This is a genomic window from Nonomuraea sp. NPDC004186 (assembly GCF_053603495.1).
The window spans coordinates 1-43,061 of the sequence record NZ_JBSGFQ010000107.1; the positions used below are offsets into that span (position 1 = coordinate 1).

A 43,061-nucleotide genomic window follows, 5' to 3' on the forward strand; every position below is an offset into this window, starting at 1 on the left:
CAACCAAGATCGGCGGTATCCTCCTCATCATCGGCGGCGTCGTCATCCTCAACCTCGCAGGTGGCCATTGAACCCGGACCAGAACCCCACCCAAGGCGCCTCCTGGCGGCGCTGCGGGGTGACCCAGGCCAGCCTGACCTGCAGCGGCGTGCCGGCGATGCCGGTGGCCGCGACGGTGACGGGCTTGGCCACCCCGGCTTCGAGGCGGACGGTCGCGCCGGCGTTCGTCAGGCCGCCGGAGGTCGCGATGAGGCTGCTGTTGCCGCCGATGAGGGCGCCGACCGAGCCGATCCTGACACCGTCGAGGGTCAGCGAGATCGAGCCGTTGAACGACGGCACTCCGCCCGCGCCCTGGATGCGCAGGTCGTAGTCGCCGGTCGCGGGCGCGGTGAGCGTGCCCGTCCACGTCCACGACGAGCCGGCGGGCAGGGCGTCCGCGCCGGTGTGGTCGACCTGGGCGGCGGCCTGCGGGGTGCCGCCCTGCTGGGCGCGCTGGAGCACCAGCGCGGAGGCGGGCACCGGGACCCCTTCCAGGTCCACGCCCGTGGCCCAGCGGATGCGGCTGCCCGGGCCGGCCTGGCGGCGCAGGGCGGTCAGCGGGCTCTCGGCGTTCGCAGGGATCACCCTGGCGCTGCCTCCGCCGCCCACCAGGGGGCTGGCCGCGGTGGGGCCGATGACGACCAGGTCGGCCAGGTCGGCGCGGCCCAGCGGCAGCAGGTCCCGTTCGTTGCGCAGCAGCACGGCGCCGGCCAGCGCGATCTCCTTCGCGGCGCGGGCGCCGCCCGCCGGGTCCGGGGAGGGCCGCGGCCGGCCGCCGCCGAGCAGGCCGAACCGGTCGAGCTGGACGAGGACGCGGCGCACCGCGGTGTCCACCACCGACTCGGCCAGCTGCCCGGAGGCGACGGCGGCGGCCAGGCCCCCGTAGTTGACGCCGAAGGGCATCTCCATGTCCATCCCGGCGGTGAGCGCGGGCGCGCCGCTGTGCGTGGCGAACCAGTCGGACATCACCCAGCCGCCGAAGTGCCATTCGTCGCGCAGGATCCCGGTCAGCAGGTGCGGGTGCTCGGCGGCGTACACGCCGTTGACGTGGTTGTAGGCGGCCATGACGGCCCCCACGCCCGCCTGCACGGCGGCCTCGAAGGCCGGCAGGTAGATCTCGCGCAGGGTCCGCTCGTCCACCTTGACGTCGATCGTCTGGCGGGCGTTCTCGAAGTTGTTGGCCGCGTAGTGCTTGACCGTGGCGATGAGGCCCTCGCCCTGGATGCCGCGGATCTCGCCGGCGACGAGCGCGGCGGCCAGCAGCGGGTCCTCCCCGAGCGTCTCGAAGTTCCGGCCGGCCTGCGGCACCCGGACGATGTTGGTCATCGGCGACAGCAGGACGTCCATGCCCAGCGCGCGGCCCTCCCTGCCGATGACCGCGCCGAACCGCCGGGCGAGGTCGGGGGCGAACGTCGCGGCGAGCGCCACCGGCGCGGGCAGGGCGGTGGCGGTGGCCGTGACGCGCACGCCGGCGGGCCCGTCGGCCAGGCGGATCTCGGGGATGCCGAGGCGGGGCACGCCGGGCACGTACCCGGCCTGGCCCTTGGAGGCGGGGTCGGTGCCGCCGTGCAGCAGCGAAACCTTCTCCTCCAGCGTCAGCTGCCGCAGGAGCGCGTCGACGTCCACCCGACGGACGGCGCTGGGGGCGGTCCACTGCGGGGCGACGGCCGCGGCCAGGGCGGCCGCGCCGAGCAGCCGGGCCGCGTCGCGGCGGGTCAGCGACGGGTTGAGCGCTTCAGCCATGTGAACAGCTCCTTCGAGGAACGGGCCGACCGGCTGGGGTCGCGCCCGCAACATATGAGCCGCGGAGAGGTTGCGTAACCGCGTTCTCCGTTGAACGGAAGACTTTTCAGAACGTCGTTCGGTGTGTTTCTGGATTGTTACCCATCGCAACAAACTCTGGGGCTTCGAGGGCTGGACCCGCAGGCAGCACGGGTTTACGTTGCCGCAAACAACATAAAAACCGGAACATCGCGGGGTGACAGGTCCGAACCGGGAGGCGGCGACCATGACCACAACCGACGACGGCCCGGCCGCGGCCACGATGCGCCGCGGCGTGCACGCGCCCGGCAGTGTCAAACAGCCGGCCAAGCAGCCGGCGGGCCGGACGGCTTCCGGAAGCGCGCGGCGGCCCGCCGGCCGGACCGTGACGAGCCGGGTCCTCAGCGTGCTCAGCGCGTTCTCCGGCGAGTGCCCCAGGCTGAGCCTGTCCGACATCAGCCGCCGCGCCTCGATGCCGTTGACGACGGCGCACCGGCTGGTCAGCGAGCTGATGTCGTGGGGCGCGCTGGAACGCGACCGCGACGGCCGGTACCAGATCGGGCTGCATCTGTGGGAGGTGGGCGCGCTGGCCCCGCGCGGGCTGGGCCTGCGCGAGGCCGCCATGCCGTTCCTGGAGGACCTGTACGAGGTCACCCACCAGCACGCCCAGCTCGCCGTCCTGGACGCGCCCGACGTGCTCTACCTGGAGCGGATCTCCGGCCGGGACGCGGTCGGCGTGCGCAGCCGGGTGGGCGGGCGCTTCCCGGCGCACGCCACCGGAGTCGGGCTGGCGCTGCTGGCCCACACGCCGCCCGCGACGCAGGAGGCGTACCTGGCCGGGCCGCTGGCGGCCTTCACCGACCGGACCATCGCGAACCCCGGCCGGCTGCGGGGGGTGCTGGCCGAGGTGCGGCGCCACGGGTACGTCATCAGCGACCGGCAGGTCACGCTGGACGCGGTGTCGGTGGCGGCCCCCGTGCGGGACGCGGCGGACGAGGTGATCGCCGCGCTGTCGGTCGTGGTGCGGGTGGGCCAGCAGCAGCCGGGCGCGCTCGTGCCGGCCGTCGTCGGCGCCGCCCGCGGGCTGTCGCGCTGGCTGCAGTCGCACCCGGGGCGGCCCTGACGGGGTTGCCTTTCGCGGGTGTTGTGTGATGTGGTGCGGCTCGCTTTCCTCTTTCGCTCTGGAGGCTTGACCGTGCCGTTCATTGTGGATCTGACCAGCGGGAACGTGGAGAAGGAGCAGCACCCGGGCGAGATCGGCGGGTCCGTGCTCGGGCTGCGGCTGATGGCCGGGCGCACGCCCGCCGGGCTCGATCCGTACGATCCGCGGGCGCTGCTGTACGTGGCGGCCGGGGTGCTGGGCGGGACGGCGGCGCCGGGGCTGGCCAAGGCGGTGTTCCTGGCGAAGTCGCCGCTGACGGGGGTGGCCGGGGAGTCCCACGCGCTCGGGCCGTTCGCGGCGGGCCTGCGCGGGGCGGGCGCCAAGGCGCTGGCCGTCACGGGGCGGGCCGCGCGACTGTCCTACCTGCTCGTCCAGGACGGACAGGTGTCCCTGCACGACGCCTCGGAGCTACGCGGGCTGGGCACGGCCGCGACGACGGACGCGCTGCGGGCGCGGCACGGCCAGGGCGCGCACGTGGCCGCGATCGGGCCGGCCGGGGAGAACCTCGTGCGGTACGCGAGCGTGGTGACCGACTACGCCTACGCCGCCGGGCGCTACGGGCTCGGCGCGGTCTTCGGGGCCAAGAACCTCAAGGCCGTCGTGTGCGTCGGCGAGGCCCCAACGGAGAGCGCGGCGGAGGTCGCCGACCCCGGGGCGATCGCCGGGCTGGCCGCCTACTACCGCGACTCGCTGGCCACGAACCCGCTGGCGGCGATCCAGGCAGGGATGCCCGGCTTCGCCGGGTGGGTGGGCGATCCGCCCGCCCCCGGGTACGCCGCGGTGCGCAACTTCTCGGTGACCGGCGCGCACGGGCTGCGGGTCCCGTCCGCGGCCGACTACGACGGGCGCGCGGTGGCGACCACCGGGGCCTGCCCCGGCTGCCCCAACGACTGCCTCAAGGTGTACGCGCCACCTGGGCTCGCCGAGCGGCGGACCGGCGGGCTGGGGCAGGAGGCGTTCCTGTCGCTCGGCTGGAACCTCGGGATCGACGACCTCGACACCGTGCTGGCCGCCAACGCCCGCTGCAACGACCTCGGGCTGGACCCGGTCTCCCTCGGCGGCACGCTGGCGTTCGCCATGGAGTGCGCCGAGCGCGGGCTGCTCCCCGGCGGGCCCGCGTTCGGCGACCCCGAGGCGTTGCCCGGGCTGATCGACGACGTGGCGGGGCGTACGGGCGAGATGGGCGACCTGCTGGCCGAGGGCGCGGCGCGGGCGGCCGCGAAGCTCGGTCCGGCCGCGGCCCCGTACGCCATGACCGTCAAGGGCGCCGAGCTGCCCTGCTTCGATCCCCGCGTCCAGCCGGGCATCGGCCTCGGGTACGCGATCGCCCCCGGCGGGCCGCGCTACGACGCGCTGGAGCACGACCTCGACTTCGACCCCGTGGCCGGGCTGGCCTACAGCTTCGGCGAGGCCCGGCGGATCGGGGCCGAGCCCGCGCCGGTCGCCGGGCTCGACGCCGAGCGGGGCCGGCGCACCGCCCGGCTGCTGCGGCTGTGGAGCGGGCTCGACGCGCTCAACCTGTGCGTCTTCGCCTCCTCCCCCACCCGCCCGCTGACCCTCGACCACCTGAGCGCCCTGGTCACCGCCGTCCTCGGGCGGGAGTTCACCCTGGACGACCTCCTGGCGGCCGGTCAGGCGCGGCTCGACGCGATGCGCGCCTACGCGATCCGTGAGGGCGGCGGTCCCGACGAGCTGCCGGCCCGGATGCACGAGGAGCCCGTCGCCGCGGGGCCCCACGAGGGCGCGGTGCTGGACCGCGCCTCGTTCGAGCTCGCCCGGGCCGCCTTCTACGAGGAGCTCGGCTGGGGCTGATTTCCCGAAAAACGCTCTTGTCCGGTTTGTGCGGTCCGCGTTATGGTCTGGTCAATCGTTTGAACGAGAGACGGGAGACCATCGGGGATGGCTGTCACGATCGACCTGGACGGGCGGACGGCGCTCGTCACGGGCGGCGCGGGAGGGCTCGGGTTCGCGTGCGCCCGCGCGCTGGCCGACGCGGGAGCGGACGTCGTGCTCTCCGACCTGGAGGGCCCGCGGCTGAGCGAGGCGGCGGCCGAGCTGGGCGCCGAGGCCCGGCCGGCCGACCTCACCGACCCGGCGCAGGCGGCGGCGCTGGCGGGCGCCCGCGACCGGATCGACGTGCTGGTGAACTGCGCCGGGATCATGCGCACCACCCCGCTGCTCGACATCGAGCCCGGCGAGTGGCTGCGGATCGTGGACGTCAACCTCAACGCCACGTTCTGGCTCACCCAGGCCGTCGGGCGCGGGATGGCCGAGCGGGGCGGCGGCTCGATCGTGACGCTGGCCTCGGTGGCCGCCCGCTCGGGCCGCCCCAACGCCGCCCACTACTCCGCCACCAAGACGGCCCTGCTCTCCCTGACCAAGTCGGCGGCCGAGGCGCTGGCCCCCGTGCGGGTGAACGCCGTGTGCCCCGGCGTCTTCCTCACCCCCATGTGGGACGAGATCATCGCCGACCGCGACCGGCGGTTCGGCCCCGACGCGGGCGCCGGCTACCTGAAGGAGGTCAGCGAGCGCTCCCCGCTGCGCCGCCCCGGACGTCCCGAGGAGGTCGCCTCCGCGGTGCTCTTCCTGGCCAGCGACCTGGCGTCGTTCGTGACGGGCCAGGCTCTCAACGTCGACGGCGGACTGGAGATGAACTGACCGTGCGCCAGACGTTCAAGCTGCTGCCCGAGCTGTTCGGCGACGGCGCGATGACCGAGATCTTCTCCGCCGAGCGGACCGTGCTCGCCTGGCTGCGCACGGAGGCCGCGCTGGCCCGCGCCCAGGCCGAGGAGGGTGTGATCTCCGAGGCCGACGCGCGGGCCATCGAGGCGGCCTGTGTGCCGGCCAACATCGACGTCCGGCGCCTCTGGTCGGAGGCGGTCAACGTGGGCTACCCGATCCTGCCCCTCGTACGGATGATCTCCGCCGCGCTCCCCGAGGGGCCCAACGGCCGCGTCCACTACGGCGCGACGACGCAGGACATCATGGACACCGGCCTGGCCCTGCAGATGGGCGAGGCCCTCGACCACCTGCGGGCGCTGCTCGGCTCGTTCGGCGGAGCGCTGGCCCGGCTGGTGGCCGAGCACGCCGGCACCGTCGTCGCCGCCCGCACGCACGCCCAGCAGGCGGTGCCCACGACGTTCGGGGCGAAGATGGCGGTGCTGCTGGCGGAGGTGACGCGCCAGCGCGACCGGGTGGGCGAGGCGGCGCGGCGGGTGCGGGTCGTGTCGCTGTTCGGCGCGGGCGGGACGTCCGCCGCGATGGGCGAGCGCTCCAGCCAGGTGCGCGAGCGCATGGCCGGGGTGCTCGGCCTCGGCACCACCGAGGTGCCCTGGCACGTGGCCAGGGACGGCGTCGCCGAGTTCGGCGTGACCTGCGCGAGCCTGGCGGCCACGGCGGCCCGCTTCGCCCGCGAGGTCGTGGACCTGTCCAGGACCGAGGTCGGCGAGGTGCGCGAGGCGGGCGGGCACCACCGCGGCGCGTCCTCCACGATGCCGCAGAAGGCCAACCCGATCGGCTGCGAGGCCGTCATCGGCATGTCCGGCACGGCGGGCGCGCTCAGCTCGGGCCTGTTCCGCGCGATGGAGGCCGGCCACGAGCGGGCCGCCGGCGAGTGGCAGGTCGAGTGGTACGTGGTGCCGCTCCTGGCCGAGCTCGCCGCGGGCGCGCTGGCCACGGCCGCCGGGGTCGCCGCCGGGCTGCGGGTCTACCCGGAGGCCATGCGGGCCAACCTGGGCGCCGAGGGCGGGCTGATCATGGCGGAGGCGTACATGATGAGGCTGGCCCCGGCGCTGGGCCGGGAACGGGCGCACGACCTGGTCTACAAGGCGGCGCACGAAGCTCGCGAGCGCGGGCGGGCGCTGGCCGACGCGCTGCGCGACGTGGCGGGACCGGACGATCTGGCGAGCCTGGGCGCGCTGCCCATCCCGCCAGAGTCCTACATCGGCGACGCCGAGGCGATCTGCGCCGCGGCGCTCGAAGCCTGGAGATGTGATGAGTGAACGCAGGCTCGCGGATTTGCTGGCCATGTGGCGGATCCGCGCGTTCGAGGAGAAGGTGCGCGACCTGCGAGCGGAAGGGCCGATCGTCGGCTCGGTGCACCTGTGCATCGGGCAGGAGGCCGTCCCGGTGGGCGCGTGCGACGTGCTGGAGCCGCACGACGCGCTGTTCGCGACCTACCGCGGGCACGGCTGGGCGCTGGCCAGGGGCGTGCCCGCGCAGGCGCTGTTCGCCGAGCTGGCGGGCCGGGCGACGGGCGTGAACGGCGGCCGGGGCGGCTCGGCGTACTTCACCGCGGCCGAGTACGGCTTCCACGGCGAGAACTCGATCGTGGGCGCGGGCGCGCCGATCGCGTGCGGGGCGGCGCTGGCCGGCCGGCACGACGGCTCGAACCGGGTGGCCGTGAGCGTCTTCGGCGACGGCGCGATGAACCAGGGCGCGGTGCACGAGGCGATGAACTTCGCCGCCGCGTTCTCCCTGCCCGTGGTGTTCGTCTGCGAGAACAACCGCTACTCCGAGCTGACCCCGATCGCCGACATGGTGCGCAACACGCGCCTGGCCGACCGCGCCGCCGCGTACGGGATGCCGGGTCGCCGCGTCGACGGCAACGACGTGGAGGCCGTGCGCTTCCACGTGCGCGACGCGCTGGAGGTGGCCCGCGAGGGCGGCGGGCCGACGCTGCTGGAGTGCATGACCGAGCGCCTGGTCGGCCACTACATCGGCGACGCGGAGACCTACCGGCAGCCCGGCGAGCTGGAGCGGATCGGCAGGCGCGAGCCGATCGCCCGGCTGCGCGAGGGCCTGCTCGCCGACGGGGTGCCGGCCGCCGACCTGGACGCCGTGGAGCGCGGGGCGCGGGCCGAGATGGCCTCCGCCGCCGAGCGCGCGCTGGCCGCGCCCCTCGCCGACCCCGCCACCGCAAGGGAGCACCTGTATGCCTGACCTGTCCTACGGCGAGGCCGTGAACGCGGCCCTGCACCGCCTCATGGAGGAGCTGCCGGAGACGCTGGTGTACGGCGAGGACGTCGGCGTGCCCGGCGGCGTGTTCGGCGTGACCAGGGGCCTGCGCAAGCAGTACGGCGACCGCGTGTTCGACACCCCGATCAGCGAGTCGGCGATCCTCGGCAGCGCGGTGGGCGCGGCGATGTTCGGCCGCCGCCCGATCGTCGAGATCATGTGGGCCGACTTCTCCCTCGTGGCGCTGGACCAGATCGTCAACCAGGCGGCCAACGTCCGCTACGTGTCGGGCGGGCGGCTGCGGGCCCCGCTGACCATCCGCACCCAGCAGGGCAACGCGCCGGGCGCGTGCGCGCAGCACTCGCAGTGCCTGGAGGCGCTCTTCCTGCACGTGCCGGGGCTGCGGGTGTGCATGCCGAGCACGCCGCAGGACGCCTACGACCTGCTGGTGACGGCCGTGCACGGCGACGACCCGGTGCTGGTGGTCGAGAACCGCACGCTGTACTTCGGCCCGAAGGAGCCGGTCAGGACGGACGGCCCGGTCCAGCCGATGGGCGGGGCGCGCACCCGCCGCGCGGGCTCCGACGTCACGGTCGTCACCTGGGGTGCGATGACGCACCGGGTGCTGGCGGCGGCCGAGGCCCTGGCCGGCGAGGGGGTCGAGGCCGAGGTGCTGGAGACGCCGTGGCTCAACCCGTTCGACACCGGGGCCGTGATCGAGAGCGCGCGCCGCACCCGCAGGCTGGCTGTCGTCCACGAGGCGAACGTCACCGGCGGCTTCGGCGCCGAGATCGTCGCCCGGGTCGCGGGCGCCGGGGTGGCGCTGGCCGCGCCGCCGATCCGGATCGGCGCGCCCGACGTGCGGATGCCCGCGGCGCCGGTCCTCGCGCAGGCTCTGGTCCCCGACGCCACGCGGATCACTCAAGAAGTCAAACGTTTGACCGAAGCAGGAGCACCATGAAGAAGTCATTCCTCGTCGCCGCGGCCCTGATCGCCGGCGCGACGGCCTGCGGCGGCGGTTCCACCGGTGCGACGGGCACGGAGCAGTACACGATCGGCGTCTCCAACCTGGGCCTGAGCTTCCCCTTCCCGGCCGCCATCGGCAAGGGCGTCAAGGAGGAGGCCGCCAGGCTCGGCGTGCGGATCGTCGAGCTGGACGCGCAGGGCAAGGCCGACAAGCAGAGCAACGACGTCCAGGACCTCATCGCCCAGCAGCCCGACGGCGTGCTCATGCTGCCGGTGGACTCCGGCGTCGCCCAGGGGCTGGCCGATCGGCTCAAGGCCGCGAACATCCCCACCGTGGCCGTGGCCTCCCAGGTCGGCGACCCCAAGGCGCGCAAGCTCAAGGACGTCTACCCCGGCCTGGTGGCGCTGGTCACCCAGGACGAGTACGCCGCGGGCGGCAAGGCGGGCGAGATCGCGGCCGGCGTCGTGCCGGGCGGCGGCAAGCTCGCGGTCGTGGAGGGCCAGGCCGGGTTCGCCGAGGTGGTCAACCGCTTCCAGGAGTTCCCCACGTCGGCCGCGGCCAAGGGCGCCACGTACGAGGTCGTGGCCCGCCAGCCGGGCGACTGGGTGCAGGACAAGGCCCAGTCGGCCTGCCAGAACATGCTCTCCTCCCACCCCGACACCCAGCTCTTCTATGCCCAGTCCGACGACATGGCCGTGGGCTGCGCCAAGGCGGTGTCGGCGGCCGGCTCCAAGGCCAAGATCGTCGGCATCGGCGGCAGCAAGCTCGGCATCGACGCCGTGCGGTCGGGCGCCATCTCCGGCACCGTCTGCTACAAGCCGGAGGACCTCGGCAAGCTCGCCCTCGACACCCTCTACAAGCACCTGACCGGGGAGAAGAAGCAGGACGCCGCCTTCGTCACGTACGACACCCCGGCCATCACCAAGGACAACCTCGCCGATTGCACGCCGCAATGGTGAGCCTGCTGTCGCTGGAGGGCATCGGCAAGGAGTTCCCCAACGGGACGGTCGCGCTGCGGGACGCCCGCCTCACCGTGCACGCGGGCAGCGTGCACGGCCTGGTCGGGGCCAACGGCGCGGGGAAGTCCACGATGATCAAGGTCATCGCGGGCGCGCACCCGCCCACCTCGGGGGTCGTGCGCTGGAAGGGCGAGCGGGTCGTCTGGCGCACCCCGGGCGCCGCCCGGAAGGCGGGCGTGGCGACGATCATGCAGCACGTGCCGCTCGCCCCCACGCTCACCGTGCTGGAGAACGTCTTCCTCGGCGCGCCCGGACCCTGGCGGCTGCCGCGGTCGAGGCGCGCGGAGTTCGCCCGGCTGCTGGAGCGGGTCGGCTACGCCATCGACCCGGACGCGGAGGTCGCCGGCCTCGCGATCGGCGAGCGGCAGATGGTGGCCGTCCTCCAGGCGCTGGCCACGGGCGCGGAGCTGGTCGTGATGGACGAGCCGACCGCCTCGCTCGCCGAGGGCGAGCGGCAGGTGGTGTTCGACGTGGTCCGCCGCCTGTCCGCGCAGGGCACGGCGTTCCTGTACGTCTCGCACTTCCTGGACGAGGTGCTGTCGCTGACCGACCGGGTCACGGTGCTGCGTGACGGCACGGTCGTGGACGAGGGCGCGACCGCGGACTACGACGAGGACCGGCTCGTCCAGGTCATCGTCGGCCGCGACCTCCTCGACGTGGAGCGGCGCAGCGCGGCCCCCGTGCCGCCGGACGCCCCCGTCCTGCTGTCGGTCCGCGGGCTCGGCTCGGCGAGGGGCGTGCGCGACGTGTCGTTCGAGGTCAGGGCGGGCGAGGTGGTCGGGCTCGCCGGGCTGCTGGGCTCGGGGCGATCGGAGATCCTGCACGCGCTCTACGGCGCCGACCCCAGAGCGTACGGCGAGGTGCTGGTCGAGGGCCGTCCGGTACGCCGTGGCCCGCGCGCCGCGGTGGCCGCCGGCATGGCGCTCGTGCCCGAGGACCGCGGCGCCCAGGGCCTGGTGGGCACCTTCCCCATCTGGAAGAACATCTCGCTGCCCGACCTGGCGGCCCTGTCGTCGGGCCGCTCGCTCCCGCGCGAGGCCGCCGAGACCGAGCGGGCCGGTCGGGCCATCGCCGACCTCGGCATCGTCTGCCCCGGCCCGGACGCCCTGCCGGGCGAGCTGTCCGGCGGCAACGCGCAGAAGGTCGTGTTCGGCAAGTGGCTGTACGGCGGCGCGCGGGTGTTCCTGCTCGACGAGCCCACCGCCGGGGTGGACGTCGGGGCCAAGGCGGACCTCCTCGAACTGGTCCGCCGCTTCGCCGCCGGCGGCGGCGCGGTGATCGTCGTGAGCAGCGAGTTCGAGGAGATCCTCGCGGTGGCGAGCCGGGTGCTGGTCGTGCGCGAGGGCCGGATCGTCGCCGAACGACCGGCACACGAGACATCCGAGGAGGAGTTGCTGATGCTGGCGAATGGATTCAGTGGCGAATTCGGCGGCGGAGCCGGCGGCGGATCCGGCGAGGGAGGTGCCCACGATGCCGCCTGAGACCCCCGGGCGCTCCCGGTGGATGGTGGCCCTCAGGCCGGGCAACGCGGGCGTCGTCTACGCGCTCGTGCTGATCGTCGCCGTCCTGACGCTGCTGACCGCCCAGCTGGGCCGCCCGTCCTACCTGTCGCCGACGAACGTCGTCAACGTCCTCGACCAGTCCTCCCTCATCGCGATCCTCGCCGTCTTCACCACGGTGGTCCTGATCAGCGGGAACTTCGACCTGTCGGTCGCCTCGGTGGCCGCGTTCTCGGCCGCGACCGTGCTCAGCCTGGTCGCCCCGCTCGGCCTGCCCGCCGCGATGGCGATCGCGCTCGGCGCCGGGCTGGTGTGCGGGGCGGTGAACGGGCTGATCGTGCAGCTCGTCGGCATCAACGCGTTCATCGTGACGCTGGGCACCATGACGGCGGTGCGCGGGCTGGTGCTCATCCTGACCGACGGCCGCACGATCACCGCCGAGGACCCGGACGCGCAGCGCTCGCTGATCGCGCTGCAGGCCGGTTACTGGACGGTCCCGCACGTCCTGGCGGTCCTCGGGGCGGCGGCCGTGCTCGCCGGCGTGGTCCTGCTGGCGCGCCGGTCGGGCCGGGCCGGGGTGGTGGCCGTCATCGCGGGCGTGGTGGCCGTCGCGCTCAGCCCGGTGCTCGGGTTCGAGCTGCGGCTGAGCAAGCCCACGTACTATCTGATCGTGATCGCCGGGGTGACCTGGGCGGTGCTGCGCTACACCGTGATCGGCCGCCGCCTGTACGCGGTGGGCGCCAACGCCGAGGCGGCTCGCCTGTCCGGCATCAACGTCAACCGCTACAAGATCGGCGCTTTCGTCCTGAACGGGCTCGGCTCCGGCTTCGTCGGCGTGCTGTTCGCCGCCAAACTGCTGGCCATCAACCCGACGGGATTGCAGGGCACCGAGCTGACCGTGCTCGCGGCGGCCATCCTCGGCGGCACCTCGCTGTTCGGCGGCCTGGGCAGCGTGCTGAAGTCCGTGGTGGGGGCGCTGATCCTGTTCACCCTGGACAACGGCTTCAACGTGGTCAACCTGGGCGCCAACTACCAGGGCGTCATCGTGGGCACGGTCGTGGTGGTGGCCGCCGCCATCTACACCGTGGCGGGCAGGCAGAGACAGGTGCGCCGCGTACGCGACCCGAAACCGCGACCGACCCTCAGACAGGAGGCGCTCCAGTGAGAGGCGTCTGGCACTTCTCCTTCACGGTGTCCGACCTCGACAGGTCCGTGGAGTTCTACCGCGACCTGCTCGGGTTCGCGCTGGTGCACCGGCAGGAGCAGGACAACGACTACACCCGCCGGCTCGTCGGCTACCCCGACGCCGTGCTGCGCGTGGCCCAGCTCGCCGTGCCCGGCCAGCCCCGCGGCGTCTCCACGCACGACCTGGAACTGGTCGAGTACGTACGGCCGAAGGGCGCCCCGCGCGACCCGGCCCGCCACCTGCCGGGCGCCGCGCACCTGGCGCTCACCGTCGAGGACGCCCCGGCCGAGCACGCCCGGCTGGCGGCGGCCGGGGTGCGCTTCGTCAACCCGCCCGAGGCGATCACCGCGGGGGTCAACCGGGGCGGCTACGCCTGCTACTTCCTCGACCCCGACGACATCACCTTGGAGCTCGTACAACCGCCGGATAACCCCTAATATGTGCACGCTCAAACGATTGATCACGTGAGGAGGCTGGATGACCGTCGTCGACGCCCACCAGCACTTCTGGAACCTGGAGACGGGCTCGTACCCGTGGCTGACGCCCGAGCACGGGCCGATCCACCGCACGTTCGAGCCGGCGGAGCTCATCCCCCAGCTCGCGGCGGCCGGGGTCGGCCGCACGGTGCTGGTGCAGTCGATGGACTCCTACGCCGACACCGACGCCATGCTCGCGCAAGCGGACGCGCACGACTTCATCGGCGCGGTGGTGGGCTGGGTGCCGCTGCACCGGCCCGGCGAGGCGGCCGAAGCGCTGGAGCGGTACCGGCGGCATCCCAGGTTCGCGGGGGTGCGGCATCTCATCCATGACGAACCCGACCCCGACTGGGTGCTCCAGGACCCGGTGATCGAGGGGCTCGGGCTGCTGGCCGCGGCCGGGCTGCCGTTCGACGTGGTGGCGGTGCTGCCGCGGCACCTGGAGCACGTGCCGGTGCTGGCCGAGCGGGTGCCGGGGCTGCGGATGGTGATCGACCACCTGGCCAAGCCGCCGATCGAGGAGAAGGGCTGGGAGCCGTGGGCGTCCCTGCTCGCCCGCGCGGCCGAGTGCCCGGGCGTGTACGCCAAGGTGTCCGGCCTGAACACGGCGGCCGACGCCGCCACGTGGACGGCCGGGGACCTGCGGCCCTACGTGGAGCACGCGCTGGAGGCGTTCGGCCCCGAGCGGCTGATGTTCGGCAGCGACTGGCCGGTGGCGCTGCTCGCCGGCGACTACGCGAAGGTGTGGCGGGAGACGAACGTCCTGCTGTCGGGGCTCCCGCCCGCCGACCGCGCGGCCGTACTCGGCGGCACCGCCACCCGCTTCTACGGCCTCCAGGAGGCGCCATGACCCGCCGCCACATCCCCGGCCCGCTCGCCCGGGAGGCCGCCGCGTGATCGACGTGTTCGCGCCCATCTCCGCCGCGGCCGACCTGTCCATCCCGGCCGCGCACCGCCTGCCCGTCGCCGTCGTCGGCGCCGGGGCCATCGTGGACGTGGCCCACCTGCCCGCCTACCGGCAGGCCGGGCTGGAGGTGACCGGCCTGTACGACCTCGACGCCGATCGCGCCGCCGAGGTGGCCCGGCGGCACGGGGTGCCCAGGACGTACGGCTCGCTGGAGGAGCTGCTGGCCGACGAGCGCGTGGCCGTGGTGGACATCGCCGTCGCGCCCGGCGCGCAGCCCGGCATCGCGCGGGCGGCGCTGGCGGCGGGCAAGCACCTGATGTGCCAGAAGCCGTTCGCGCCCGACGTGGCGACCGGCCGGGGCATCGTCGACCTGGCGGCGGCCAGCGGCCTGAAGGTCGCGGTCAACCAGCAGCTCCGCTTCGACGAGGGCATCGCCGCCGCCCGGGCCATGGTGCGCGCGGGCTGGATCGGCGAGCCGACGGCGATGACGTTCACCGTGAACATCCTCACCGACTGGAGCGCCTGGGACTGGCTGGTCACCACCGACCGGCTGGAGATCGTCTACCACTCCATCCACTACCTGGACGCGATCCGCTCGATCCTGGGCGACCCCGAGCTGGTCTTCTGCACCGGCAGCCGCACGCCCGGCCAGCTCGCCAAGGGCGAGACGCGCACGATGAGCACGCTGGTGTACCCGGGCGACCTGCGGGCGCTGGTGCACGTCACGCACGAGAACCGCGCCGGCGACCAGGAGGCGTCCTTCCGCGTCGACGGCACGGAAGGCGCGATCAAGGGCACGCTCGGCCTGCTGTACGACTACCCGCACGGCCGCCCCGACACCCTCGCCGTGCACAGCCGGGCGCTGCCGACGGACGGCTGGCTGCCGTACCCGGTGACCGGGCGGTGGCTGCCGGACGCGGTGGCCGGGCCGATGGGCTCGCTGCTGCGGGCCGTCGCGGAGGGCGGCGAGCCGGAGACCTCCGGCGCCGACAACCTCGGCACGCTGCGCCTGCTCGACGCGCTCTACCGCTCGATGGACACCGGCGAGAGCGTGCGCTGCCGCCCGGCGGACAGGGGAGGATCGTCGTCATGAAGCGTTCCCGGGTCACGCTGGCCGACGTCGCCGCCGTCGCCAAGGTCGACCGGGCGGTCGTCTCCCGCGTCGTCAACAAGGATCCCACGCTCAACATCCGGCCGGAGACGCGGGAGCGGGTGCTGGCGGCGGTCGAGGAGCTCGGCTACCGGCCCAACGTGGCCGCGCGGAGCCTGCGCACGTCACGGGCGCACATGTTCGGGCTGTTCATCCCCGACTTCGCCAACCCGGTCTACGCGGAGATCATCAAGGGCGCGGAGGCGGAGGCGGCCTCGCAGGGCTACGTGCTGGTCACCGGCAGCGCGTCGGGCGCGGCGCTGGGCGACTACATGGACCGGATCGGGCAGGGCCGCATCGACGGCCTGCTGCTGGCCGGGACCGGCGACGAGTCGGGGCTCATCGCGCAGCTCGACCGGTCCGCCATCCCGTGGCTGATGCTCAACAACCGCAGCAGGAGCGTCAAGCGCTACGTCATCCTCGACGACGCGCGGGCCGCCGCGCTGGCGGTGGAGCACCTCGTACGCCTGGGCCACCGACGCATCGCCCACCTGGCGGGCCCGGCGCGCGCCGACACGGCCACGCGCAGGTCGGCAGGCTACTCGGCGGCGATGCGCGAGGCCGGGCTGCCGGAGGGGCCGATCGTGGCGGCCGACTACACGCCGGCGGGCGGGGCGGCGGCGATGGCCCGGCTGCTGGCCGCCCCCGAGCGGCCGACGGCGGTGTTCGTCGCCAACGTGGCCTCGGCCATCGGGGCGATGGAGGGCGTGCGCGCGGCCGGGCTGGAGATCCCGCGGGACGTCTCGATCGTCGCCGTGCACGATCTGGAGCTGGCCAGCTACCTCAATCCCGCGCTCACGACGGTGCGGATGCCGCTGGGCGAGCTGGGCCGCCGCGGCGTGACCCTGCTGGCCAGCCTGAAGCCGGACGACACGGTGGCGGAGGTGCTGGCCGGGCCGATCGAGCTGATCCAGCGCCGGTCCACGGCTCCCCCGCCCTGAGCCGTCAGGCGTCACGAAGATCCGCTACGGGCCCGGCCGGGAGGCGGGCGATGCCCTGCGCGCGGGCCCGTGATTTGGGACGACCGATTCCACCCCATTGACAGCCCCGCAAACCGCGTCCTACGTTGTGCGAAACGTTTCGACCCCAGCGGATCGGCAGTGGCATGTCTTCGATACGTGACGTGGCGGAGCGGGCGCGGGTCGCGGTGAGCACCGTGTCCGCCGCGCTCAACGGCACCCGCCCCGTGGCGGCGGACACCCGGCGGCGGATCGAGCAGGCGGCGGCCGAGCTGGGATACCGCCCGAGCCTGCTGGCCCGCGGCCTGCAGAGCAAGCGCACCCGCATCCTGGCCCTGCTGTACCCCACCCCGCGCAGCGGTTTCGGGCTGACCGAGATGCAGTTCGCCACCGGCGCCGCGGAGGCGGCCCGCGAGCTGGGCTACCACCTGCTGCTCTCCCCCGAGCACGCCGAGCCGGTCGAGGAGCTGCGCCACATCACGGGGCTGGGGCTGGTGGACGGCGTGCTGCTGATGGAGGTCGGGCTGGACGACGAGCGCACGGAGTTCCTCGTGGAGGCGGGCGTGCCGTTCAGCATGATCGGGCGGACCCGCGACCCGGGCTCGATCGACTACGCCGACATCGACTTCGCGGCCACGGCCACGGCCGCCGTGACGCACGTGGCCGGGCTCGGGCACCGCAAGCTGGCCTTCTTCAACCTCTCGGCCGACCGGTACGCGGCGCGGTACGGGCCCGCGATCCGGGCCGGGGCGGAGTTCGCCGAGGCCGCCCGCGCGGCCGGGATCGGCTACGTCGACGACTTCCGGCCCGGCTCGGCCGACGAGGGCGGGCAGGCGTTCGAGCGGCTGGTCGCCGCGCATCCCGACATGACGGCGCTGGCGGTGATGGACGACCACGCGGCGGTCGGGGTGATCGCGGCCGTGGCGGCGCGGGGCTGGCGGATCCCCGAGGACCTGACGCTGCTGCTGGTGCTGTCGTCGGCGCGGGTCGCCGAGATGTTCCACCCCAGGCTCACCACGCTGGAGCCGCCGAGCGCCGAGCTGGGCGGCCTCGGCGCCCGCATGCTCATCGACCGGCTGGAGGGCGACGGGCCGCCCGCGCAGCGGCTGCTGCCCTGCCGCCTCGTCGTCGGCGACAGCTCCGCACCACCCCGCGAAGGCGAAAGGACCGGATCGTGACGGGACGACTGGGCACGCACACGCTCACCGCCGGGCGCGGGCTGCTGTTCGGCGGCGACTACAACCCCGAGCAGTGGCCCGAGCACGTGTGGGCCGAGGACGCCGAGCTGATGCGGGCCGCCGGGGTCAACCTCGTCACGGTCGGCGTCTTCAGCTGGGCGCGCATCGAGCCGGAGCCGGGCAAGCGGGACTTCGCCTGGCTGGACCGGGTGCTCGACCTCATGGGCGAGGCCGGGATCGCGGTGGACCTGGCCACCCCCACCGCCTCGCCGCCCCCGTGGCTGGGGCACCGGTGGCCGCAGACCCTGCCGGTCGACGAGGCCGGGCACCGCCTCTGGTACGGCTCGCGCAACCAGTTCTGCCCGTCGTCCCCCGTCTACCGGGAGCGGGCGCTGGCGATCGTGAGCGACCTGGCCGACCGGTACGCGGGCCACCCGGCCCTGGCGCTGTGGCACGTGGGCAACGAGTACGGCCAGGTCTGCCACTGCGACGACTCCGCCGAGGCGTTCCGTGCCTGGCTGCGGGAGCGCTACGGCGACCTGGACGCGCTCAACGAGGCGTGGGGCACCACGTTCTGGAGCCAGCGCTACAGCGACTGGGCCGAGATCCTCACCCCGCGCCGCGCCCCCTACATCATCAACCCCTCCCAGCAGCTCGACTTCTGGCGTTTCGGCTCCGACGCGCTGCTCGCCCACTTCCGCGCCGAACGCGACCTCCTGCGCGCCAGGACCCCCGGCATCCCGGTCACCACCAACTTCATGGGCCTGTTCAAGCCGGTCGACTACTGGTCGTGGGCGGAGGAGGAGGACGTCGTCTCCAACGACCACTACCCCGACCCGTCGGACCCGCTCGCGCCCGCCCGCACGGCCCTCACCCACGACCTCATGCGCGGCCTGGCCAAGGGCAGGCCGTGGCTGCTGATGGAGCAGGCCGCCGGCGCGGTCAACTGGCGCCCGCACAACCCGCCCAAACCACCCGGCCGGCTCAGCCTGGAGTCGCTGCAGGCGCTCGCCCGTGGCGCGGACGGGCTGTGCTACTTCCAGTGGCGGGCCTCCCGGTTCGGCGCCGAGCGCTTCCACTCCGCGATGCTCCCGCACGCGGGACCGGACACCCGCCTGCACGCCGAGGTCCGCGCGCACGGCCGGGAGCTGCGCGAGCTGGCGTCCGTGGCGGGGCAGCCGGTGCCCGCGCGGGTGGCGATGGTGTTCGACTGGGCGAGCTGGTGGGCTCTGGAGGAGCGCGGCCGGCCGAGCGACCGCCTCACCGCGACCGACCAGCTCTTCGGCTACTACCTGCCGTTCTGGGAGCGCGGCGTGACCGTGGACCTGGTCCACCCCTCCGCCGCGCTCGACGATTACGCCCTCGTCGTGATCCCGAACCTGTTCCTGATCCGCGACGCCGACGCCGCGGCCCTGACCGCCTACGTGCGCGGCGGCGGGGTCCTGGTCGTCGGCCCGTTCTCCGGGATCGTGGACGAGCGGGCGCACGTGCGTACCGGACGGTTCCCCGCGCCGCTGCGCGAGGTGCTCGGCGCGTCCGGCGAGGAGTGGCGGCCCGTGGACGGGCCCGTGCGGTGCCGGTGGGTCACCGGGGCGGAGTTCACGGCGCACGCCTGGACCGAGCTGGTCGCCGCGGAGGGGGCAGAGGTGGTGGCCGAGTTCGACGGGGGCGGGCCTGCGCTGTTGCGGCACCGGGCCGGGCAGGGGGTCGCCTGGTACGTGGCGACGATGCCCGAGCCGGACGCGCTCGGCGAGCTGGCCGCGCGGGCGCTGGCCGACGCGGGCGTGCGGGGAGTCCTGCCGGAGCTGCCGCCCATGGTCGAGGCGGTACGCCGCGGCGAGGTGCTGTTCCTGCTCAACCACGGCTCGGAGGCGGCGCGTGTGCCGCTCCCCCACCCGGCCACCGACCGGCTGACCGGATCCGCCGTGGACGGCCAGATCATGCTGGCTCCCCAGGCCGTCGCGGCCCTCGTTCAAGGAGCGGATTGACCTCCTCCCCCTAGCAAACGAGGGGGATTCCAACCGTCGCCGGTTGGCCTTCCTGCTTCACTGCCGGTCGCCCGCCCGAGAGGACTCTCGTTGAGGTCTTACACCAGCTCCACAGGCGTTTCAGCTCTCCGCCAGCCCGGCGGCGAGCACATTCTTCGCACCGTTGACGTCCCGGTCGTGGACCGCGCCGCAGCCGCAAGTCCATTCCCGGACGTTCAACGGCATCGCTCCTTGCAGGGCCCCGCAGGCCGAGCACAGCTTGGAGGAGGGAAACCAGCGGTCCACCGCCACCAGCGTGCGCCCGTACCAGGCGGCCTTGTACTCCAGCATCATCCGCAGGTCGCGCCAGGCCGCATCCGAGATGGCGCGGGCCAGCGAGCGGTTCTTGACCATATTGCGGACCGTCAGGTCCTCCACGGCGATCACTTGATTCTCGCGAACAAGCCGTGTGGTGACCTTGTGCAGATGATCCCGGCGCCGGTCGGCGATCCGGGCGTACACCTTGCCCACGCGCAGCCGCGCCTTGGCCCGGTTGTTCGATCCCTTCTCCTTACGGGCGAGCGATCGCTGAGCACGGGCCGGCTTGCGCCGGTCGGCACGCTCGTGACGCGGGTTGACGATCTTCTCGCCGGTCGAGAGCGTGGCCAGCGCCGTGATGCCCGCGTCCACGCCCACCGACGCCTCGACCGGCGGCAGCGGCGAGATCTTCTCCTCGACCAGGATGGACACGAACCACCGCCCGGCCGCGTCCCTCGACACCGTGACCGTGGACGGCTCGACCCCCTCGGGCAGCGGACGCGACCACACGATGTCCAGCGGCGCGTCCATCTTCGCCAGAAAGAGTCGGCCATCCCGCCAGCGGAACGCCGAGCGGGTGTACTCCGCACTCGCGCGCGCCTTCTTCTTGCTCTTGAAGGTCGGATACCTCGCCCGGCGCACGAAGAAGTTCGCGAACGCGGCTTGGAGGTGGCGCAGTGCCTGCTGCAACGGCACCGACGACACCTCGCCCAGGAACGCCAGCTCGGGTGTCTTCTTCCACGCCGTCAGCGCGGCGGAGGACTCCACGTAGGAGACCCGTTTGCCTTCCAGGATGTAGGCCCGGGTCCGCTCTTCCAGCGCCTTGTTGTAGACCAGGCGCACGCACCCGAACGTCCGGGCAAGCTCCGAAGCCTGCTCGGAGGTCGGGTAGAAGCGGTACCTGTAGGCCCGCTTCACGAGCTGCGCCACGCCTCACAATTTACAGGAAGATCAGTTAAATACTGCTCGATTGCAGTAGACGGCGGCCCGCCCGGCGGCGAATCGCCTTTCCTGCCTCGCTACGCGGGTGTGCCTTTTCTCTCTGGCTTGAAAGCCCGAGCATCCATAAAGGAGTTCGAATGACCATCTTCCCCGAGACGTTCGTGTGGGGCACCGCCACCGCCGCCTACCAGGTCGAGGGCGCCTGGAACGAGGACGGCCGCGGCCCGTCGATCTGGGACACCTTCTCCCACACCCCGGGACTGGTGACGGGCGGCGACACCGGTGACGTGGCCTGCGACCACTACCACCGGCTGGAGGAGGATCTGGACATCCTCGTCGGCCTGGGCGTGGGCGCGTACCGGTTCTCGATCTCCTGGCCGCGCGTGCAGCCGGGCGGCCGGGCCAACCAGCCGGGCCTGGACTTCTACTCGCGGCTGGTGGACGGGCTGCTCACCCGCGGCATCGCCCCCGTCGCCACCCTCTACCACTGGGACCTGCCGCAGGAGCTGGAGGACGCGGGCGGCTGGCCGAACCGCGACACCGCCCACCGCTTCGCCGAGTACGCCGACCTCATGGGCCGCACGCTCGGCGACCGCGTCCGCACCTGGATCACCCTGAACGAGCCGTGGTGCTCGGCCTACCTCGGCTACGCCTCCGGCGTGCACGCCCCCGCCAGGACCGAGCCCGCCGCGGCCCTGGCCGCCGTCCACCACCTCAACCTCGGCCACGGCCTGGCCGTCCAGGCGCTGCGCGCGGTCGTCGACCCGGCCGCCCAGATGTCGGTCACGCTCAACCTGCACCACGTGCGCGGCGTGTCCGACCAGGACGCCGACGCCGTACGCCGCGCGGACGCGCTGGCCAACCGGGCCTTCCTCGGCCCCATGCTGGAGGGCGCCTACCCGCGCGACCTCATCGCCGACACCGCCTCGGTGACCGACTGGTCGTTCGTGCGCGACGGCGACGAGGCCACCGCATGTCAGCCGCTGGACGTGCTCGGGGTCAACTACTACAACCCGACGCTGGTCCGCCAGTGGGACGGATCCTCCGAGCGGGCGACCGCCGACGGGCACCAGGACGGGGCCGCGTCGCCGTGGATCGCCTGCGACGACGTCGAGTTCGTCCCCCAGCCTGGCCCGTACACCGAGATGGGCTGGAACATCGACGAGACCGGCCTGACCGAGCTGCTGCTGCGGCTGCACCGCGACTACCCGTCCATGCCCACGATGATCACCGAGAACGGCGCGGCCTTCGCCGACGTCGTCGACCCCGACGGCCGGATCCGGGACGAGCGGCGCGTCGACTACCTGCACCGTCACCTGTCCGCCGTGGCCGAGGCGATCTCGGCGGGGGCCGACGTACGCGGATACTTCGTGTGGTCGCTGATGGACAACTTCGAGTGGGCGCACGGGTACGCCAAGCGGTTCGGGATCGTGCGGGTGGACCCGGACACGCTCGAGCGCACCTGGAAGGACAGCGCCCACTGGTACCGCGACGTGGTCGCCACCGGCAAGCTGCCCGCCTAGGGCTTGCGGGCGACGCCTCCGACGAAGGTGTGGTACGTGATGCCCGGCGTGGCGCGGTCGTCGGAGCCCGGGCGCCACTCGGGCAGCGGCACCAGGCCGGGCTCCAGCAGTTCGAGACCGTCGAAGTAGGCGAGGATCTCCTCGCGGGTGCGCCACCGGCCGGTGCCGAGGTGGTCGTTGAAGATCCGCTCCGCCTCGTACGCCTGCTTCGACACCTCGGGGTGCTCCTCGCCCGGGTTGTGGAAGTGCGAGATCACCACGTGGCTGCCCGGGGCGAGCGGCCCGATGAGCGCGGCCGCGACGCCGGCCGGGTCCTCGTCGTCGCCCAGGTGGTGCAGGATCCCGAACATCAGCAGCCCGACCGGCTCGCTGAAGTCGATCAGCGAGCGCGTCTTCCGGTCGTCGAGGATCTTCCCCGGCTCGCGGGCGTCGGCCTCGACGATCGTGGTGCTGGCGTCCACGGCGAGCAGGGCGCGGCCGTGGACGAGCACGATCGGGTCGTGGTCCACGTAGACGACCCGTGACTGCGGCGCCACCGCCTGGGCGATCTCGTGGACGTTGCCCTGCGTCGGCAGGCCGGAGCCGATGTCCAGGAACTGGCGGATGCCCGCCTCGGCCGCCAGGAAGTGGACCGTGCGCCGCAGGAACTCCCGGTTGGCCATGGCCGCCTCGGGCGCGTCGGGCGCGACCTTGAGAGCGGCCGCCGCCACCTGGCGGTCGATCTCGTAATTGTCCTTGCCGCCGAGCATGTAGTCATAGACACGGGAGACACTGGGCTTGCTGGTGTCGATCCCGCGAGGCGCGCGCTCCTGCTCGCTCTCGGGCACTGTCGGCTCCTTGGTGGGATGGGTGGAGCCATGATCCTAATTGGCAACCCCCGATTTATGCCGATATTTCGTGACGCAACAGGCGGGCGGCTTCGGCCATCGCCCGCATCTTGCCCTCGGCCGACTCGCGCGGCAGATATTTCATCCCGCAGTCGGTCGCGATGACGATCCGATCGGGCGGCACGTGGCCGAACGCCCTGCGCACCCGCCCGGCCACCACCTCGACCGGCTCGACCTCCGGCGTGGACAGGTCGATCACCCCGAGGATGACCGTCTTGTCCTTGAGGTCGGACAGCACGCCGAGGTCCAGCCCCGACTGCGCGGTCTCGATCGACACCTGCCGCACCGGGCATCCGGCCAGCTCGGGCAGGAACGAGTACGCCTCTGGCCGCTCGTGGATGATGGCGGCGTACCCGAAGCAGATGTGCACCGCCGTCGTGCCGGTGACGCCGTCGAGCGCGGCGTTGAGCGCGGCCAGCCCGAAGGCGCGCGCGGCTTCGGGCCTGGCCTGCATGTACGGCTCGTCGATCTGCACGATGTCGGCCCCGGCGGCGAACAGGTCGCGGATCTCGGCGTTGACCGCCGCCGCGTAGTCCATCGCGGCGGCCTCGGCGTCCGGGTAGTGGTCGTTCTGCGCCTGCTGGCTCATGGTGAACGGTCCCGGCACCGTCATCTTGACCGGGCGATCGGTGCGCGCGCGCAGGAACCGCAGGTCGCCCACCTGGACGGGGGCCGGGCGGCGGATCGGGCCGACGATGCGCGGGACCGGGTTCGGGTGGCCGCTGCGGTCGAGCGCCGTGCCCGGGTTGTCGAGGTCGACGCCCTCCAGGGCGGTGGCGAAGTGGTTGGAGTAGCTCTCGCGGCGCATCTCGCCGTCGGTGAGGATGTCGAGCCCGGCGCGTTCCTGGGCCCTGATCGCCAGCTCGGTGGCGTCGTCCTGGGCCTGGGCCAGGTGCTCGGGCGGGATCCGCCACAGCTCCCTGGCCCGTACCCGCGGCGGGAACCGCCCGGCGAGCCTGGCCCGGTCGATCAGCCACTCCGGCTGCGGGTAGCTCCCGACCAGCGACGTCGGCAGGATCACGAGTGCCTCCTTCTCCCGGATCCTCCTACTGTGCGCCTACCAGCGATCGACGTGAAGCACTTCGTCGAGCGGCTGCCGCTTCGCCGGGGCGAACGTCTCGCCGAGGAAGTAGGCCGTCGGGATGAGCACGCCCTGGCGGACGTCGCCGGGGATGCCGAGCAGCTCGGCGATCTCGCTCTCGTACGCCAGATGCAGCGTCGTCCACGCCGTGCCCAGCCCGCGGGCGCGGGCTGCCAGCATGTAGCTCCACGCGGCGGGCAGCAGCGACCCCCACAGCCCGGCCTGGTTCCCCTGGGGCAGCCCGTCGCCCGACACCGTGATGCACCCGATCACCAGCACGGGCACGTCCCCCATGTGCTCGGCCAGGTACAGCGAGCTGTCGCCCACCCGCCGCTGCTGCGCCGCCCGGACCGGGTCGTCCTGGAACAGCGCCCGCGCGGAGGAGCCGGACTCGAAGTACGCCTGGTGCGAGCGCTCGTAGTAGCCGCCGATCGCCTTGCGCAGCTCGGGATCGGTCACGACCATCCAGTGCCACCCCTGCCGGTTGCCGCCGCTGGGCGCCTGGAGCGCGACCTCGAGGCACTCGCGCACGAGCTCCAGGGGGACGGGCCGGGTGAGGTCGAGACGCTTGCGCACGCTGCGCGTGGTGGTGAGCAGCTCGTCCGGGCTCAGTTCGATCGTCATACGGCCATCATGCCCCCCGCGATCACGGTTTCCCCGCGGCTCCCAGCGAGAAGGACTAACGCATGTCCCAAACCAGACCCCCCAGTCCGGCCGAGCAGACCAGCGGCGCCGACGAGCCGAGTCTGAAGCAGGTGATGGGCCCCGGCCTGTTGCTGCTGTTCATCGTCGGCGACATTCTCGGCACCGGGATCTACGCGCTGACCGGCGAGATCGCCGGCGAGGTGGGTGGCGCCGCCTGGCTGCCGTTCGCCATCGCCTTCGCCGTCGCGTTGATCACCGCGTGCTCGTACCTGGAGCTGGTGACGAAATACCCGCAGGCCGCGGGAGCCGCGCTGTACGTGCACAAGGCCTTCGGCAAGCACCTCCTGACCTTCCTGGTGTGCTTCGCGGTGATGTGCTCCGGCATCACCTCTGCCTCGGCGGCGTCCCGGGCCTTCGCCGCCAACCTCGCCACCGGCTTCGGCCTGGACGTCGGCAACGGCGTCATCCTGCTGATCGCGCTGGCGTTCATGCTCCTGGTCCTGGCCGTCAACCTCCGCGGCGTCGGCGAGAGCGTCAAGATCAACGTACTGCTCACCGCGGTCGAGCTCTCGGGTCTGCTGATCGTCATCCTGGTCAGCCTGTACTTCATCCTCGGCGGGAACGCCGACTTCTCCCGCGTCGTCACCTTCGAGACCGCCTCAGACAAGAGCGTGTTCCTGGCGGTCAGCACGGCCACGTCGCTGGCCTTCTTCGCCATGGTCGGGTTCGAGGACTCGGTCAACATGGCGGAGGAGACCAAGAATCCGGCCCGGATCTTCCCTCGCATGATGTTCACCGGGCTCGGGATCACCGGGTTGATCTACGTGCTCGTGTCCATCTGCGCCGTCGCCGTGGTCCCCGTCGGACAGCTCTCCGAGAGCGAGACCCCGCTCGCGACGGTGGTGCAGACCGCGGCCCCCGGCTTCCCGATCTCCGATCTGCTGCCGTTCATCTCGATGTTCGCCGTGGCCAACTCCGCGTTGATCAACATGCTGATGGCCAGCCGGCTGCTCTACGGCATGGGCAAGCAGGGCGTGCTGCCGCCCTTCCTGGCCAAGGTGCACCCGGGGCGGCGCACACCGCAGGCGGCGATCGTGTTCACCACCGTGATCGCCCTCGGGCTGATCACGTTCGTCTCGCTGAGTCCTGACAGCCCGGTCGTGTCGTTGCTGGGCGGGACGACCTCGCTGCTCCTGCTGGCGGTCTTCGCGCTGGTCAACGTGTCCGTTCTCGTCCTGCGCAGGGAACGGGCGGCGACCGGGCACTTCAGCGCGGGGCGCGTCCTGCCCGTGGTGGGCGCGATCACGTGCGTGTACCTGGTCCTGCCGTGGTCCTCCGGACGTCCCTCCGGCCAGTACGAGATCGCGGGCGTGCTGCTCGCGCTCGGCCTGGTCCTCTGGGTGCTCACCTGGTACGCCCGCAGGAAGGCGAACGCGAACGCCGGCTGACCGGGCTGCCCGGCACGCGCCCGGCGGCTCACCGGATCAGGCCGACTCGCGGATCACCAGCTCCGTGGGCAGTATCACCGGATCCACGTGCTCGGCGCCGTCGATGAGCGCGAGCAGCAGGCGTACGGTCTCCTGCGCCACCTCCGCCAGCGGCTGGCGGATCGTGGTCAGCGGCGGGTGCGTCGAGAGGGCCACCGACGAGTCGTCGAAGCCGCCCACCGCCACGTCGTCCGGCACCCGGCGGCCCGCCGCGCGCAGGGCGGCCAGGGCGCCGGCGGCCATCAGGTCGGAGGCCACGAAGACGGCGTCGACGTCGGGCGTGCGGGCCAGCAGCTCGGTCATCGCGCGCTCGCCGCTGGCCTGCGTCCAGTCCCCGTGCGCGATCAGCTTCTTCGTCGCCTTGCGGCCCAGCACGTCGGCGAAGCCCTCCAGGCGCTGGATGCCGCCGGGGGTGTCCATCGGGCCGGTGATCATGGCGATGCGCCTGCGGCCCTGGTTCACGAAGTATTCGGTCATCTGGCGGCCGCCCAGGCGCTCGTCGGCGGCGGCGTACGGGATGACGCCCTCGCTGCCGATGACGGCGCCGCAGGAGACCGCGGGCGGACCCGAACGCAGCGCGTCGATGAACGGGTCGCCGGCGTGCGTCGACATCAGCAGCACCCCGTCGGCGTGGCCGCCCCGGACGTAGCGGACCACCCGCTCGCGGTCGCCCTCGTCGCCGGCCAGCATCATCACCAGCGACAGGTCCCGCTCGGCCAGCATCCTGATGGCGACCCGGATGGTCGTGCTGTAGTTGGGGTCCTCGAACAGCTTCTCGTGCGGCTCCGACAGCACCATCACGATCGATCCGGTGCGCTGGGTGACGAGGCTGCGGGCGGCCCGGTTGACCACGTAGCCGGTCTCCGAGATGGCCCGCTCGATGGCCACGCGTGCCGCCGGGCTGACGTACTTGTCGCCGTTGAGCAGCCGGGACACCGTGCCGCGGGACACTCCCGCGGCGGCGGCGACGTCATGGATCGTAGGGCGCTTCATTTCACGGCTCCGGAGGACAGGTCGGTCTTCCAGTATCGCTGCATCGTGAGGAAGAGCGCGATCAAGGGGACCAGCGACAGGAAGGCCCCGGTGAGGATCAGGTTGTAGAGCGAGGGCTGGTTCGCCCCCGACTCCAGCAGCGTGAACAGGCCCACCGTGAGCGGGAACTTGCCGTCGTCGCCGAGCATGATGAACGGCAGCAGGAAGTTGTTCCAGATGGCCACGAACTGGAACAGGAAGATCGTCACCATGCCCGGCACCATCAGCGGCAGGGCCACCCGGTACATCAGCCGCCACTCGGTGGCCCCGTCGATCCGTCCCGCCTCCAGCAGCGAGTCGGGGATGGCCGCCGTGGCGTAGATGCGGGCCAGATAGATGCTGTACGGGTGCAGGATCTGTGGCAGCAGGACGGCCCAGTAGGTGTCGGCCAGCCCGACCTTGGAGAACAGCAGGTACTGCGGGATCGCCAGCACCACGGCCGGCACGAGGATGCCGCCGATGAGCAGGTTGAAGATGAGGTCGCGGCCGGGGAAGCGGAACTTCGCCAGCGCGTACCCCGAGATCGCCGAGACCGCGGTCGACAGCAGCGCGCCGCCGCCCGCGTACAGCAGCGTGTTGGCCGCCCACAGCCAGAACACCCCGTCCCGGTAGGCGAACAGCTCGGTCACGTTGTCGGCGAACCCGGTGCCGAAGGCCAGCGTCGAGGTGGTGAACAGTTCGCCCGGCGACTTGGTCGCCGCGATCAGCACCCAGAGCACCGGGAACAGGCAGTAGATCGCGCCGAGCAGGAGCAGCCCGGTCGGGGCCACCCCCCACGGCGTGCGCGCGACCGTCGCGCGGTGTGTCGTGGCCATCAGCCCTCCCCGAAGGCGCGGTTGCGGACCACGCGCAGGAACCCGAACGACATGACGAGCGAGATCGCCGCGATGACGATCGAGGTGGCGGCGGCCGAGTACAGGTCGCCGGTGACGAAGGCGTCGCGGTAGACCTTCATGAGCGGGCTCCACGTGGAGCTGATCGTGTTGGTCAGCGGCCGCAGCGCGGTGGGCTCGGTGAACACCTGGATGGTCGCGATGATCGAGAAGACGGTGGTCAGGATGATCGCCGGGGTGAGGATCGGGATCTTCACCCGCAGGGCGATCTGGAGCTCGGACGCGCCGTCCAGCCGCGCGGCCTCGTACAGGTCGCGCGGGATCGCCCGGAGCGTGGTGTAGAGCACGAGCATGTTGAAGCCGGTCCCGCCCCACACCGCCACGTTCGCCATGGAGAACGTGACGGTGCTCGCGCCGAGGAAGTCGATGTCCAGGACGTCCCTGATGGGGCTGAGCGAGGGCAGGTAGAGGAAGCCCCACAGCAGCGTGGCGGCCACGCCCGGCACCGCGTACGGCAGGAAGATCGCGATCCGCGAGAACCGGGCCAGCCGCACCCGCGCCGAGTCCAGCAGCAGCGCGAACAGCAGGGCCAGCCCCAGCATCACGACCAGCACCAGCGCGCCGTAGCCGAGCACGCGCAGCCAGCCGTGCCACAGCTCGGGGTCGGACAGGGCGGCGGAGAAGTTGTCGAAGCCGACGAAGATCTCCTTCCGCGCGCCCCTGCCCAGCCCGAGCCCGGACACCTTGGTACGGCGCGTCGCCAGCCAGACGGTGTACCCGATGGGGACCGCGAGGAAGAGCGTGAACAGCACGATCGCGGGGGTCAGGAACAGGTACGGCCACGCCCCCCTCCCGGACTTCTTCATGAGGCGATCTGGAATCCGGACTTGCGCATGTCGGCGACGGTCGCGTCCTGCATGCCCTGGACCGCGTCGGAGAACGATGACTTGTTCTGCACGGCCTTGTCGAAGTTGTCCTTGAAGGCGTTGTACGTCACGCCGACGTTCGGGCCGAAGGTGAAGCCGCGGGCGACGGCGGAGACGGCGGCGGCCTGCTGCCAGAAGTCGGGCTGGTTGGAGAAGTAGTCGGGCGCCTGGCCGAGCGACGACTGGGCCTTGGTGGCGGCCGGGTAGATGGCGGCCTCCTTGACCAGCAGGTCCAGGGCTGCGGGGTCGGTGTTCATCCAGGTGGCGAACTGGGCGGCGGCGTCCCTGTTCGGCGTCTTGGCGGACACGGCCGTGGACGAACCGCCCCAGAAGCCGCTGAAGCTCTCGCCCGCGTTCCACTGCGGCAGCGGCGCGGCGGCCCACTTGCCCTTGGCCTTGGGCGCGTTGCTCGCCAGCACGCCCGGGGCCCAGACCGCCGACGGCCAGGTGAGCAGCTTGCCGTCGTTGAGCGCCTTGTTCCACTCGGGGGTGAAGAACGGCATGTCGTCGATGACGCCCTCCTTGACCAGGCCGCCCCAGTAGTCGGCGACCTTCTTGGTGGGCTCGTCGGCGATGCCGACCTTCCAGGACTCGCCGCTGATCGACCACCACTGGGCCCCGGCCTGCTGGGCCAGGCCCGTGAACGCTCCCGGATCCTTGCTGGAGAACGTGCCCAGGTACGCCTTCGGGTCCTTCCCGTGCACGGTGCGCGCGGCGTCGGCGTACTCCTGCCAGGTCTTGGGGACCGCGATGCCGTACTTGTCGAACAGGTCCTTGCGGTAGAAGAGCATCATCGGGCCGCTGTCCTGCGGGATCCCGTACACGCCCTCCGTGCCGAGCGTGACCAGGCCCCACAGGCCCTCGGCGAACTCGCCCTTGATCGAGGCCGTCTCGGCCTTGATGTCGGCCACCGCGTCGGCGGCGACGAACGAGGGAAGGTGCTGGTACTCGGCCTGCACCAGGTCCGGCGGGTTGCCGGCCTTGGCCGCGGTGAGGAACTTGGCGGCCGCGTCGTCACCGCCCGCCTGCTTGCTGACCGTGACCTGGATGTCCGGGTGCGACTGGTTCCAGACGGCGGCGATCTTGTCCATGTTGGGGGCCCAGGTCCAGTACGTCAGCTTGACCGGTCCCTTGGCGGCGGCCGTGGGGCTCTGCGCCGCCTCGGTGCTTCGGGCGGGTTCGCTGGACCCGCAGCTCGCGAGAGCAGCCGTGAGCACGACGGCCAGGGCGGCTCCGAGGCGGTTGGCGCGCATGCGTACCTCCAGAAAGTTCTGTGAACGTGCACAGAGTGAAACAGGCGCGAAACGTCAGTCAAGGGGTCGTTATGCTCTCGTTAATCAGCCATTATCGGGATAAGTCAGGGCGACTGTTCCCGGGGAGACCGGGTGGGCGCTACTGTGCACGTTCACAGAAGAGCTTCTCTAGGGGGATGGATGTACCCGGAGCGTCCTGCCGGCATCGCCTTTGGCGGCGACTACAACCCGGAGCAGTGGCCACGCGAGATCCTGGAGGAGGACGTGGCCCTGATGCGCGAGGCCGGGGTCAACCTGGTCAGCCTGGGCCTGTTCTCGTGGGCGCTGATGGAGCCCGCGGAGGGGCGCTACGAGTTCGGCTGGCTGGACGAGATCGTCGACCGGCTGCACGAGGCGGGGGTCGCCGTCGACCTGGCCACGCCGACCGCCGCCCCGCCCGCCTGGTTCATCCGGAAATATCCGGACGTGCTGCCGGTGACCAGGGAGGGGACGCGGATCGGGTTCGGCGGCAGGCAGAGCGCCTGCTCCAGCGCCCCGGCCTTCCGCGAGGCGACCGCGCGGCTGGTGCGCGCGCTGGCCGAGCACTACCGCGGGCATCCGGCCGTGGTCATGTGGCACGTGCACAACGAGTACGGGGCGCCGCTCGGCGAGTGCTATTGCGAGCACAGCGTGGCGGCCTGGCGCGGCTGGCTGAAAGCCACCTACCGGGATGTTTCCGCATTGAACGAGGCCTGGGGCGCCACGTTCTGGGGCCAGACGTACACCGACTGGGCGGAGATCGACGCCCCCCGGTTCAACCACACGGTCGTCAACCCGGCCCAGCGCCTCGACTACGCCCGCTTCAGCGACGGCCAGCACCGCGAGCACTACGCGCTCCAGCGCGACATCCTGCACGAGCTCACCCCCGGCATCCCCGTGACCACGAACTTCGCCGGCACCGTGAACTGCAAGTCCACCGACCTGTGGCAGTGGGCCCGCGAGCTGGACGTGGTCGCCAACGACCACTACCTGCGGGCCGAGCGGCCGGACAACCACATCGACCTGGCCATGTCCGCCGACCTGGCCCGCTCGGTGGCGGGCGGCGCGCCGTGGATGCTCATGGAGCACTCGGCGGGGGCGGTCAACTGGCAGCCGCGCAACATCGCCAAGCGCCCCGGCGAGATGCGCCGCAACAGCCTGGCGCACGTGGCCCGCGGCTCGGACAGCGTGCTGTTCTTCCAGTTCAGGGCCTCGCGGTTCGGGGCCGAGAAGTTCCACTCGGGCATGGTGCCGCACGCGGGGACCGGCTCCGAGCAGTGGCGCGAGGTGGTCCGGCTGGGCGCCGACCTACGTGGGCTGGCCGAGCTGCGGGGCAGCCGGGTGCGGGCCGAGGTGGCGGTGGTCTGGGACTGGGAGTCGTACTGGGCGCTGGAGCTGGACTGGCGGCCGTCGGTGGACCTGACGTTCAGGGAGCGGATGGACGCCTTCTACGAGGCGCTGTGGCGGGAGCACGTCACGGTGGACTTCGTCCACCCTTCCGCCGATATTTCGGGATATCGGGTGGTGGTGGCGCCGAGCTCGTACCTGCTGACCGAGGCGTCCGCCAAGAACCTCCACCGGTACGTGGAGGCGGGCGGCAACCTCCTCGTCTCCTACTTCTCCGGCATCGTCGACGAGCACGACACCATCCACCCGGGTGCCCACCCCGGCGCGCTGCGCGAGCTCCTGGGCCTGTCGATCGAGGAGTTCCACCCGCTGCGCGAGCACGAGACGGTGACGCTGGCGGGCGGCGGCACGGCCCGGATCTGGTCCGAGCGGATCCACCCGGCGGGCGCGGTCGCCGTACGCGACTTCGCCACCGGACCCGACGCGGGACACCCCGCCGTCACCCGCCACGACCTGGGCGCGGGCTCCGCCTGGTACCTCGCCACCGCACCCGTCACCGGCTTGCGCGAGCTCCTCGGCCAGGTGCTCGACCACGCGGACGTGTCCCGGCCGCGCGGCCTCCCCGACACCCTCGAACTCGTCCGCCGGGGCGGCCACGTCTTCCTGATCAACCACGGCGACGAGCCCGTGACGGTCGAGGGGGTGACCGGGACCAGCATGTTCGACGGAGTACGGCACGAAGGATCGGTCACCGTCGCGCCCGGCGCGGTCACGGTCGTCGCCACCACCCCCTAGGGAGACCTCGATGAAACGCATCCTGACCACGCTCCTGTTAGTGCTCGCGTCCCTGACCGTCGCGCACCCGGCCCAGGCGGGGGTGCTGCGGATCAGGGGCGCGGACGTCTCCAGCCTCGCCAAGTCGGAGGCGTACGGCGGCGTCTACCGCGACGCCCGCGGCCGCGAGGGCGACGCGCTGCGCATCCTGTCGGACGCCGGGCTCAACTACATCCGGCTCAAGGTCTGGGTGAACCCGGCCGACGGCTACAACACCAAGGCGCGGATCCTCCCGGTCGCCAAGCGGGCCAAGGCGCGGGGCATGAAGCTGCTGGTCGACTTCCACTACTCCGACACCTGGGCGGACCCGGGCAAGCAGTTCAAGCCCGCCGCGTGGGAGTCGCTCACGCTGGACCAGCTCGTGCAGGCCGTGTACGACCACACGTACGACGTGCTCGCCGCCCTGCGCCGCCAGGGCACGACGGCGGACATGGTGCAGGTCGGCAACGAGATCAACGGCGGCCTGCTCTGGCCGGACGGCTCCAACGCCGACTGGCCGAGCACCGCCCGCCTGCTGAACGCCGGGTACGACGCGGTCAAGCGGGTCTCGCGCGCGACCAAGGTCGTGCTGCACCTGGCGAACGGGGGCGACAACGGGCTGTACCGGTGGTGGTTCGACAACGCCGCCGCCCACGGCATCCGGTACGACGTGATCGGGCTGTCGTACTACCCGTACTGGCACGGGACCCTGGAGACGTTCCAGGCCAACATCAACGACGTGGCCACCCGTTACGGGCGGCCGGTGGTCGTGGTGGAGACGGCGTACCCGTTCACGGCGGAGGACGACGACGGCTGGCCGAACATCATCGTCTCGTCGGAGCCGTACCCCGGCTACCCGGCGACCCCGCAGGGCCAGGCCGCGATGCTGGCCAAGGTCGCCGACATCGTCCGGCAGGTCCCGGACGGGCTGGGCCTCGGCCTGTTCACCTGGGAGGCGACCTGGACCGGCGTCAAGGGCAACGGCTGGGACCCGGCGGACCCGTCGTCGGGCAACGGCTGGGAGAACCAGGCCCTGTTCGACTACGCCGACCGCGCCCTGCCCGCCATGCGCGTCCTCGGCCGCGCCTGACTTCCCGCACGCACCCGTCCCCGGAGCTGCCGAGCCGGGCCTGACACGGAATCCTGACCGACATTTACCGAAATTGCGGAAATCTGGCTTACCGCGACACTATGATCGCTTTACGCCACCTCCGCACCACGGTGCGTACCCGAAGGAGCCCCATGGTCGACCGCCGGCCGGAGCGCGCGCCGCGCGGAATCGACACCTCCAGGCCCAACGTCTCCCGTGTCTACGACTTCATGCTCGGCGGCAAGGACAACTACGAGGCCGACCGCGAGATGGCGCTGCGGACGCTGGAGATCGTCCCGGACGCGCCGGAGGCGGCGCGGGCGAACCGGGAGTTCCTCGGGCGGGTGGTCAGGTTCTTGGCGGCACAGGCCGGGCTGCGCCAGTTCCTGGACCTCGGCTCCGGGCTGCCCACGCGGGACAACGTCCACCAGATCGCCCAGTCGGCCGCCCCCGGCAGCCGGGTCGTCTACGTCGACCACGACCCGATCGTGCTCGTCCACGGCCGCGCGCTGCTGGCCGTGAACGACGACACCACGGTCGTCGAGGCCGATGTCAGGGACCCGGACGCGGTCCTCGACGACCCGGAGACCAGGCGCCTCATCGACTTCGGCGAGCCGGTGGGGCTGCTGATGTTCGGCATTCTGCATCACCTGGCCGACCACGAGGACCCGGCCGGGATCGCCGCCCGCCTGATGGCCCGCCTCCCGGCCGGCAGCCACCTGGCCGTCTCCCACTTCTACGACCCGGGCACGGAGCACCCCGAGGCGTCCGCCCAGGCGTACGCCGCCGAGAAGCTGTTCAACGAGACCCTGGGCACCGGCCGGTGGCGCACCCGTGAGGAGATCCTCGCCTGCTTCGACGGCCTGGAGCTGCTGGAGCCCGGGCTCGTGCCGCTGCCGGAATGGCGGCCGGCCTCCGGCGACCTCGCCTGGCCCGGCCTGTCCCGCCACACCCTGGCCGGCGCCGTCGCGCGCAAGCCCCGATGAGGGATTACAGCGCGCCCGCGTACACCCAGCGGCCCTCGAAACGGACGAACCTGCTGTTCTCCTCCATCTCCCCCGGATTGCCGCGTTCGACGTAGTGGGCGCGGAAGCGCACCGTGCCCTCGGTGTGGACGACGCTGCCGCCGGTCGTCTCCAGCACCTCCAGCCGCACCCACCGCGTCTTCCTGTCCAGGTCGAGCCGGGCCGGGCGGGCGGACGGATGCCAGGTGCGCAGCAGGTAGGCGGCGTCGCCCACGCCGAACGCGCTGTATCTGGACCGCATGAGCTGCTCGGCGGTGGCGGCCGCCGCCTCGCCCCGATGGAGCCTGCCGCAGCAGTCCTGGTAGGAGGCGGGCAGGCCGCACGCGCATGTACGAGGCATGACCCCTATTGTGCCGGGACCGGCAGCCGGGTCGTGAGCTCGGTCAGCGTGGGGCCGAGCGGGGCGTCCAGGGTGAGCGAGGCGTCGGCGTCGCCGCCGGTCTCCCCCTGGTTGACGATGGCGATGGGGATGCCGAGCGAGGCGGCCTTGGTGACGAACCGCAGCCCCGACCTGACCGTCAACGACGACCCCAGCACCAGCAGCAGGCTCGCGCCCGCCACCAGGGCGAAGCACTCGTCCACGCGGGGCCGGGGAACGTTCTCGCCGAAGAACACCACGTCGGGCTTGAGCACCCCGCCGCACGCCACGCAGCCGACCACCTCGAACCCGGTGACCTGCGCGTCGGTGAGCACGGCGTCGCCGTCGGGGTTGATCCGGGCGGCGGCGGCCTCCCAGGCGGGGTTGGCGGCCCGCAGCCGCCGCTCCAGCTCGGCGCGGGGCGTGCGCTCGCGGCACGACAGGCACACCACCCGGTCCAGCCCGCCGTGCAGCTCGATCACCCGCCGCGCCCCGGCGGCCTGGTGCAGGCCGTCGACGTTCTGGGTGACGATGCCGGCGAGCAGCCCGCGCCGTTCCAGCTCGGCCACCGCCTGATGGCCGGCGTTGGGCCGGGCCTGGCCGATCTCCCGCCAGCCGACGTGGCTGCGCGCCCAGTATCGCTGCCGCGCCTGCGCGCTGCCGACGAAGCGCTGGTACGTCATCGGCTCCGCGCGCCGGGCCCGGCCGGTCGGCCCCCGGTAGTCGGGGATGCCGGACTCGGTCGACAGGCCCGCTCCGCTGAGCACCGCCACGCCTCCGCCCGCGACCAGCTCGGCCAGTCGTGTCACTGTCACACCCTCCATGGTGCCCGATCTCCGCTCCCGCCCGTCCCCCGGCCCTGAGGACGGGCGGGCGGCGGAGATCGGGCCGCTCAGTCGCCCGTGCGTTCCTCGGCCTCGGCGATCCGCTCGGCGCTCCACAGCCGCCGCATCTCCGGGCAGCTCTCCAGCAGCTCGCCGAGCCGCCCGCGCCCCGCGACCCGGCCGCGGTCGAGCACCACGATCTGGTCGGCGCGCTCGAGCGCGGCCTGCCGGTGGGAGACGACCAGCAGGGTGCCGTGGCCGGCGATCCGCTCCCACAGGAGCCGCTCGGTCTCGACGTCGAGCGCGGACGACAGGTCGTCCACGACCAGCAGGTCCGGGTCGCGGACGAGGGCACGGGCCGCGGTGGCCCGCTGCACCTGCCCGCCGGACAGCCGCACCCCGCGCGGCCCCACCACCGTGTCGAGCCCGTCGGGCATCGCGGCCAGGTCCGGCTCGAACGCGGCCAGCTCCAGCGCCCGCCCGATCTCGGCGTCGGTCGCGGGCCGGCCGAGGAGCAGGTTCTCGCGCAGGGTCTCGGAGAACAGCCTCGGCACCTGGCTCGCGTACGCCGCCCGGCCGGGGACGAGGAACGTGCCCGGGTCGCCGACGGGCACGCCGTTCCACGAGATCGTGCCCTCGTCCAGCGGCAGGAGGCCGAGCAGGGCGCGTACCAGGGTGGTCTTGCCCGAGCCGACCGCGCCCGTCACGACCGTGAACGAGCCGCGCTCGACGCGCAGGTCGATCCCCCGCACCCCGCCCGCGCTCAGCCCGCGAACCTCCAGCACCCGGAGCGGGCCCGGGTGCTGGGGCACGGCCGCGACGGCCGGCGGGTCGCGGCGCAGCCAGACGTCGGCGCCGCGCGACAGGTCGCCGGCGCTCTCGTGCGGCGCCATCAGCCGGGTGAGCCGGTCGGTGGCGACCGCGGCCTGCGGCAGGCGGTAGAGGACGGTACCGATCGACCGGGGCAGAGCCGTGAGCCAGCCGACGTAGCTGGTGAACAGCGCGAGGTCGCCCACCGTGAACTCGCCGCCGCGCATCGCGGGGGCGGCCAGGAGCAGGACAAGCCCGATGCTGAGCTCGACGGTCGCGCCGGTCGTGGCGTCCAGCAGGTCGGTGGCCAGGCGGTCCTTGACGGCGGCCGCGCGCCGCCGCCGGTTGTGCTCGCGCAGCCGCTCCAGCGCCGCCTCCTCGGCTCCCGCGGTCTTGATCGCGAGCACGCCGCCGAAGATCTCGCCCACGTACGCCGTGACGGCCGCCCCGAGCGTCCTGGCCCGCTGGTGCAGCCGCCCGATGGTCTGCCGCATGAGCCTGCTCAGCACGCCGATCGCGACCATCGGCAGCACCAGCGCCACGGTGATGACGGGATCGACGGACGCCATGATCCCCAGCGCGGCGACGGCGAAGAGCGTCGTCCCGGCCAGGCTGACGCTCTCGTCGGTGAAGTCGACCGCGTCGGCAACATCGTCCCGCAGGCGGGCGACGGACTCGCCGGGCGAGTGCGGCAGCCGCGCCGAGGCTTGGCCGCGGGCGGTCAGGACGGAGCGCAGGGTGTTGGCGCGCAGCAGGGTGGCCGCCGCGGCCCACCAGTAGACCCCGTACGTCCACGCGATCACGATCATCAGGCCCCGGGTGACCTCCACGCCCACGAACGCCGCGCACAACCACAGCGCCCAGCCCAGGTCGCCGCCGAGCCCGTCGAAGATCCGCTGCAGGACGAGCCCGCTCGCCAGCGGGATCACGTGGACGGGCAGCCAGAGCAGCGCGCCGACGAGGTATCGGCAGAAGTCGAACGTGGCCAGCCTGGTGGCCACCAGCATGACCGGCTTCACCGGCTCACCCCCGCCAGGTCGAGCAGGCGCCCGAACCTGCTGCCGGGGTCGGCGGCGAGGTCGGCGCGGCGGCCGTACTCGACGATCTTGCCGTGGTCGAGCACGGCGATCTTGTCCACGCGCGACAGCGAGGACAGGCGGTGCGCGATGATCACGCCGGTCCGGCCGTCGAGCAGGCGGTCGATGCTCCGCTCGATGCGGCGTTCGGTGGCGGGGTCGAGCCTGCTGGACGCCTCGTCGAGCACGACGAGCCCGGGGTCGGCCAGGAACGCGCGGGCGAACGCGATGAGCTGCGCCTCCCCCGCCGACACCTCGCGCAGCTCGGTGTCGAGCCCGCCGGGCAGTCCGGCCAGCCAGTCGCCCAGCCCGACGCCGTGGAGGACCTCCCGCAGCCGCGCGTCCCCAGGGGAGGGCCGGAAGAGCGTCAGGTTGTCGCGCAGGCTCGCCGCGAAGAGCTGCACGTCCTGCGTGACCACGCCGATCCGCGTTCGCAGGGACGCCTGGTCGGCCTCGCGCAGGTCCAGCCCGCCGACCCGTACCGCGCCCTCGGTCGGGTCGTACAGGCGCAGCGCCAGGCGGGCGAGCGTGGTCTTGCCGCTGCCGGTGCGTCCCACCAGGCCGAGCGTCTCGCCGGGGGCCAGCGTGAGGGTGACGCCCGACAGCACCTGCTCGTCGTCGCCGGGGTAGGCGAAGCCGACGCCGGCCAGGCGCAGGCCGAGCGGGCCGGTCGCGGGCAGGGGCCGGGTGCCCTCGGGCAGCGTGCGCCGCTCGGCCAGCAGGTCCGCGATGCGGGCCAGGCCGGCCAGCGCCGCCTGGTACTGCCTGATCTGGTCGATGAGCCGCTCGAACGGCGTCCGTACCATCAGCGTGTACTGGAAGATCAGCACGGCGGTGCCGACAGTGAGCGTCCCCGACCGCAGCGCCCAGGCGGCGAGCCCGAGCATGATCGCGGTGCCCGCGGCGAACGCCACCGACGTGCCCGCCAGCAGCGTGGTCCCGATGCGCGCGTCCCTGACCTCGGCGCGGTAGAGGGCGGCGCTGACCTGGTGGAAGCGGCGTACGGTGTGCTCGCCGGCGCCGTTGGCCCGCAGGTCCTCGGCTCCGGCCAGCCGCTCCTCCAGCATGCCGAACAGCCGCGCGCTCGCCGCGCGTGACCGGGCGGCCGCCGGAACGGCCAGCCGCTGGGCGCGGGCCATGCCCCACCCGATGAGCAGGCAGTAGACCAGCAGCGCGCAGCCGAGGCGCCAGTCGACGCCGAACACGATGACGACCACCCCGGCCAGGAGCAGCACGCTGGCCACGACGTCCATGAGGAACGCGACGACGAAGTCGGCCACGGCCACGACGTCGCCGTCCACGCGTTCGATCATCTCGCCGGGCGTGTACCGGCCGTGGAAGCCCAGGTCCAGGCCGAGCGCGTGCCCGGCGAGGCGCTCGCGCAGGCGGTTGGTGCCGTCCCAGGCCAGACGGCCGGCCAGCCACGCGGTGACGAGCCGGGCGGCCTGGCCGGCGACGGCCAGCGCCAGGTAGCCGACGGCGATCAGGGTCAGCTGTCTGATGCTCGCGCCGCCGATCGCGTCGTCCACGAAGCGGCGGGTGATCTGCGGAGCCGCCAGCGGGAGCGCGGTGGCGGCGGCTGTGGCCGCGACGAGCGCGGCGCTCCGGCGGGGTCCTGGGCGCAGCAGGCGCAGGACGGAGGTGCTATGCGGTGGAATCCGTTGGTCGAATGATCTCGATGACAAACGTCATGCCCTTTGGATAGGAGGTCTCATTGCTCTGGCGGGACATGAACGTTGTCCTCATCGCCGACCTCCTTGATCCGATGGACTCGCTCCCGGGAGTACAGCAGCCCCGCGCGGGCCGGGGCAACCGGTTTACCCGCTCCCCCTCAGCACCCCGGCCCGCGCCAGCCCGTCGGTCAGCCGCGCGCGGGCGGGGCCCGGGAGGCAGTCGAGGGCGTGCGGGTCGTCGGCGGCCAGCCGGGAGACGGGCACGACCTGGTACGGGTTGAGCCGGAACGACCGCCCCGACCGCAGGCTCACCGCGAACGTCCCGGGCCCGCACCCGTCGGGCCCGGCGCCCCCGGCCACCACCTGCACGCACGGGTCCCACCCGGGAACGGGCTCCGCGCCGGCCACGGAACAGGCGGCCAGGCGCCCGGGCGGCAGCCCGGGAAGCCGCTCCAGCCACTCCTTGATCATGCGGGTGACCTCGTAGGCCCGCATCGTGTCGGGCGCGTCGAACTCCACCCACCTGACCAGGTCGTCCCCGGCCCTCGGCGGGAAGCGCACGCTCTGCCCGGCCCACTCCGAGCGGATCGCCATGCGGTACGGCCGCAGCCCGGCCAGCCGGACCCCGCCGGCGCCCGCCGCCAGCAGCTCGACGGACTCCCCCGCGGCGCCCGCGGCCACTCCGGGCGCGCCCAGCACCAGCTCGCACGCCACCGCCACGCCCGGCGGGATCGCGGCCAGCAGCCGCCGCAGGTTGACGGTCCACCCGTTCAGGCCGGTCACGGCGGCCAGGAAGTCGATCCGCGTCACGGCGATCGTCAGGCCGCGGCAGCGGGCCAGGACGTCCCTGGGGAAGGCGGCCACCCGCTCCGCGTCAAGCCATCCGGCCCACGGCCCGCCCGCAGGCGGACGGCACGCCCCGGTCACCCAGCGCACCTGCTTCCCCGGCCGGGTGTCCGAGGCGTCCCGCGACCGTGCCCCCTCGACGGGCCCGGCGTCAGTGTCCTTCCCTTTGCCCGCGCGCCACAAGGGGCGGATCACCCGTTCGGGCGACCACGCCGAGAACTCGACCCCGGCCAGCTCCGGCACGCGCCGCAGCGCCGTGCCGTGCTCGGCCACGAGCCGCCCGCACAGCGTCACCCGCCCCGCTCCCAGCGCTCCCACCAGCGCGAACGCCGCGGGAAGCTGCCGGGCGCCGTCCAGCACGACGTGCGCCCGCCGCCCGCCGGCGACGTCCGCGGCCAGCTCGACCTCGGGCCGGAACACCTCGCACCGCCCGGCCGCGCCGAGCACGTCCCTGCTGCTCTGCATGCTCCCCTCGGCCAGCTCCAGGTCGTCGATGCTGAGCCGGACCGCGGGGTCGGCCGCCAGCCGCAGCGCGGTGCCCACCGCTCTGAGGCGGGCGTCGTCGAACGCCTGCCGTTCCAGGACGGCCGCCGCCGCCCGCTCGAGCAGCGCCGCGAGCGGCCCGCCGTCGAGCCGTTCGGCGGCGGCCCGCAGCCGGGACGGGTCGGCGAGGCGTTCCACGACGTGTTCATTGAGGTCGAGCACCTCGGCTCCGGGGGGCGGCACGACCTCGGTGGTGAAGTCGGTGAGCGGCGGGACGACGAGCAGCTCCATCAGCGACACTCCCCCTGCCACGGGTACGGATGCGCCGCCCGCGCGCCCGGGGCCACCGGGTCGGCCACCCGCGAGCACGAGTCCGCGCGCACGTCCGCCGGTCCCGGATAGCGGGCGACCGCCCGCGAACGCGTCGCCGGGGGGCAGGTGTCGGACGCCTCCGATTTCGGCCAGGACGCCGGGGAGCAGGTGTCGGTCGCCTCCGGCTTCGGCCGGGGTACCGAGGGCCAGGTGTCAGCCGCCTCCGGCTTCGGCCGGGACGCCGGGCTGCCGCCGGCCGGGCGCAGGTAGACGCAGCGGAGCTCAGCGGCGAACCGGAGCCCGCCGTCGCGCAGCCAGCACTCCTCCGGCCCCGGCAGGGTCTCCGTCAGCGTGAGCCGCTCGGCCGTGGCCGCCAGCCGGCCCAGCCCCTCGACGAGCGCGGGCGAGCGGGTGTCCACGTGGATCGGCCGGCGTTCGCGGGGGGACGCGGCGAAGAACGTCACGGGCAGGTCGTGCGTCTCCCGCAGCCGCGCCATCGCGACCAGCAGCTCGCGATCCCCGACCGCCTGCCCGAGCGCCTCGAACGACGCCCGCCCCACGCGCCACGCGCGCCGCGAGATGACCACGTTGTCCCAGGTCAGCCGGGGCACCCGGGAGAGGTGCCGCAGGTCCGGCCGGCGAACCCTGGGCAGGGCGAGCGCCGTGTGCAGCGCCGTGTCGTCGTGCTCGCCGTTGTGCAGCAGCAGCGGCCCGTCCACCCCCTTGGCCCGCAGGACGGCCCGGTGCCCGTCGCTGTGCACGTACAGCTCGTCGAGCCCGATCCGGCGCCGCCCGCCGTCGGCCGTCACGCCGCCCAGCTCCAGCACCGGCCCGGGGAACTCCAGCGGCGGCCGGCCGGTGGCGCGGCGCGAGATGACGTTGAGCGCGGTGTGGCCGCCGAGCGCCCGCACGATCGCCGCGTCCCGCTCGGCGACGAGCGCGGCGCCGTCGGGGTGGAACTGCAGGGCCCACGGCGTCAGCAGCGCGACATCGTGGAGGTCGCCGAGGACCAGCGGGGTCAGCCCCGGCTCGTACGCCTCCAGCGACGGCGCGGCCACCATGACGTCGGCCGAGCAGAGCACGGGCGCGGCCGGCGGCTCGGGGTCGTCCAGCAGGCCCGCGAGGTCGACGGTGGCGGTGCCGGGCGGGGCGGCGCGCACGATCGCGGCGATCCGCTCGGCGAGGCGGTCGCCGTGGCGGATCTCCAGGCCGCCGGCCGCCCCCAGCACCTCGGCCAGCCCGAACGTGCCCGCGCCGAGCCGGCCGGCGAGCAGCCGGTTGGTGCGCTGCCTGGTCAGCTCGGCGTCGGCGGCGAGCAGGTCGAGCACCTGGGGCACGCGGCCTTCCAGGTCGGCCGCCAGCCCTTCGCCGACGGTCACCCGGAGCGTGCCGGCCGCGGCCTCGTGCACGACCACGCGGTCGTCCCCGGGCCGGTCGCCGGGCCGGTCGTCGTGCGCGCGCCCGCTGCCGGCCAGCGTCTCGACCCGCCGCTGGAGGGCCAGCTTCACGTCGGGAGAGGCGGCGGGATACTGGGCGAGCAGCTCGGTGATCTCCCGCACGCGCCGCCCCACCGACAGGTCACCACCCGGGCGGAGGGCGTCCGGACGGGGAGCGTCCGAGCGCGGGACGTCCCGGCGGGAGGCGTCCGGGCGGGAGGCGTCTGGGCGGGAGGCGTCTGGGCGGGAGGCGTCTGGGCGGGAGGCGTCCGGGCGGGAGGCGTCCGGGCGGGGGGTTTCGGCGGGGAGGCGTTCGCGTAGCCAGGACAGCGGGTCGGCGACCGTGGCCGGCGGGCAGAGGTCGTGGGTGAGCAGCCCGCGGCGCACCGCCACCGCCAGGGCCGCGGCGGCCTGCTCCAGCTCCGTCCCCGACTCGGCGGCGATCTCGGCCAGCGTCCGGCTCCCGTCGCACAGCGCGACGAACGGCGCCGCGTCGGGCACTGCGTCCGGCACGGCACCCGTCCAGGTCCGGCGGCGCGGCACCAGCCCCGCCACGAGCGCGGGATCGGCCAGGACGCGCCGCTGGAGCGACTCGCCCACCCAGTCGGCTGGGTACGCGACCCGCCGCGGCCGCTCCCGGTGGCCCGACCAGGTGTGGCCGCCGGCCGCCGCGGGCTCGACGCGGCCGTGGCCGAGCGGCCCGAAGCAGCACGTGGCGCAGAGCCCCTGCAGGACCGAGCCGACCAGGCGCCGCAGCCGGCCGCCCTTGGCGACGCCGCGCCGCAGGTCGCGGTAGA

At 73.2% G+C, this 43,061-nt stretch carries 33 protein-coding genes and 2 pseudogenes; 20 read left to right on the top strand and 15 right to left on the bottom strand.

Features of this window, described 5'->3' with window-relative positions; translation table 11 throughout:
* Nucleotides 1-48: 48 nt before the first annotated feature.
* Nucleotides 49-1,782, bottom strand: a complete 1,734-nt coding sequence (locus tag ACWEPL_RS51270; RefSeq protein WP_452440697.1) for a glycoside hydrolase family 3 protein — start codon at nucleotides 1,780-1,782, stop codon at nucleotides 49-51.
* A gap of 265 nt (nucleotides 1,783-2,047) precedes the next feature.
* On the opposite strand from ACWEPL_RS51270, the gene ACWEPL_RS51275 reads away from it, so the two are divergent.
* From ACWEPL_RS51275 to ACWEPL_RS51345, 15 genes are all read left to right on the top strand, one after another.
* A complete protein-coding gene (locus ACWEPL_RS51275) occupies nucleotides 2,048-2,923 on the top strand; it encodes an IclR family transcriptional regulator (RefSeq protein ID WP_452440698.1) in 876 nt (291 codons plus the stop codon).
* A 72-nt stretch (nucleotides 2,924-2,995) separates the two neighbouring features.
* Entirely contained in the window at nucleotides 2,996-4,774 is a 1,779-nt protein-coding gene (locus tag ACWEPL_RS51280) for an aldehyde ferredoxin oxidoreductase C-terminal domain-containing protein (RefSeq protein ID WP_452440699.1), read from the top strand.
* A gap of 87 nt (nucleotides 4,775-4,861) precedes the next feature.
* A complete protein-coding gene (locus ACWEPL_RS51285) occupies nucleotides 4,862-5,620 on the top strand; it encodes an SDR family NAD(P)-dependent oxidoreductase (protein WP_452440701.1) in 759 nt (252 codons plus the stop codon).
* A 2-nt stretch (nucleotides 5,621-5,622) separates the two neighbouring features.
* Entirely contained in the window at nucleotides 5,623-6,963 is a 1,341-nt protein-coding gene (locus tag ACWEPL_RS51290) for a class-II fumarase/aspartase family protein (RefSeq protein WP_452440702.1), read from the top strand.
* The gene (locus ACWEPL_RS51295) at nucleotides 6,956-7,903 is read left to right on the top strand and encodes a thiamine pyrophosphate-dependent dehydrogenase E1 component subunit alpha (protein WP_363969888.1); all 948 of its coding nucleotides are present in this window, start codon (nucleotides 6,956-6,958) and stop codon (nucleotides 7,901-7,903) included. Before ACWEPL_RS51290 ends, ACWEPL_RS51295 begins: the two co-directional genes overlap by 8 nt.
* A complete protein-coding gene (locus tag ACWEPL_RS51300; RefSeq protein WP_363969890.1) occupies nucleotides 7,896-8,879 on the top strand; it encodes an alpha-ketoacid dehydrogenase subunit beta in 984 nt (327 codons plus the stop codon). Before ACWEPL_RS51295 ends, ACWEPL_RS51300 begins: the two co-directional genes overlap by 8 nt.
* On the top strand, nucleotides 8,876-9,844 hold the full coding sequence (locus ACWEPL_RS51305) for a sugar ABC transporter substrate-binding protein (RefSeq protein WP_452440703.1): 969 nt from the start codon (nucleotides 8,876-8,878) through the stop codon (nucleotides 9,842-9,844). Before ACWEPL_RS51300 ends, ACWEPL_RS51305 begins: the two co-directional genes overlap by 4 nt.
* Nucleotides 9,826-11,385 carry a sugar ABC transporter ATP-binding protein gene (locus ACWEPL_RS51310; RefSeq protein WP_452440704.1) on the top strand — a complete coding sequence of 520 codons (1,560 nt, stop codon included), beginning with the start codon at nucleotides 9,826-9,828 and terminating at the stop codon, nucleotides 11,383-11,385. The genes ACWEPL_RS51305 and ACWEPL_RS51310 overlap by 19 nt, the downstream gene beginning before the upstream one ends.
* Complete coding sequence (locus tag ACWEPL_RS51315; RefSeq protein WP_452440705.1) at nucleotides 11,375-12,568, top strand: ABC transporter permease; 1,194 nt, start codon at nucleotides 11,375-11,377, stop codon at nucleotides 12,566-12,568. The genes ACWEPL_RS51310 and ACWEPL_RS51315 overlap by 11 nt, the downstream gene beginning before the upstream one ends.
* The gene (locus ACWEPL_RS51320) at nucleotides 12,565-13,026 is read left to right on the top strand and encodes a VOC family protein (protein ID WP_357742534.1); all 462 of its coding nucleotides are present in this window, start codon (nucleotides 12,565-12,567) and stop codon (nucleotides 13,024-13,026) included. Before ACWEPL_RS51315 ends, ACWEPL_RS51320 begins: the two co-directional genes overlap by 4 nt.
* Before the next feature lie 40 nt (nucleotides 13,027-13,066).
* The gene (locus ACWEPL_RS51325) at nucleotides 13,067-13,915 is read left to right on the top strand and encodes an amidohydrolase family protein (protein WP_452440707.1); all 849 of its coding nucleotides are present in this window, start codon (nucleotides 13,067-13,069) and stop codon (nucleotides 13,913-13,915) included.
* A 43-nt stretch (nucleotides 13,916-13,958) separates the two neighbouring features.
* A complete protein-coding gene (locus ACWEPL_RS51330; protein ID WP_363969902.1) occupies nucleotides 13,959-15,065 on the top strand; it encodes a Gfo/Idh/MocA family protein in 1,107 nt (368 codons plus the stop codon).
* The gene (locus ACWEPL_RS51335) at nucleotides 15,062-16,063 is read left to right on the top strand and encodes a LacI family DNA-binding transcriptional regulator (protein ID WP_363969904.1); all 1,002 of its coding nucleotides are present in this window, start codon (nucleotides 15,062-15,064) and stop codon (nucleotides 16,061-16,063) included. The genes ACWEPL_RS51330 and ACWEPL_RS51335 overlap by 4 nt, the downstream gene beginning before the upstream one ends.
* A 164-nt stretch (nucleotides 16,064-16,227) precedes the next feature.
* Nucleotides 16,228-17,259, top strand: a complete 1,032-nt coding sequence (locus ACWEPL_RS51340) for a LacI family DNA-binding transcriptional regulator (protein WP_452440708.1) — start codon at nucleotides 16,228-16,230, stop codon at nucleotides 17,257-17,259.
* Nucleotides 17,256-19,247: a beta-galactosidase gene (locus ACWEPL_RS51345; RefSeq protein WP_452440709.1), complete on the top strand. Its 1,992-nt coding sequence runs from the start codon at nucleotides 17,256-17,258 to the stop codon at nucleotides 19,245-19,247. The genes ACWEPL_RS51340 and ACWEPL_RS51345 overlap by 4 nt, the downstream gene beginning before the upstream one ends.
* A 10-nt stretch (nucleotides 19,248-19,257) precedes the next feature.
* On the opposite strand, the pseudogene ACWEPL_RS51350 reads toward ACWEPL_RS51345, so the two are convergent.
* Nucleotides 19,258-20,474: pseudogene (locus ACWEPL_RS51350) on the bottom strand (RNA-guided endonuclease InsQ/TnpB family protein).
* A 149-nt stretch (nucleotides 20,475-20,623) separates the two neighbouring features.
* Here ACWEPL_RS51350 and ACWEPL_RS51355 point away from each other — a divergent pair.
* Nucleotides 20,624-22,009, top strand: coding sequence for a GH1 family beta-glucosidase (locus ACWEPL_RS51355; protein WP_452440710.1), 1,386 nt, complete (start codon nucleotides 20,624-20,626; stop codon nucleotides 22,007-22,009).
* Here the strand turns inward: ACWEPL_RS51355 and ACWEPL_RS51360 are convergent.
* From ACWEPL_RS51360 to ACWEPL_RS51370, 3 genes are read right to left on the bottom strand one after another with little or no spacing between them, the layout of a single operon-like run.
* Nucleotides 22,006-22,836, bottom strand: a complete 831-nt coding sequence (locus tag ACWEPL_RS51360; protein ID WP_452440712.1) for an SAM-dependent methyltransferase — start codon at nucleotides 22,834-22,836, stop codon at nucleotides 22,006-22,008. The two genes, ACWEPL_RS51355 and ACWEPL_RS51360, sit on opposite strands and share 4 nt — an antisense overlap.
* Nucleotides 22,837-22,891: 55 nt before the next feature.
* Nucleotides 22,892-23,917: a hypothetical protein gene (locus ACWEPL_RS51365; RefSeq protein WP_452440714.1), complete on the bottom strand. Its 1,026-nt coding sequence runs from the start codon at nucleotides 23,915-23,917 to the stop codon at nucleotides 22,892-22,894.
* A 36-nt stretch (nucleotides 23,918-23,953) separates the two neighbouring features.
* Nucleotides 23,954-24,601: a nitroreductase family protein gene (locus ACWEPL_RS51370; RefSeq protein ID WP_363969917.1), complete on the bottom strand. Its 648-nt coding sequence runs from the start codon at nucleotides 24,599-24,601 to the stop codon at nucleotides 23,954-23,956.
* Nucleotides 24,602-24,663: 62 nt separating this feature from the next.
* Here ACWEPL_RS51370 and ACWEPL_RS51375 point away from each other — a divergent pair, with 62 nt between their 5' ends.
* Nucleotides 24,664-26,070 carry an APC family permease gene (locus ACWEPL_RS51375; protein ID WP_452440715.1) on the top strand — a complete coding sequence of 469 codons (1,407 nt, stop codon included), beginning with the start codon at nucleotides 24,664-24,666 and terminating at the stop codon, nucleotides 26,068-26,070.
* Nucleotides 26,071-26,106: 36 nt separating this feature from the next.
* On the opposite strand, the gene ACWEPL_RS51380 is transcribed toward ACWEPL_RS51375, so the two are convergent.
* Genes ACWEPL_RS51380 through ACWEPL_RS51395 form a run of 4 tightly spaced genes read right to left on the bottom strand, consistent with a single transcriptional unit; the run spans nucleotide 26,107 to nucleotide 30,153 of the window.
* Complete coding sequence (locus tag ACWEPL_RS51380; RefSeq protein WP_452440717.1) at nucleotides 26,107-27,102, bottom strand: LacI family DNA-binding transcriptional regulator; 996 nt, start codon at nucleotides 27,100-27,102, stop codon at nucleotides 26,107-26,109.
* On the bottom strand, nucleotides 27,099-27,956 hold the full coding sequence (locus ACWEPL_RS51385; RefSeq protein ID WP_350735199.1) for a carbohydrate ABC transporter permease: 858 nt from the start codon (nucleotides 27,954-27,956) through the stop codon (nucleotides 27,099-27,101). The genes ACWEPL_RS51380 and ACWEPL_RS51385 overlap by 4 nt, the downstream gene beginning before the upstream one ends.
* Nucleotides 27,956-28,840 carry a carbohydrate ABC transporter permease gene (locus ACWEPL_RS51390; RefSeq protein WP_350735197.1) on the bottom strand — a complete coding sequence of 295 codons (885 nt, stop codon included), beginning with the start codon at nucleotides 28,838-28,840 and terminating at the stop codon, nucleotides 27,956-27,958. The genes ACWEPL_RS51385 and ACWEPL_RS51390 overlap by 1 nt, the downstream gene beginning before the upstream one ends.
* The gene (locus ACWEPL_RS51395) at nucleotides 28,837-30,153 is read right to left on the bottom strand and encodes an ABC transporter substrate-binding protein (protein WP_452440719.1); all 1,317 of its coding nucleotides are present in this window, start codon (nucleotides 30,151-30,153) and stop codon (nucleotides 28,837-28,839) included. Before ACWEPL_RS51395 ends, ACWEPL_RS51390 begins: the two co-directional genes overlap by 4 nt.
* Before the next feature lie 180 nt (nucleotides 30,154-30,333).
* On the opposite strand from ACWEPL_RS51395, the gene ACWEPL_RS51400 reads away from it, so the two are divergent.
* The 3 genes from ACWEPL_RS51400 to ACWEPL_RS51410 all read left to right on the top strand — a co-directional run bounded on the left by ACWEPL_RS51400 (nucleotide 30,334) and on the right by ACWEPL_RS51410 (nucleotide 34,407).
* Nucleotides 30,334-32,313 (top strand): beta-galactosidase, encoded by a 1,980-nt coding sequence (locus tag ACWEPL_RS51400; RefSeq protein ID WP_452440721.1) that lies wholly within the window; start codon nucleotides 30,334-30,336, stop codon nucleotides 32,311-32,313.
* A gap of 10 nt (nucleotides 32,314-32,323) precedes the next feature.
* A complete protein-coding gene (locus ACWEPL_RS51405) occupies nucleotides 32,324-33,421 on the top strand; it encodes a glycoside hydrolase family 53 protein (protein ID WP_452440722.1) in 1,098 nt (365 codons plus the stop codon).
* A 152-nt stretch (nucleotides 33,422-33,573) separates the two neighbouring features.
* Nucleotides 33,574-34,407, top strand: coding sequence for an SAM-dependent methyltransferase (locus ACWEPL_RS51410; protein WP_452440723.1), 834 nt, complete (start codon nucleotides 33,574-33,576; stop codon nucleotides 34,405-34,407).
* A gap of 4 nt (nucleotides 34,408-34,411) precedes the next feature.
* On the opposite strand, the gene ACWEPL_RS51415 is transcribed toward ACWEPL_RS51410, so the two are convergent.
* The 6 genes and pseudogenes from ACWEPL_RS51415 to ACWEPL_RS51440 all read right to left on the bottom strand — a co-directional run.
* The gene (locus ACWEPL_RS51415; RefSeq protein ID WP_452440725.1) at nucleotides 34,412-34,786 is read right to left on the bottom strand and encodes a YchJ family protein; all 375 of its coding nucleotides are present in this window, start codon (nucleotides 34,784-34,786) and stop codon (nucleotides 34,412-34,414) included.
* Nucleotides 34,787-34,791: 5 nt separating this feature from the next.
* The gene (locus ACWEPL_RS51420; RefSeq protein ID WP_452440726.1) at nucleotides 34,792-35,628 is read right to left on the bottom strand and encodes an NAD-dependent protein deacetylase; all 837 of its coding nucleotides are present in this window, start codon (nucleotides 35,626-35,628) and stop codon (nucleotides 34,792-34,794) included.
* 68 nt (nucleotides 35,629-35,696) lie between these two features.
* Nucleotides 35,697-37,457: an ABC transporter ATP-binding protein gene (locus ACWEPL_RS51425; protein ID WP_452440727.1), complete on the bottom strand. Its 1,761-nt coding sequence runs from the start codon at nucleotides 37,455-37,457 to the stop codon at nucleotides 35,697-35,699.
* A complete protein-coding gene (locus ACWEPL_RS51430) occupies nucleotides 37,454-39,199 on the bottom strand; it encodes an ABC transporter ATP-binding protein (protein WP_452440729.1) in 1,746 nt (581 codons plus the stop codon). The genes ACWEPL_RS51425 and ACWEPL_RS51430 overlap by 4 nt, the downstream gene beginning before the upstream one ends.
* Nucleotides 39,200-39,331: 132 nt before the next feature.
* Nucleotides 39,332-40,807 (bottom strand): hypothetical protein, encoded by a 1,476-nt coding sequence (locus ACWEPL_RS51435; protein ID WP_452440730.1) that lies wholly within the window; start codon nucleotides 40,805-40,807, stop codon nucleotides 39,332-39,334.
* Nucleotides 40,807-43,061, bottom strand: a pseudogene (locus ACWEPL_RS51440) (hypothetical protein); the annotation flags it as partial. The gene ACWEPL_RS51435 and the pseudogene ACWEPL_RS51440, both read right to left, overlap by 1 nt.

Coding starts and splice junctions, on each gene's coding strand:
- ACWEPL_RS51270 (WP_452440697.1), bottom strand. CDS start 1,782: ATGGCTGAAGCGCTCAACCCGTCGCTGACCCGCCGCGACGCGGCCCGG.
- ACWEPL_RS51275 (WP_452440698.1), top strand. CDS start 2,048: ATGACCACAACCGACGACGGCCCGGCCGCGGCCACGATGCGCCGCGGC.
- ACWEPL_RS51285 (WP_452440701.1), top strand. CDS start 4,862: ATGGCTGTCACGATCGACCTGGACGGGCGGACGGCGCTCGTCACGGGC.
- ACWEPL_RS51295 (WP_363969888.1), top strand. CDS start 6,956: ATGAGTGAACGCAGGCTCGCGGATTTGCTGGCCATGTGGCGGATCCGC.
- ACWEPL_RS51300 (WP_363969890.1), top strand. CDS start 7,896: ATGCCTGACCTGTCCTACGGCGAGGCCGTGAACGCGGCCCTGCACCGC.
- ACWEPL_RS51305 (WP_452440703.1), top strand. CDS start 8,876: ATGAAGAAGTCATTCCTCGTCGCCGCGGCCCTGATCGCCGGCGCGACG.
- ACWEPL_RS51315 (WP_452440705.1), top strand. CDS start 11,375: ATGCCGCCTGAGACCCCCGGGCGCTCCCGGTGGATGGTGGCCCTCAGG.
- ACWEPL_RS51325 (WP_452440707.1), top strand. CDS start 13,067: ATGACCGTCGTCGACGCCCACCAGCACTTCTGGAACCTGGAGACGGGC.
- ACWEPL_RS51335 (WP_363969904.1), top strand. CDS start 15,062: ATGAAGCGTTCCCGGGTCACGCTGGCCGACGTCGCCGCCGTCGCCAAG.
- ACWEPL_RS51340 (WP_452440708.1), top strand. CDS start 16,228: ATGTCTTCGATACGTGACGTGGCGGAGCGGGCGCGGGTCGCGGTGAGC.
- ACWEPL_RS51355 (WP_452440710.1), top strand. CDS start 20,624: ATGACCATCTTCCCCGAGACGTTCGTGTGGGGCACCGCCACCGCCGCC.
- ACWEPL_RS51370 (WP_363969917.1), bottom strand. CDS start 24,601: ATGACGATCGAACTGAGCCCGGACGAGCTGCTCACCACCACGCGCAGC.
- ACWEPL_RS51375 (WP_452440715.1), top strand. CDS start 24,664: ATGTCCCAAACCAGACCCCCCAGTCCGGCCGAGCAGACCAGCGGCGCC.
- ACWEPL_RS51380 (WP_452440717.1), bottom strand. CDS start 27,102: ATGAAGCGCCCTACGATCCATGACGTCGCCGCCGCCGCGGGAGTGTCC.
- ACWEPL_RS51385 (WP_350735199.1), bottom strand. CDS start 27,956: ATGGCCACGACACACCGCGCGACGGTCGCGCGCACGCCGTGGGGGGTG.
- ACWEPL_RS51390 (WP_350735197.1), bottom strand. CDS start 28,840: ATGAAGAAGTCCGGGAGGGGGGCGTGGCCGTACCTGTTCCTGACCCCC.
- ACWEPL_RS51395 (WP_452440719.1), bottom strand. CDS start 30,153: ATGCGCGCCAACCGCCTCGGAGCCGCCCTGGCCGTCGTGCTCACGGCT.
- ACWEPL_RS51400 (WP_452440721.1), top strand. CDS start 30,334: ATGTACCCGGAGCGTCCTGCCGGCATCGCCTTTGGCGGCGACTACAAC.
- ACWEPL_RS51405 (WP_452440722.1), top strand. CDS start 32,324: ATGAAACGCATCCTGACCACGCTCCTGTTAGTGCTCGCGTCCCTGACC.
- ACWEPL_RS51410 (WP_452440723.1), top strand. CDS start 33,574: ATGGTCGACCGCCGGCCGGAGCGCGCGCCGCGCGGAATCGACACCTCC.
- ACWEPL_RS51415 (WP_452440725.1), bottom strand. CDS start 34,786: ATGCCTCGTACATGCGCGTGCGGCCTGCCCGCCTCCTACCAGGACTGC.
- ACWEPL_RS51420 (WP_452440726.1), bottom strand. CDS start 35,628: ATGGAGGGTGTGACAGTGACACGACTGGCCGAGCTGGTCGCGGGCGGA.
- ACWEPL_RS51435 (WP_452440730.1), bottom strand. CDS start 40,807: ATGGAGCTGCTCGTCGTCCCGCCGCTCACCGACTTCACCACCGAGGTC.